49 protein-coding genes and 1 pseudogene (2 of these 50 cut by a window edge) are annotated in these 57,671 nt (G+C 69.2%); 25 read left to right on the top strand and 25 right to left on the bottom strand.

The features are described 5' to 3' along the window. From PSR88_RS09410 to PSR88_RS09400, 3 genes are all read right to left on the bottom strand, one after another. Positions 1-252, bottom strand: partial view of an alpha/beta fold hydrolase gene (locus tag PSR88_RS09410; RefSeq protein WP_016882859.1) — the start only. It extends 588 nt beyond the left edge of the window; 252 of the gene's 840 nt are visible here — the first part of the coding sequence; it begins with the start codon at positions 250-252; the stop codon falls past the left edge of the window. Positions 253-293: 41 nt separating this feature from the next. Further along, entirely contained in the window at positions 294-1,646 is a 1,353-nt protein-coding gene (locus tag PSR88_RS09405) for an MFS transporter (RefSeq protein WP_016882860.1), read from the bottom strand. 231 nt (positions 1,647-1,877) lie between these two features. Continuing rightward, complete coding sequence (locus tag PSR88_RS09400; protein WP_237724097.1) at positions 1,878-2,624, bottom strand: IclR family transcriptional regulator; 747 nt, start codon at positions 2,622-2,624, stop codon at positions 1,878-1,880. 231 nt (positions 2,625-2,855) lie between these two features. Here PSR88_RS09400 and PSR88_RS09395 point away from each other — a divergent pair, with 231 nt between their 5' ends. From PSR88_RS09395 to PSR88_RS09380, 4 genes are read left to right on the top strand one after another with little or no spacing between them, the layout of a single operon-like run. After that, positions 2,856-4,448, top strand: coding sequence for a bifunctional 3-(3-hydroxy-phenyl)propionate/3-hydroxycinnamic acid hydroxylase (locus PSR88_RS09395; RefSeq protein WP_016882861.1), 1,593 nt, complete (start codon positions 2,856-2,858; stop codon positions 4,446-4,448). 37 nt (positions 4,449-4,485) lie between these two features. Beyond that, on the top strand, positions 4,486-5,475 hold the full coding sequence (tsdA, locus tag PSR88_RS09390) for a gamma-resorcylate decarboxylase (RefSeq protein ID WP_011594776.1): 990 nt from the start codon (positions 4,486-4,488) through the stop codon (positions 5,473-5,475). Continuing rightward, positions 5,472-6,557, top strand: a complete 1,086-nt coding sequence (locus PSR88_RS09385) for a maleylacetate reductase (protein ID WP_016882862.1) — start codon at positions 5,472-5,474, stop codon at positions 6,555-6,557. Before tsdA ends, PSR88_RS09385 begins: the two co-directional genes overlap by 4 nt. 11 nt (positions 6,558-6,568) lie before the next feature. Beyond that, positions 6,569-7,417, top strand: coding sequence for a dioxygenase (locus PSR88_RS09380; RefSeq protein WP_016882863.1), 849 nt, complete (start codon positions 6,569-6,571; stop codon positions 7,415-7,417). A gap of 199 nt (positions 7,418-7,616) precedes the next feature. Here PSR88_RS09380 and PSR88_RS09375 read toward each other — a convergent pair whose 3' ends face one another. Then, entirely contained in the window at positions 7,617-8,309 is a 693-nt protein-coding gene (locus tag PSR88_RS09375) for an SDR family NAD(P)-dependent oxidoreductase (protein WP_016882864.1), read from the bottom strand. A 134-nt stretch (positions 8,310-8,443) separates the two neighbouring features. Between PSR88_RS09375 and PSR88_RS09370 the strand changes: the two genes are divergently transcribed. The 15 genes and pseudogenes from PSR88_RS09370 to PSR88_RS09300 all read left to right on the top strand — a co-directional run. Further along, positions 8,444-9,337, top strand: a complete 894-nt coding sequence (locus PSR88_RS09370) for a LysR family transcriptional regulator (protein WP_005252314.1) — start codon at positions 8,444-8,446, stop codon at positions 9,335-9,337. 152 nt (positions 9,338-9,489) lie between these two features. Continuing rightward, the gene (locus tag PSR88_RS09365) at positions 9,490-10,854 is read left to right on the top strand and encodes an MFS transporter (RefSeq protein ID WP_011594772.1); all 1,365 of its coding nucleotides are present in this window, start codon (positions 9,490-9,492) and stop codon (positions 10,852-10,854) included. A gap of 31 nt (positions 10,855-10,885) precedes the next feature. Further along, positions 10,886-11,788 (top strand): shikimate dehydrogenase, encoded by a 903-nt coding sequence (locus PSR88_RS09360; protein ID WP_016882865.1) that lies wholly within the window; start codon positions 10,886-10,888, stop codon positions 11,786-11,788. After that, positions 11,785-13,734, top strand: a complete 1,950-nt coding sequence (locus tag PSR88_RS09355) for an FAD-dependent oxidoreductase (protein ID WP_011594770.1) — start codon at positions 11,785-11,787, stop codon at positions 13,732-13,734. Before PSR88_RS09360 ends, PSR88_RS09355 begins: the two co-directional genes overlap by 4 nt. Then, positions 13,731-14,528, top strand: coding sequence for an aldo/keto reductase (locus tag PSR88_RS09350; RefSeq protein ID WP_016882866.1), 798 nt, complete (start codon positions 13,731-13,733; stop codon positions 14,526-14,528). Before PSR88_RS09355 ends, PSR88_RS09350 begins: the two co-directional genes overlap by 4 nt. Continuing rightward, positions 14,528-15,625: a Gfo/Idh/MocA family protein gene (locus PSR88_RS09345; RefSeq protein ID WP_016882867.1), complete on the top strand. Its 1,098-nt coding sequence runs from the start codon at positions 14,528-14,530 to the stop codon at positions 15,623-15,625. The genes PSR88_RS09350 and PSR88_RS09345 overlap by 1 nt, the downstream gene beginning before the upstream one ends. Beyond that, positions 15,622-17,346 carry an FAD-dependent oxidoreductase gene (locus PSR88_RS09340; protein ID WP_016882868.1) on the top strand — a complete coding sequence of 575 codons (1,725 nt, stop codon included), beginning with the start codon at positions 15,622-15,624 and terminating at the stop codon, positions 17,344-17,346. Before PSR88_RS09345 ends, PSR88_RS09340 begins: the two co-directional genes overlap by 4 nt. After that, positions 17,343-18,170 carry a sugar phosphate isomerase/epimerase family protein gene (locus PSR88_RS09335; RefSeq protein WP_016882869.1) on the top strand — a complete coding sequence of 276 codons (828 nt, stop codon included), beginning with the start codon at positions 17,343-17,345 and terminating at the stop codon, positions 18,168-18,170. Before PSR88_RS09340 ends, PSR88_RS09335 begins: the two co-directional genes overlap by 4 nt. A gap of 23 nt (positions 18,171-18,193) precedes the next feature. Beyond that, positions 18,194-19,105, top strand: a complete 912-nt coding sequence (locus PSR88_RS09330; RefSeq protein WP_016882870.1) for a LysR substrate-binding domain-containing protein — start codon at positions 18,194-18,196, stop codon at positions 19,103-19,105. A 136-nt stretch (positions 19,106-19,241) separates the two neighbouring features. Continuing rightward, positions 19,242-20,555, top strand: a complete 1,314-nt coding sequence (locus PSR88_RS09325; protein WP_016882871.1) for an MFS transporter — start codon at positions 19,242-19,244, stop codon at positions 20,553-20,555. 1 nt (position 20,556) lies between these two features. After that, positions 20,557-22,503, top strand: coding sequence for an FAD-dependent monooxygenase (locus PSR88_RS09320; RefSeq protein ID WP_016882872.1), 1,947 nt, complete (start codon positions 20,557-20,559; stop codon positions 22,501-22,503). Between the two features lie 9 nt (positions 22,504-22,512). Beyond that, positions 22,513-24,246, top strand: coding sequence for a dihydroxyacetone kinase subunit DhaL (gene dhaL, locus PSR88_RS09315; protein WP_016882873.1), 1,734 nt, complete (start codon positions 22,513-22,515; stop codon positions 24,244-24,246). A 125-nt stretch (positions 24,247-24,371) separates the two neighbouring features. Beyond that, positions 24,372-25,169, top strand: coding sequence for a hypothetical protein (locus PSR88_RS09310; protein WP_016882874.1), 798 nt, complete (start codon positions 24,372-24,374; stop codon positions 25,167-25,169). A 120-nt stretch (positions 25,170-25,289) separates the two neighbouring features. Further along, positions 25,290-25,577: a hypothetical protein gene (locus PSR88_RS09305; RefSeq protein WP_005252344.1), complete on the top strand. Its 288-nt coding sequence runs from the start codon at positions 25,290-25,292 to the stop codon at positions 25,575-25,577. 539 nt (positions 25,578-26,116) lie between these two features. Then, positions 26,117-29,860, top strand: a pseudogene (locus tag PSR88_RS09300) (HAD-IC family P-type ATPase); the annotation flags it as partial. 53 nt (positions 29,861-29,913) lie between these two features. Here PSR88_RS09300 and PSR88_RS09295 read toward each other — a convergent pair. Further along, positions 29,914-29,997 carry an Rv1535 domain-containing protein gene (locus PSR88_RS09295; RefSeq protein ID WP_411755675.1) on the bottom strand — a complete coding sequence of 28 codons (84 nt, stop codon included), beginning with the start codon at positions 29,995-29,997 and terminating at the stop codon, positions 29,914-29,916. 129 nt (positions 29,998-30,126) lie between these two features. On the opposite strand from PSR88_RS09295, the gene PSR88_RS09290 reads away from it, so the two are divergent. Next, positions 30,127-30,399: a hypothetical protein gene (locus tag PSR88_RS09290; protein ID WP_009474531.1), complete on the top strand. Its 273-nt coding sequence runs from the start codon at positions 30,127-30,129 to the stop codon at positions 30,397-30,399. A 14-nt stretch (positions 30,400-30,413) separates the two neighbouring features. Here the strand turns inward: PSR88_RS09290 and PSR88_RS09285 are convergent, their stop codons facing one another. Next, complete coding sequence (locus PSR88_RS09285) at positions 30,414-30,920, bottom strand: hypothetical protein (protein ID WP_005252352.1); 507 nt, start codon at positions 30,918-30,920, stop codon at positions 30,414-30,416. 113 nt (positions 30,921-31,033) lie between these two features. Beyond that, positions 31,034-31,303 carry an ANTAR domain-containing protein gene (locus PSR88_RS09280; RefSeq protein ID WP_025433084.1) on the bottom strand — a complete coding sequence of 90 codons (270 nt, stop codon included), beginning with the start codon at positions 31,301-31,303 and terminating at the stop codon, positions 31,034-31,036. A gap of 135 nt (positions 31,304-31,438) precedes the next feature. On the opposite strand from PSR88_RS09280, the gene PSR88_RS09275 reads away from it, so the two are divergent. From PSR88_RS09275 to recD, 4 genes are all read left to right on the top strand, one after another. Next, positions 31,439-32,536 carry a GIY-YIG nuclease family protein gene (locus PSR88_RS09275; RefSeq protein WP_029539383.1) on the top strand — a complete coding sequence of 366 codons (1,098 nt, stop codon included), beginning with the start codon at positions 31,439-31,441 and terminating at the stop codon, positions 32,534-32,536. Between the two features lie 118 nt (positions 32,537-32,654). Continuing rightward, on the top strand, positions 32,655-35,915 hold the full coding sequence (gene recC / locus PSR88_RS09270; RefSeq protein ID WP_016882878.1) for an exodeoxyribonuclease V subunit gamma: 3,261 nt from the start codon (positions 32,655-32,657) through the stop codon (positions 35,913-35,915). After that, on the top strand, positions 35,873-39,223 hold the full coding sequence (locus PSR88_RS09265) for a UvrD-helicase domain-containing protein (RefSeq protein WP_016882879.1): 3,351 nt from the start codon (positions 35,873-35,875) through the stop codon (positions 39,221-39,223). Before recC ends, PSR88_RS09265 begins: the two co-directional genes overlap by 43 nt. Next, a complete protein-coding gene (gene recD, locus PSR88_RS09260) occupies positions 39,220-41,088 on the top strand; it encodes an exodeoxyribonuclease V subunit alpha (RefSeq protein WP_016882880.1) in 1,869 nt (622 codons plus the stop codon). The genes PSR88_RS09265 and recD overlap by 4 nt, the downstream gene beginning before the upstream one ends. Here recD and PSR88_RS09255 read toward each other — a convergent pair. From PSR88_RS09255 to glyA, 14 genes are all read right to left on the bottom strand, one after another. Continuing rightward, positions 41,006-41,536, bottom strand: coding sequence for a DoxX family protein (locus PSR88_RS09255; RefSeq protein WP_016882881.1), 531 nt, complete (start codon positions 41,534-41,536; stop codon positions 41,006-41,008). The genes recD and PSR88_RS09255 overlap by 83 nt on opposite strands. Before the next feature lie 17 nt (positions 41,537-41,553). Next, positions 41,554-42,045 (bottom strand): DUF4188 domain-containing protein, encoded by a 492-nt coding sequence (locus PSR88_RS09250; RefSeq protein WP_009474525.1) that lies wholly within the window; start codon positions 42,043-42,045, stop codon positions 41,554-41,556. Positions 42,046-42,177: 132 nt separating this feature from the next. Beyond that, the gene (locus tag PSR88_RS09245; protein ID WP_009474524.1) at positions 42,178-42,678 is read right to left on the bottom strand and encodes a pentapeptide repeat-containing protein; all 501 of its coding nucleotides are present in this window, start codon (positions 42,676-42,678) and stop codon (positions 42,178-42,180) included. A gap of 215 nt (positions 42,679-42,893) precedes the next feature. Further along, positions 42,894-43,247 (bottom strand): excalibur calcium-binding domain-containing protein, encoded by a 354-nt coding sequence (locus PSR88_RS09240; protein WP_016882882.1) that lies wholly within the window; start codon positions 43,245-43,247, stop codon positions 42,894-42,896. A gap of 215 nt (positions 43,248-43,462) precedes the next feature. Continuing rightward, on the bottom strand, positions 43,463-44,191 hold the full coding sequence (locus tag PSR88_RS09235) for a hypothetical protein (RefSeq protein ID WP_016882883.1): 729 nt from the start codon (positions 44,189-44,191) through the stop codon (positions 43,463-43,465). Position 44,192: 1 nt separating this feature from the next. Further along, positions 44,193-45,575, bottom strand: coding sequence for an L-serine ammonia-lyase (locus PSR88_RS09230; protein WP_016882884.1), 1,383 nt, complete (start codon positions 45,573-45,575; stop codon positions 44,193-44,195). Positions 45,576-45,579: 4 nt separating this feature from the next. Beyond that, positions 45,580-45,993 (bottom strand): glycine cleavage system protein H, encoded by a 414-nt coding sequence (locus PSR88_RS09225; protein WP_016882885.1) that lies wholly within the window; start codon positions 45,991-45,993, stop codon positions 45,580-45,582. Between the two features lie 150 nt (positions 45,994-46,143). Then, positions 46,144-46,821, bottom strand: coding sequence for an aminotransferase class IV (locus PSR88_RS09220; protein ID WP_016882886.1), 678 nt, complete (start codon positions 46,819-46,821; stop codon positions 46,144-46,146). After that, positions 46,818-47,717 (bottom strand): dihydropteroate synthase, encoded by a 900-nt coding sequence (folP, locus tag PSR88_RS09215; RefSeq protein ID WP_016882887.1) that lies wholly within the window; start codon positions 47,715-47,717, stop codon positions 46,818-46,820. Before folP ends, PSR88_RS09220 begins: the two co-directional genes overlap by 4 nt. Positions 47,718-47,791: 74 nt before the next feature. After that, complete coding sequence (locus PSR88_RS09210) at positions 47,792-48,385, bottom strand: sarcosine oxidase subunit gamma (RefSeq protein ID WP_016882888.1); 594 nt, start codon at positions 48,383-48,385, stop codon at positions 47,792-47,794. Further along, entirely contained in the window at positions 48,378-51,242 is a 2,865-nt protein-coding gene (locus PSR88_RS09205) for a 2Fe-2S iron-sulfur cluster-binding protein (protein WP_016882890.1), read from the bottom strand. The genes PSR88_RS09210 and PSR88_RS09205 overlap by 8 nt, the downstream gene beginning before the upstream one ends. Continuing rightward, positions 51,239-51,517 (bottom strand): sarcosine oxidase subunit delta, encoded by a 279-nt coding sequence (locus PSR88_RS09200; protein WP_005252386.1) that lies wholly within the window; start codon positions 51,515-51,517, stop codon positions 51,239-51,241. The genes PSR88_RS09205 and PSR88_RS09200 overlap by 4 nt, the downstream gene beginning before the upstream one ends. 33 nt (positions 51,518-51,550) lie before the next feature. Next, on the bottom strand, positions 51,551-52,786 hold the full coding sequence (locus PSR88_RS09195) for a sarcosine oxidase subunit beta family protein (protein WP_007300401.1): 1,236 nt from the start codon (positions 52,784-52,786) through the stop codon (positions 51,551-51,553). After that, positions 52,786-54,111, bottom strand: coding sequence for a serine hydroxymethyltransferase (glyA, locus tag PSR88_RS09190; protein ID WP_011594742.1), 1,326 nt, complete (start codon positions 54,109-54,111; stop codon positions 52,786-52,788). Before glyA ends, PSR88_RS09195 begins: the two co-directional genes overlap by 1 nt. 113 nt (positions 54,112-54,224) lie before the next feature. On the opposite strand from glyA, the gene PSR88_RS09185 reads away from it, so the two are divergent. Further along, positions 54,225-54,896 carry a GntR family transcriptional regulator gene (locus tag PSR88_RS09185; protein ID WP_011594741.1) on the top strand — a complete coding sequence of 224 codons (672 nt, stop codon included), beginning with the start codon at positions 54,225-54,227 and terminating at the stop codon, positions 54,894-54,896. Positions 54,897-54,964: 68 nt separating this feature from the next. On the opposite strand, the gene purU is transcribed toward PSR88_RS09185, so the two are convergent. The 4 genes from purU to PSR88_RS09165 all read right to left on the bottom strand — a co-directional run. After that, a complete protein-coding gene (gene purU, locus PSR88_RS09180) occupies positions 54,965-55,813 on the bottom strand; it encodes a formyltetrahydrofolate deformylase (protein WP_011594740.1) in 849 nt (282 codons plus the stop codon). Positions 55,814-55,926: 113 nt separating this feature from the next. Next, positions 55,927-56,820: a bifunctional 5,10-methylenetetrahydrofolate dehydrogenase/5,10-methenyltetrahydrofolate cyclohydrolase gene (locus tag PSR88_RS09175; protein WP_016882891.1), complete on the bottom strand. Its 894-nt coding sequence runs from the start codon at positions 56,818-56,820 to the stop codon at positions 55,927-55,929. Beyond that, positions 56,817-57,443 carry a cyclodeaminase/cyclohydrolase family protein gene (locus tag PSR88_RS09170; protein ID WP_009474511.1) on the bottom strand — a complete coding sequence of 209 codons (627 nt, stop codon included), beginning with the start codon at positions 57,441-57,443 and terminating at the stop codon, positions 56,817-56,819. The genes PSR88_RS09175 and PSR88_RS09170 overlap by 4 nt, the downstream gene beginning before the upstream one ends. Continuing rightward, positions 57,440-57,671: the final stretch of an FAD-dependent oxidoreductase gene (locus PSR88_RS09165; protein WP_016882892.1), read on the bottom strand. Its footprint extends 2,231 nt past the window's final position; the window shows 232 of its 2,463 coding nt (coding positions 2,232-2,463); its start codon lies beyond the right edge, outside the window — the gene reads right to left on this strand; it ends in the stop codon at positions 57,440-57,442. The genes PSR88_RS09170 and PSR88_RS09165 overlap by 4 nt, the downstream gene beginning before the upstream one ends.

Genomic DNA, 57,671 nt, shown 5'->3' with positions numbered 1-57,671 from the left:
CTCTCCCACGGCTTGCTCGAGGACGGCGCAGAGATCTCGAGCATGGATACGGTGATCACGGACGGGCCTGTGCTCGGACTGTCCGTATCCGCGGCGATCGTAGACGGTGACGCGATGGTCGGAGGCCAGGTTGTCGATGACGCCGTCCCACGTGGTCATGTCTGTGGCCGAGCCGTGGACGAGAACCAAGGGTTTGCCGCTTCCGACGGTGCGGTAGTGCAGTCTTGCTCCGGGTAGGTCGATGCTGGGCATTTGCGCGCTCCTGTTCTGTGACCCCTTGTGTAGAAAATCGTTCAGCGCCGGGAGTGATTCTGAGCATCCGCCAATCTGGTGGCCGGCATCGCGTCGCCGTGGACCGGATCAATGCGCGTCTCGCGCCGCGGAACGAGTACTGCGGTCAGCGCGCCGAGCAGACCCACGATGGCGAAGCTGTAGAAGTTCCCGTCGACGCCGTTCGCATGGTCGAGCACGAATGCGCCGAGGGTCGGGCCCGCGATGGCTCCGAGGCGGCCGACCGACAGGGCCCAGGCGAGACCACTGCTGCGGTTCTCGGGGTCGTAGACGGACAGGATGTAGGCGTTGGCGAGGATCTGGGAGCCGATGAACCCGAATCCGCTGACGAACATGAGCAGGAAGAGCAGGAACGTCGGCGGCTGAAGACTCATGAGGACCAGGCTGACAGTTCCGGTGAGGAACGCGGTCGCGACGACGATGCGCGGTCCGAAACGGTCCGCGACGGGGCCGGCCGCGATGACGCCGACGAACACACCGAGCCACATGGCTGCGGTCTGGAGCAGGGCAGACCCGAGAGAGTAGCCGGCGGCCTGCATGATCGAGGGCAGCCATGCGCTGATGCCGAATACGAGCAGGAGGCCGCAGAAGGACATGGCCCAGAACAGCAGGGTGGTGGGGGCGAGTCGGCGTGTGAGCAGCGGGCCGAGGCCGAAGAGTCGGCCGGCCTGCTCGTTGGCGACGTGGCTCGAGGGAAGGCCGTAGCGGGTCTCGATCTCGGCGGCCTCCGCGCCGCGTCCGATGAGGCGCAGGTGGAATGGGCTCTCCGGAAGGCGGAAGACCAATGGGAGTGCGACGAGTGGGATGACGACACCGATCAGGTAGAGCCAGCGGAACGAGACCTCCGGAAGCAATGCGGCGCCGAGCAGGGGTGCGGCGAGCGCTCCGATGGCGTACCCGCTCATCATCAGTCCGATGTGTCGGCTGCGGCGCCGCGGTGCGCTGAGGTCGGCTACGTACGCGTTGAGGGTCGGAAGAACGACGCCCAGACCGAGTCCGACGACGAGACGTCCGAAGCCGAACGCTTCGGCGCTGTACGCGAAGGTTGAGACAAGCATGCCGACGGTGAAGACGGCGATCGATCCAACCAGGAGCCGTCGGGGGCCGATGCGGTGAACGATTGCGCCGGCCAAGGCGGCTCCGATGAGCATGCCGACGCCGACGAGCGAGCCGATGGTTCCTGCCTCGCTACGGTCCATGCCGAGCGAGGGCGTCTGGAGGAGCACTGGGAGGGTGGCGCCGTAGATCGCGAGGTCGAAGCCCTCGAGGGTCGCTACGAGCCAGGTGACCGCTAACAGTGTGCGGGTGGCGCCAGACAGGCGATCCGAGCGGGGAAGAGTGGGTGCGCGACTCATGGGGACGCTCCTGTCGAGAAGAGGGCGATGGCACCGCAGCGGGGTGCGTGCGTTCACGATTGGCAGCCACCCGTTGGACCGTTCACAACGGTCCAACCTCGGTGCCGCACTCGTCACAGATCTGACACAACACGTTATGACGCGAGTCAAATTTGAACATAGCGAAATGAATTCCGCAATAGTGAATCCCTGTCCGGGCATGCCTGGTCCCGTGAGGAGCGATGGAATCGCTCAGGCGATTGGGCCACCGGCCGCTCCGCCGACGCTGCCGTAGTCCTCCGAGATCGCCTTCGTCGTGCGCAGCAGTTCCAGCGTCACCTCGGCGACCGTGGCTGTGTCACCGAGCGACGACGGAAGTGCCACCGCCACTGCCAGGGGAATTGACTGACCGGCCGGGAAGACTGGTGCTGCGACCGACATGACGCCCGGGATCACCTCGCCCGAGATGGTTGCTACACCCTGCTCGAGCACGGTGGCCCGTAGCCGAGCCACGTCGCTCTTGCTTGGCGCGTTCGTGCCGAGTGTCTCGAGTTCGGTCTCCACGATGGATGTAGTCATCGTGGCCGGCAGATGGGCCAGGTAGACGCGTCCGATCGCGGAGGTGAGCAGCGGCATTGTCGCTCCCACCCGGATCGTGATCGGGAGTGCGTGCGCGCCGTAGTCCCAGCGCACGAGGACGGGACCGTGGTCGCCCCATACCGCGAGATTGACGGCGTGCCCGGTGCGATCACGCAAGTCGGGGAGATGTTCCGACGCCACGCCGACCTCGTCCATGCGGCGCAGTGATTCGATGCCCAGTCGACGCATCGCCGGTCCGAAGTCGTAGAGCCCGGATCGGTGAGACTGCACGACGAGCCCTGCGCGACCCAGGCTGACCAGGTAGCGGTGAACCTTGCTCGCGGCCATCCCGGAGGCGTTCGCGATCTGCGTGAGGCTCATGGGGCCGAGTCCGCTTTCGAGGGCCTCGATGACAGTCATGGCGAGCTCCACCGACTGAATGCCTTGACGGGGGCCGGCGCGTTCGGCATCTGCAGTGGGATCGGAATCCGCGGAGGTCGTCACGGGAAACCACCTTATGGCTCGACGAACGGTTGAGGGTGATGGAGAACTGATTCACTACTGTGCATTGACTTTACTAATCATGAACTCGTACGGTGTGGTTGCAATCACACGTGACGCGAAGTCACGAAAGTCGAAAGGAATAACGGCATGTCTGCCTTCGCACAGCCGCCGGGCGCGGGAAGAAAAGCAGTCGACGTCGCGATCGTCGGCAGCGGCCCTACCGGGATGGCACTGGCGGCGCTCCTGGGGTGCCAGGGCCGGAGCGTCGTTGTCCTCGAGAGGTACACGGGTCTGTACAACCTGCCGCGCGCCGCCGCGTTCGACGACGAGACCATGCGCACATTCCAGAAACTCGGCGTCGCGGAGAAGATGCTGCCCGGCACCAATGTCCAGCGCGGCTACGTATGGGTGAACGGCGACGACGAAGTGTTGCTGGACATCGAGTTCGACAACCCGGGCCGCTGCGGATGGCCGGCGCAGTACATGATGTACCAGCCCCACCTCGAATCCGTTCTCGACGAGCTAATTACGTCCCTGCCAACCGTCGAGATCCGCCGCGGGATGACGGTCGAGTCCGTCGACCAGCAGGACGGTGACGACGTGCTCGTCCGCGCCACCGACGTCGAGGGCAGCGCGTACCTGGTTCGTGCCCGCTATGTCGTCGGCTGCGACGGGGGGAACGGCGTCGTCCGCCAGTTCGCCGGCGGCGAACTCGACGACTACGGGTTCTTCGAGAACTGGCTCGTCTGCGACTTCCAGCTCAACCGCGACGTGCCGGACCTCCCCACCTTCCGTCAGGTCTGCGACCCCGCCGAACCGATCGCCATCGTCAACATCGGACCCCGCTTCCACCGATTCTCGTTCCGGCTCGAAAGCGCAGCGAATCGCGAGGAGGTTGTTCACCCGGACAAGGTGTGGCCACGCGTAGCGACGTATCTCACCCCGGAGGATGCGGAGCTCGTCCGCGTCGCCAACTACACGTTCCGGTCATGCATCACCACGCAGTGGCGTCACGGTCGGATTCTTCTCGCCGGCGACGCGGCACACCAGATGCCGCCGTTCCTGGCGCAGGGGATGGTGTCGGGAATCCGCGACGCACGGAACCTGGCCTGGAAGCTCGACATGGTGCTCGCCGGCCACCCCGACTCGCTGCTCGACACCTACCAAGCCGAACGTGAACCGCACGTCCGCTACATCACCGAGAAGGCAATCGAACTGGGTCGGGTCCAGACGATGCGGGACACCGCGCTCGCCGCCCAGCGCGACGCGCAGATGATCGCTGCGCGCAAAGCCAACCAGAAGCCGGACAAATTGCGATACCCCGCGTTGTCGGGAGGCCTGATCGCCAACCACGGCGACATGTTCCCGCAAGGCCTGGTGTCGACGTCGAGCACCACCGCACTCTTCGACGAGATCGCCGGCACCGGATGGCTCGTCGTCGCCGACGGACCACAGGTGTTGTCCGGCATCGCCGAAGGCGACCGCACCGCATTCACCGAAATCGGCGGCAAAGAGGTGATTTTCGGCCTCACGTCGATGTTCGACGGAGCGCCCGTCTCCGACACCGCCGGCGTGTACACCAGATGGTTCGCCGCCCACGAGTGCGTCGCCGCCATCGTGCGGCCCGACGGCTACGTCTTCGGACTCGCACGCGACGCCGCCGAGCTCGCAGGCCTCGCCAAGGAGCTCGTCGCCGCCGTCGCTCCCGTGCCGTCCCGGCCGCTGGCGCCCACGGCCTGACACCCCACCACCGACAAACACCTCGAGGAGAAAACTGATGCAGGGCAAGATCGCACTGGAAGAGCACTTCGCCATCCCGGAGACGCTGAACGACTCCGCGGGCTTCGTACCCGGAACCTACTGGGACGAGTTGCAGGCGCGGCTTCTCGACATCCAGGATGTCCGCCTGAAGCTCATGGACGAGCACAACATCGAAACCATGATCCTCTCGCTCAATGCACCTGCCGTGCAAGCCATCCCCGAACGGGAGCGCGCCATCGACATTGCGCGTCGCGCCAACGACGTACTCGCCGAGGAGTGCGCCAAGCGCCCGGACCGGTTCCGCGGCTTCGCTGCGTTGCCGCTCCAGGACCCCGACGCCGCCGCCGAGGAACTGCGACGCTGCGTCACCGAACTGGGCTTCGTCGGCGCACTGGTCAACGGGTTCTCCCAGAGTGCGACGGTGGACGGCGGCAGTACCCCCCTCTACTACGACCTCCCCCGGTACCGACCCTTCTGGGCAGAGGTCGAGCGCCTCGACGTGCCCTTCTACCTCCACCCGCGCAACCCGCTGAACCAGGACGCCCGAATCTACGAGGGCCACCCGTGGCTGCTCGGTCCGACGTGGGCCTTCGCGCAGGAGACTGCCGTCCATGCGTTGCGCTTGATGGCCTCTGGCCTCTTCGACGAGCACCCCGGCCTGCGGATCGTCCTCGGTCACATGGGTGAGGGCATCCCCGCGATGCTCTGGCGCATCGACCACCGCAACGCCTGGGTCGACGTGCCGCCCGCTTACCCGGCGAAACGTCGCATGGTCGACTACTTCACGGAAAACTTTTTCGTCACGACCTCCGGTAACTTCCGCACCCAGACGCTGATCGACCTGTTGCTCGAGCTCGGCTCGGAGCGCGTGATGTTCTCGACTGACTGGCCCTTCGAGAACATCAACCACGCCGCCGAGTGGTTCGACGCTGCCAGCATCTCCGAGGCAGACCGGCTCAAGATCGGTCGGACCAACGCCGCCACGTTGTTCAAACTCGACCGGTGAACCGGCAGGAGTGGGCGGTGCGGCCCTTCGTCCACAGCGGATCGCCAGCGCGCATCGTCTTCGGGCGAGGTGCCCGCGACGGCGTGAAGGAGGAAGTCGAGCGCCTGGGGGCACGACGGGCAGTGGTGCTGTCGACTCCGCAACAGAGGGAGAGTGCGGGGCGCCTCGCCGACGACCTGGGTGCGCTCGGTGTCGGCGTCATCGACCGCGCCACCATGCACACCCCCGTCGAGGTCACCGCCCAGGCACTGGTCGAGATCGAGCAACTCGACGCGGACTGCGTCGTCGCCCTGGGAGGCGGTTCGACCACGGGGCTCGGCAAGGCGATCGCGGCGCGGACCGGGCTTCCCCAGGTCGCTGTGCCCACTACATACGCGGGCTCGGAGGTGACCCCGATCCTCGGCGAGACCGAGAACGGGGTGAAGACCACGCGGCGGGGCCCCGAGATCTTGCCCGAGACAGTTGTTTACGATCCGGCCCTCACCGACTCGTTGCCGATTCCCCTCAGCATCGCCAGCGGATTGAACGCGATGGCACATGCCGCCGAGGGGGTATATGCGCGCGACGGGAGCCCGATCTTCACCCTCATGGCCCTGGAGGGCCTCGCCGCTCTGCGTGACGCCCTGCGTGAGCTGACGAGCGACCCTGTCGACCACGACGCGCGGGATCGCGCCCTCTACGGCGCGTGGTTGTGCGGGACCGTCCTCGGCGGCGTCGGAATGTCCGTCCACCACAAGCTGTGCCACACCCTCGGCGGCGCGCTCGACTTACCTCATGCACAGACCCACGCAATCCTGCTTCCGCACACGATCGGCTTCGTGGAGGAAACCGAACCCACGGTCCTTGCACCCGTCGCGGACCTGTTCGGGGGCAGTGCCGGCCGGGGCCTCCACGATTTCGCAGTGGAAGTCGGCGCTCCCCTCCGTCTCTCCGAGTTGGGGGTCACGCCCGAGCAGTTGGACCGTGTCGCGGACTTGGCGCTCGCCGCGCCCTACTGGTCCCCGCGCCCGTTGGACCGCGACTCCATCCGCCGACTGCTGCAGCACGCCTACGACGGCACCCGCCCAGAATCAACCCCGTAAGGAGGATCGGCATGACCACGTACTTCACCGAGGATCAGTCCGTCGACACTGTCAACGGTCGAATGGGGATCGACGCCGGTGACCGGGCCGCCGTCGTGATGGAAAGCCTTGTCCGACATCTGCACTCGTTCGTCAAGGATGTCGGTATCACCCAGGCCGAGTGGGACCTTGCGATCGACTTCCTGACGCGAACCGGACAGATCTGTGGGCCCGAGCGGCAGGAATTCATCCTGCTGTCGGACACCCTCGGGGTATCGATGCTGGTCGACGCCATCAACCACCGCAGGCCCACCGGCGCCACCGAGAACACCGTCTTCGGTCCGTTCCACGTCGAGGGGGCGCCGATCCGGCAGATGGGGGATGACATTTCCCTCGACGGCAAAGGCGAGTCCTGCCTCTTCGCGGGGCAGGTCCGTGACCTCGACGGCCATCCGATCGAGGGCGCATGCGTCGACGTCTGGTCGGACAATGCGGATGGCTACTACGACGTTCAGCAGCCAGACATCCAACCCCAATGGAACAATCGGGGTCGATTCCTCACAGGCGCAGACGGCCGATACCTGTTCCGCGGCATCAAGCCTACGGCTTACCCGATCCCGGACGACGGTCCTGTGGGGCAAATGCTCGACCGGCTCGGGCGGCATCCGTACCGACCCGCACACATGCACTTTCTCGTCACCGCCGAGGGCTACGAACGTCTGGTGACCCACACCTTCGTGGAGGGTGACAGCTACCTCGAGTCCGACGCCGTCTTCGGTGTGAAAGAGGCGCTGATCGCCACCTACGACAGAAACAGTGACGACCCCGCCACAGCATGGTCGTCCCAATACGACTTCGTACTCACGCGGGGCAGCAGCTGACCTCGTCGTCCAGAAGCCACACCGACAGGCAGCTCGCCGATCTCGCTGTCACCGCGACGTGTGGACCTGCTGAGATGTCTCCGGTGGCCGGAGACGGCAGAGCCGGGCAGTCCTCGGTGCTGAGGTCTCTGGGGCGGGCGGGCACTGGGCAGGAGTACGGGCCGCCGATAACCAGGCCTGGAGCCGAGCGAGTATCGAGCTAGTACGACGCCCGGCCACCGCTGGCGTCGTAGACGGCGCCGGTCGAGAAGCTGAGCGCCTCCGAGCACAGCCATGCGACGAGTTCGGCGATCTCCTCGGGCCGTCCCATCCGGGCCATCGGGGTCAGGCTCTGCGACCGCGCGAGGATCGCCGGGTCGGTGCCGGCATTCATCGGGCTCTCCACAGCGGCGGGTGCCACCACGTTGGCCAGGACACCGGTCTTCGCGACCTCCTTGCCGAGCGATTTCGTCAGCGCGATCACGGCCGCCTTCGACGCCGAGTAGGCGCTCTGGTTGGGATTGCCGTCCTTCGCCGCGATGCTCGCCAGATTCACCACCCGCCCCCAGCCGGCGCCGGTCATGGCCGGCACGAACGCGCGGCAGAGGAGGAATGTCCCGTCGACGTTGATCCGGAACGTGCGGCGCCAGTCCTCGAGGTCGACGTTCACCAGTGGAACGGACGGTCCCACGACGCCGGCGCTGTTGACGAGGATGTCGACGCGGCCGAGCCGGGCGGCGAGTTTCTCGACGGCGTCGGCATCGGTGACGTCGAGGTGCTCGTCGGCCCCCGTGGCGACGTCGGCGGTGACGACGCGGACCCCGGCGCCGGTGAGGCGCTTCGCGCACGCCGCGCCGATTCCGCTCGCGCCGCCGGTGACGAGCGCGGTGGCGCCCTCGGGATACGTGGCCATGGTGGTTTCTCCTCGTGACTGTGTGCGCATTAGTCTTGTTCTATGTGCGAAATCGGTATTATCCGTTTCACACTGTGTATGAATTGGAATATATGGGCTGAGCCACACTCGTCAAACTCGCCGAAGGGAATCCGATGGAGATTCGCTGGCTGCAAGCGTTCGTCGCCGTCGCCGAGGAACTGCATTTCGGCAGGGCCGCCGCGCGACTCCAGATGGCCCAGTCGCCGCTGAGTCAGACCGTGCGCAAACTCGAGAAGGACATCGGCGTGCCGCTGTTCGAGCGGAGCACCCGCAGCGTCGCCCTGACGTCGGCCGGCCACACGTTCCTGCCGCACGCCTACCGGATTCTCGAGAGCGTAGACATCGCGCGGCAGGCCACCCGCGCGTCCGCCGGGGGCGTGTACGGCCGCATCAAGATCGGCTTCACGGGCGTGCTCAATCACCTGTCCCTGCCCCCGCTGACCCGCGCGCTCCGGCAGCGCTACCCCGACATCGAACTCACCCTCGTCGGGCGCATCATGACCCGTGACGCCATCACTCAATTGGACAGTGGTGCACTCGATCTCGCGTTCGTCGGCCTTCCCGTCGAGACGGCCTCGGTGTCCACCCGGTTGATCCGCCGTGAGCCGTTCGGGGCCGTGCTCCCGGCGGACCACCCACTCGCGTCCGAGCCGGAGATCGACCTGCGCGACCTGGCCGAAGACGGCTTCGTCACGACACCGCTGTCGGCCGGCTCGGCATTGCAGGAGGTCGCGATGCGGGCCTGCGTCGATGCGGGATTCCGTCCCCGCGTGGTGCAGGAGATCACCGATCCGTACATGATCCTGATGCTGGTGGCGACGGGTGTCGGCGTGGCGCTCATGACGTCGGGCATTGCCGCGCTCACGCCCCCGGGCACGGTGTTCGTGCCGCTCACCGGCGAGCCGATCTACATGAATCACGGACTCGCCTGGTCACCGCGTCGGGTCTCCGACGCGCTCCGGGTGGCCCTCGCGGTATCGGAGGACATTCTCCCGACGCCCGATTAGGACATTTTCGGTCTATATCTAAGACTTTTTTTGCGCTGGACTGCGCATAGTTCGCCATGACACGCTCGTCACGGTCCGGAACTTCGTGTGAGGTGGATCACCTCCGAAGGAAGCCTCGCGGCGCACCGGATCCTTGGGACGAAAGGAACACCATGGCAAGCACTTCCACTCGCGACACCGGGGGACAACCGAACGGGAACGCCCGCCGGGCCGCCGTCTCGGGATTCCTCGGCAGCACGCTGGAGTACTACGACTTCTTCATCTACGGATCCGCGGCAGCGCTGGTCTTCCCGCGAATCTTCTTCCCGGGCGGAGGAGCCACGGCGACCCTGCTGTCGATCGGGACGCTCGGCGTGGCGTACATCGCGCGTCCACTCGGCGCAGTGCTGTGGGGACATCTCGGGGACCGATACGGGCGCAAGAATTCGCTGCTGGCCTGCCTCCTGCTCATGGGTGTCGCGACCGTGGTCGTCGGCTGCCTGCCCACGTACGACCAGATCGGCATCGCCGCGCCCATCATCCTGGTGCTCCTGCGACTGCTGCAGGGTCTGTCGGCCGGCGGCGAATCGCCAGGATCCTCCGCGTTGACTCTCGAGCATGCACCGGACAACCGTCGATCGTTCTACACCTCGTTCACCATGAGCGGCATCATGTTCGGCATCGTCATCTCGAGTCTGGTGTTCATTCCCGTGGCCGCCCTGCCGGACGACGCGCTCTATTCGTGGGGCTGGCGGGTGCCCTTTCTGCTCAGCATCGTCGTGACGGGTGTTGCGGTCTGGTTGCGTCGCAAGCTCGACGAGCCCGAGGTCTTCGAAGAACTGAAGGAACACGACGACACCGCGGGAATCCCCGTCGTCGAGATGTTTCGCTCGCACTGGCGCACCGTGATCCGGATCAGCCTCAGCGCGACGTTCGCGATGATCAACACCATCGTCAACGTCTTCGCGCTGGCCTACGCGGTGCAGGTCGCCGGGCTCGAACGCTCCACGATGTTGTGGGCCATCGCCGTCGCCAACTTCGTCGCGGTCCTCACCCAGCCGCTGTTCGGAATGCTCGCCGACCGGATCGGCCGCAAACCGGTGTTCGTGACGGGCGCCGTCGGTGCCGCGGGCATGGTGTTCGTGTTCTTCCACGCGATCGGAACCGGCAGCGCGCCGATGGTGTTCGCGGCAGGCATCGTCCTGATCGGCCTGTTCTATGCGATGCCCAACGGCGTGTACCCGGCGTACTTCCCCGAGCAGTTCCCCGCCAAGGTCCGGTACACCGGAATGGCCGTGAGCCTGATGCTCGGACTTCTGGTGGCCGGCTTCACCCCGGCCATCGCGCAGTGGCTGTCGGCGGGAGACACCGCGAACTGGACCCCGGTCGCATGGATGTGCCTGGGCTTCGCGCTGCTGTCGTCGGTCGCCGCACTCACCGGACCCGAGACGTACCGCACCCCCACCGAGCAGCTCGGCGAACCCGGCACGACGACGGTCGGCACCCGGTACCAGACGCTCGTCCGCAACGACGCCTGACCGGCCCGGACCTTCACTGCAGGAGATTGTCATGCACCCCGTATCCACCCGGCACCGGATCCGCCTCGTCGGGGCAGCGATCGCCACCTCCCTGTCGCCGGCGCTGCACGAACACGAGGCCGCCGCCCTCGGCCTGACCGACTACCGCTACGACCTGCTCGACGTCGCGGCGGAGGGCATCCCCGTCGACGACTCCGGCGACACGCTGCGGCAGGCCGTCGCAGCCGGTTGCACCGGACTGAACATCACCCACCCGTGCAAGCAGGTGGTCGTCGACTCACTCGACGAATTGTCCGACAACGCACGACTTCTCGGTGCCGTCAACACCGTCGTCGTCCGCGACGGCCGCCTGGTCGGTCACAACACCGACCACAGCGGATTCCTCGCGGCGCTGCGCCGGGGACTGCCCGATGCCAGGCTCGGCCGCGTCGTCCTCGCCGGTGCGGGCGGTGCCGGTTCGGCTGTCGCCTACGCGCTCGCCGCCGCCGGGGTGACGGACCTGCGGGTCGCCGACCTCGACCCGGCCCGTGCCGCGGACGTCTGCGCGCGCGTCGCGGCGGCCTTCCCGCAGACGCGGGTCACGGCCATCCCCCTCGACGCGATCGAAGCGACACTGGGGCACTGCGACGGCGTCGTCAACGCCTCTCCGATCGGCATGGTCGGACATCCGGGAACGCCGTTCGACACCGACGCGCTCCGCCCCGGACTGTGGGTCGCCGACATCGTCTACCGCCCGCTGCGGACCGAACTCGTCACGGCAGCAATCGCTCTCGGCTGCGACGTGCTCGACGGCGGTCAGATGCTCGTCGCTCAGGCGGCCGACACGTTCGCCCTCCTCACCGGTGTCGTCCCCGACCCCGACCGCATGCGACGTCACCTCGGCGAACTGCTCGCCGATCAGTGCGCCCCGACCGTTCTCGAGGAGTCCCGATGACCGCGCGTCCGTTCGCCGCACCACTCGACCTGGGGAACGTGCGACTGCGCAACCGCTTCGTATCGGCGCCGATGGAGCGCAACTACTGCGAGGTCGACGGCACGATGACCGACGAGTACGTCGCGTACCTCGAGCGCCGTGCGGCGGGCGGTGCCGCTCTCGTCTTCACCGAGGCCAGCTACGTGCGGGCCGACGGCAAGGGCCGTATCCGGCAGATGGGTGTGGACGTCGACGAACGCATCCCGGGCATCGCGAAGATGGCCGAGGCGATTCATGCGCAGGGCGCGCTCGTCGGCGTCGAACTCAATCACGGCGGCCGCACCGCGCAGGGTTCCGTCAGCGGATTCGTCCCCGTCGCACCGTCACCGATCCCGTGCGCGGTGGTCGGCGGCGAAATGCCCGAGCAACTCGACGGCGACGACATCGAGCACATCATCGAATGCTTCGGTGAGGCCGCCGCGCGCTGTCAGCAGGCGGGGGTCGACGTGATCTCGCTGCACGGCGGTCACGGCTACCTCATCCACCAGTTCCTGTCGCCGGCGTACAACCACCGCGACGACGAATGGGCCGATCCGGCGCTGTTCGTCAACAAGGTGATCGACGCCGTGCGCACAATGGCGCCGGGTATCGCTCTCGGACTGCGGTTCTCGGCGTTCGAGGCCGTCGACGGCGGTCTCGACGCCGAGACGACCCGCGCCCGCATCGACGCGATCGACACAAGCCGGCTCGACTTCCTCGACGTCTCCGCCGGAAACTACGAATCCGGGCAGTGGATCATCCAACCCGGCGAGTGGCCACGCGGCCTCCTCGCCCCGTACTCCGAGCCGTACACGCGGGACTTCGACCTCCCCGTCGGGGTCGCAGGCCGGATCAGCTCACCCGAGGTCGCGGCGCAGATCATCGAATCGGGGCAGGCCGACTTCGTCAGCATGGCCCGCACCCTGCACGCCGACCCGGACTTCCCGAACCGCGCGCTGGACGGCGGCCGGTACCGGCCCTGCATCGCCTGCAACTACTGCATCGACAGCCTCGCCGCCGGACCCGTTCCGTGCTCGGTCAATCCGTGGGTTGGCCGCGAACTCGAGCAGCCGTCGAAACCGGCGGACGTGGCGGTGCGCGTCGCCGTCGTCGGCGGTGGCCCGTCGGGGATGGCGGCCGCCCGCGACCTCGCGCTCGCCGGGCACCGCGTCGACCTGTACGACGAACGCGACAGCCTCGGTGGTGATTTCGCGCTGGCCTCCCGGCTGCACGAGTACCCCGAGTACGCGCGGATCGTCGACTGGTACCTCGCCGAGATCGCCGACCTCGACATCACCTGCCACACCGGCGCACGAGTCGACGCCGCAGCACTGGCGGAACTCGACTTCGACGCCGTCGTGCTCGCGACGGGCGGCCGCGGACCTGACGTCGACCTCCCGGGGGCACACACCCGGAGGGTCCGCGACGTCCGCGAGTTCCTGGAATCCGGAGACCCGGCACCCGAGGCGATCACGATCTTCGGCGCCGACCGGGAAGCGGCCGCGGTCGCCGACGACCTGCTCCGGCACGGCACGAAGGTGGTCATGATCGGCCCGCAGGAGACGATCGCCCACGACGTCGGCCGGCGCGGAAAGATCGTGCTGCTGCCGCGGCTCGCGGCGAGTGCGAACCTCACCACCCACCTGTCGTCGATCGTGACCCGGATCGAGGAAGACCGGGTGGTGATCTCGACCGCCGGAGAAGAGCGGGTGGTCGACGCCCCCGGCGAACTGCTGATCTCGCACGGTGTCGCGCCGCGCACCGACCTGCTCGCCGCAGTGCGGTCGTCGGCACCCCGACTCGGCGTCCACACGGTCGGTGACGCGAGTGGCAACGGCGGCTCCATCCACGCCGCTCTCGTCACCGCAGCCGACGTCGCCGCGAAGATCACCGCAGCCGCCGATGCTCTCGAGGAGGTCAGCGCATGATGGACATCCCGCCCCTCGGTCTCGGGACCTGGCCACTGACCGGCCCGGACGCCACCCGGGCCGTGCTGTCCGGCATCGAAGCCGGCTACCGGCTTATCGACACCGCCACGATCTACGACAACGAGGACGCCGTGGGGGTGGCGCTCGCGGAGTGCCGACTGCCCCGCGAGGAGCTGTTCGTCACCACGAAACTGCGGGGGAGCGACCACGTGTCGGGCGACATCCGCGGCGCGGTCGAGCGCAGCCTGAAAAACCTGGGACTCGATCGGCTCGACCTGTTCCTCATCCACTGGCCGCTGCCACGCCACAACCGGTACGTGGCGGCGTTCGAGGCGATGCTCGCCTGCCGCGACGCCGGCCTCGTCCGCCACGTCGGCGTCTCCAACTTCCTGGAGACGCACCTGCGTCGCGTCGTCGCCGAGACCGGAGAATCGCCCGCGGTCAACCAGATCCAGATGGACCCGTCGCTCGCCCGGCTGCCGGTCCGGCGCGCCGACGACGAACTCGGCGTGTCCACGCAGTCGTGGAGCCCACTGGGCCGCGGCGAGGTTCTCGGCTCACCCGTGGTCACCGACATCGCCCGGCGCCTCGACCGCACCCCCGCGCAGGTGGTCCTGGCCTGGCACTTCGCGCAGGGTGTCGTGCCGGTCGCGAGATCCGCGAATCCCGCGCGCCAGGCCGAGAACCTGGCCGCCCTCGACGTGCGGCTCACCGCCGCGGACGTCGACGCACTGAACCGTCTCGACCGCGGCGAGTCCGCGGCCCGGGACGTCGAAACGGAGGAGCACTACTGATGGCACTACGTATCGGCATCGTCGGCTGCGGAAAGATCGCCGGCAACCACGCGCGGGCCCTGCGGCAGGTGCCCGGCGTCGCGGTGGTCGGCTGCTGCGACCCCGACGTCGACCGCGCCCGCGAGTTCGCGGCCACGCACGGCATCGCGCGAGCCGTCGGTTCGGTGGAGGAGTTGACCGCCCTCGGCCTCGATGCGTGCACCGTCTGCACACCGCATCCCGTGCACGAGCAGGTGGTCGTCGCGGCGGCGGAGGCCGGGATCCACGTGCTGTGCGAGAAGCCGATCGCCGTCGACGTCGCGGCGGCCGACCGGATGATCGCGGCCGCCGACCGCGCCGGCATCACGTTCGGTGTGCTGTTCCAGCGCCGGTTCTGGCCGGCCGCGAGACGCATCAGAACGGCCGTCGACGACGGCCGGATCGGCGTTCCGGTACTCGGTGAGGCGTCGGTGCTCCTGCACCGCCCGCCGTCCTACTACTCCGCCGACGAGTGGCGCGGACGGTGGGACACCGACGGCGGCGGAGTCCTGATGACGCAGGCCGTCCACCAGATCGACATGCTCCAATGGTTCATGGGTGAGGCCGTCTCGGTGAGCGGCGTCATCCGCACCCACACGCACGGCGACCACATCGAGACCGAGGACAGTGCGTCCGCCGTCGTCTCGTTCGCGTCGGGCGGCACGGCGACCGTCACCGCGACCACCGGCGCCAACCACAACCTCGGCAACCGGGTCACCGTGATCGGGCAGACCGGTGCGATTGCGAGCGTCCTCGAGTTCCCGGAGGGCAGGGAGGGCGTCAACGAGATCTGGACGGTCCCCGGCGAAGTCGAGTTCCGCACCCCGTTCACCCCCGGCGTCCGTGCCAATCTCGACGTCACGGAAGTCAACGCCGGACTCGCCGACTTCCACACACTCCAGGTGCAGGACTTCGCGGACGCCGTCCTGACCGGTCGCGACCCCGCCGTCACCGGACGCGACGCGCGCGCCTCGCTGGCGATCATCGCGGCGATCTACGAGTCCTCGCGCACCGGCCGGGTGGTCGACCTCACGCCCGCACCGACTTTCGCAACAACATCCGCTCAGGAGACGCTATGACCCCCGAACACACCACCGCCACCTATGACGTCGTCGTCATCGGCTCCGGAGCGGGCGGTCTGTCCGCCGCCGTCGCCGCAGCCGACGGGGCCGCCTCCGTCCTCGTCGTCGAGAAGGCGGACACGTGCGGCGGCGCGACGGCATGGTCCGGCGGCTGGATGTGGGCTCCGCGGAACCTGTTCGCTCAGGCGGACGGCGTGAACGAGGACCGCTCGCTGCCGCGCACCTATCTCGAGCACCGACTCGGCGAGAACTTCGACGCCGCCAAGGTCGACGCCCTGCTCGACGGGGCACCCGAGATGGTGGAGTTCTTCGAGAAGAAGACGGCGCTGCAATTCGTTCCGGGTGCGAAGATCGCCGACATCCACGGCGACACACCGGGAGCGGGCACGGGGCACCGCTCCGTCGGGCCGAAGCCGGTGAGCCTGCGGAGACTCGGCCCCGACGTCGCGGCGCTCCTGCGTCGTCAGCTCTACGAGACGTCGTTCCTCGGCATGGGCATCATGGCCGGCCCGGACCTGCAGGCCTTCCTGCACTCGACGCGTTCGGCGAAGGCATTCGTGCACTGCGCCCGCAGGGTGTCCACGCACCTGCTCGACCTCGCCACCACACGCCGCGGCCAGCAACTCGTCAACGGCACCGCACTCGTCGGGCGGCTGCTGCGGTCCGCGCTCGACGCCGGTGTCGAGATTCGCGTGAGCACGGCGGCCACCGCGCTGACCACGGACTCCGCGGGCACCGTCACCGGTGTCCGGCTGGAGGGCCCGGACGGGGCCTACACCGTGCAGGCGCGCCGCGGAGTCGTGCTCGCGACGGGTGGCTTCAGTCGCGACGTCGACCGGCGTCGCGAACTCTTCCCCCGCACACCCACGGGACGGGAACACCGGACCCTCACCCCGTCCACGACCACCGGCGACGGCATCACCCTCGGCGAATCGGTCGGCGGGCGACTGGACCGCTCGGTCGCGTCACCGGTGGCGTACTGCCCGGTGTCGATCATCCGGTACCGCAACGGCAAGGAGGGCGTGTTCCCGCACATCCTCGACCGCGGAAAGCCCGGCGCCATCGGCGTTCTCGCCGACGGACGCCGCTTCGTCAACGAGGCCCTCGGCTACCACGACTACACCCTCGCGATGGTCGACCAGGTCCCCGACGGTGACGAGGTCTGCTCCTGGCTGATCGCCGACCAGCGGTACCTGCGGTATTTCCCGCTGGGCATGGCCAAGCCGCTGCCGATCCCCACGTGGCCGTACCTGAAGTCGGGGTATCTCACCCGCGGCCGCACCGTGCGGGAGCTGGCCGAGAAGATCGGCGTCGACCCCGACGGACTGGAAAAGACGGTCGCAGCGTTCAACGAGGGCGCCCGCGACGGCGTCGACCCCGAGTTCGGTCGTGGCACCACACCGTTCACCATCGGGTCGGGAGACCCGGACAATCCATGGCCCAGCGCCTCCCTCGCACCGCTCGAGGAGGGCCCGTTCTACGCGGTCAAGGTGGTGCCCGGCAGCTTCGGCACGTTCGCCGGACTGGTCACCGACGCGGCGTCCCGGGTGCTGAACGACGACGACCAGCCGATCGACGGGCTGTTCGCCGTCGGGGTCGACCAGTCCAGCGTCATGGGCGGCCACTACCCGTCCGGCGGCATCAACCTCGGCCCGGCCATGACGTTCGGCTACCTCACCGGTCGCCGCCTCGCCTCGACGACAGGAGATCAGCGATGACCGCCCCACTCGGCCTCGCCGCACTCACCGTGCTCGACACCGCGCCGCTGCAACAGGTGGACCTCGCCGAGAAGCACGGCTTCGACACCATCGGGATCCGGCTGCTGCCGGCCGCGCCCGGCACCACCGCCTACCCGCTGCACGAGGACGACGCCGCCCTCGACGCGCTGATCCGTCGTCTCGACGATTCGCCGATCGAGGTGTTCGACCTCGAAATCATCCGACTGGGAGCCGATTTCGATCCCAAGTCGTATGTTCCGCTGCTCGAGGCGGGCGCACGGCTCGGCGCGAAGGCCGTGCTCGTCGGCGGCGACGACCGCGACCGCGCCCGGCTCGCCGACTCCTACGCCCGGCTGGCGGAACTGTGCGCGCAGTACGGCATCGTCGCCAGCCTCGAATTCATGCCGTGGACGGCCGTGCCCGACGCGACCACCGCGGTCGAGATCGTGGCGCAGGCCGACGGGCCGGCCCGCAGCGTGTTGGTGGACGGGCTGCACGTGGGACGGTCGAGCACCACCCTCGACGACCTGGCAGCGATCCCGTGGGAATGGCTGCACTACGCCCAGATGTGTGACGGCTCGGTGCCCGCGCCGCCGGACGACGCCGAACTGATCCGTCAGGCCCGCGAGGAGCGCCTCGTTCCGGGGACGGGTGGCATCCCGCTCGCCGACATCTGGTCGACGTTGCCGGCGGGTCTCCCGGTGAGCATCGAACTCCCCAACGAGCCGCTCCGGCGGGCCGTCGGCACGGACGCGTGGCTCGCGCGGCTGGTCGCCGCCACCCGGGAGGTGCTCGCGCAGGTTCCGGCGGCCACCGGACGCTGAAATGTCCGCGCTACCGTTCTTGCATGCCCCGCCCCGACAACGTCCCCGTGTACACGATGCGCCAGCTGGCGGCGTTCGTGGCGGTCGCGGAGACCGGAACGATCAGTGGTGCGGCGGAGCGGATGCACCTGTCGCAGTCGGCGCTGTCCGCGGCGGTGACCGACCTGGAGAAGGCACTGAAGGCGCAATTGTGTGTGCGCAGACGCGCCCGCGGTGTGCAGCTGACCCCGACGGGGGAGGCGGTGCTGTCGCGGGCGCGCGCCCTGTTGCAGCAGGCGGGGGAGCTGCAGTCCGACGCGTCCGGGGAGGGCGGTGTCGTCGCGGGGCCGATCGCCGTCGGCTGCTACCCGGCGCTCGGCCCGACGATCCTGCCGTCGATGTTGTACGCGTTCACCGCCGAGTACCCGCGGGTGTCCGTGGAGTTCCGGGAAGACACGCAGAACCGGTTGCGGACGCAGCTCGAGGGCGGCGAACTGGACGTCGCCATCGTCTACGACCTCGACCTGTCCCCGGAGTGGCAGACCGTGCCGCTCATGACCCGGGAGCCGATGGTGGGGCTCGGGGCGGAGCATCCGCTGGCGGGCGTCGACGGGCCGGTGCGGCTCGCGGATCTGGCCGAGCACCCGATGGTGCTGCTGGACGCGCCACCGAGCACCAACCATGCGATGGACGTCTGCCGGGAGGCCGGTTTCGCGCCCCGGGTGGCGTACCGCACCGCCAACTTCGAGACGGCGCGGGCCTTCGTCGGACGCGGTCTGGGGTGGACGCTGCTTCTGCAACGACCCCGGGTCGACGTCACGTACGAGGGTCTGCCCGTCGTCGTGAAACCGATCGCCGAACCGAAACCGGCGTCGGTGGCCGTGGTCGTGGCATGGCATCAGGAGGCGACGCTGAGCCGGGTCGCGCGAGCATTCATCCGGTTCGTCACGTCCTGACCTGCGTATTCGAGCCTTCCACGATTTTTCCGCAATTCATGTGGGGATAGTCCCGCTTTTCAGACGTATGTGAGTCGGGTCATTGTTTTCCGGTAGCGCGATGAGTGTGCGCGCAGCAGAACCGGGAAGGCAGACGATGACGGCAATCACCGAGGCGACACCGCCGGTGTCTCACAAGGAAGCGCGCAGGGCAGTCCTGTCGAGCTTCGTCGGTACCGCGATCGAGTGGTACGACTTCTTCATCTACGGCACCGCCGCAGCCCTGGTGATCGGACCGCAGTTCTTCCCCGGCGCGTCGACGTTCGCCGGAACCCTCGCCGCATTCGCCACGTTCGCGGTCGGCTTCATCGCCCGCCCGATCGGCGGTGTCGTCATGGGCCACTTCGGTGACCGCATCGGACGCAAGTCGATGCTGGTGCTGTCGCTGACCATGATGGGCGCCGCGACCGTCGGCATCGGCCTGCTCCCGAACTTCGAGGCCATCGGGGTGGCCGCACCCATCCTGCTGGTGGCGTTGCGGTTCGTCCAGGGCATCGGCGTCGGCGGCGAATGGGGCGGCGCGGTACTCATGGCCACCGAGCACGCCCCCGAAGGCAAACGCGGACTGTACGGCGCGGCACCGCAGATGGGCGTCCCCGCCGGAGTGATCATGGCGAACGTCGTGTTCCTCGCCGTCACCCAGCTGCTGCCGGACGACGCGTTCCAGACGTGGGGCTGGCGGGTGCCGTTCCTGATGAGCGCCGTGCTCGTCGGCGTCGCGATGTGGATTCGGCTCGGAGTCTTCGAGTCCCCAGCCTTCGCGGAGGCCAAGGAGAGCGACACGATCGTGAAGATGCCGATCGTCGAGGTGCTGACGAAGAACTGGCGGACGGTGCTGCTCGCGGCCGGCACGTTCATCGCGACCAACGGCATCGCCTACGTGTTCATGGTGTACGTCCTGACGTACGGCACGAAGGAACTCGGATACAGCCGAGCCACGATGCTCACACTGCTGATCGTCGCGTGCCCGGTCTGGATGGCGGGCATGGCCCTGTCGGCCTCGAAGTCGGACGTGCTCGGCCGGCGCCGCGTGTACACGTGGAGTTCGATCGCACTCGTGATCGTGGCCGCGGTGTTCTTCCCGCTCATCGACACGGCGTCGATCCCCGTCATGCTGCTCGCGATGATCGTCATGGCGGCGGTGCTCGGTACCACCGCGGGGCCGCAGTCGGCACTGTTCGCGGAACTCTTCCCCGCCCACATCCGCTACAGCGGTGCGTCTCTCGGCTACCAGATCGGCGCCATCCTCGGCGGCGGGCTCGCACCGTTCATGGCGACGTGGCTGTTCGAAGCGTTCGGCAGTTCGACGGCCGTCACCGCCTACTTCGTGGTGATCGCCGTGGTCAGTCTCGTCTCGATCCTGCTGTTGCCGGAAACCAACACCAAGCGCCGGGAAGCGGAGGCCGCCTGACATGTCCACCTACTTTCAGCCACAGAAGTACCCGGTATCGGAATTCGCGTCGACCGGTGCAACCGACGAGGCCCTGCCCGTCGTCGTCGTGGGCGCGGGCCCGGTCGGCATGGGCGTCGCGCTCGGCCTCGCGCAGCGCGGGATCCCCGTCACCGTGCTCGAGGCCGCCGACCAGGTGTCGTTCGGCAGCCGCGCCATTTGTATCTCCCGGCACAGCCTCGAGGTGGCGGCCCGGCTCGGCTTCGGCCCGGAACTCGAGAAGATCGTGCTCCCCTGGGTGGGTGGGCGCAGCTTCTACCGCGACGAGCAGGTGCTGCACTTCGAGATGGCGCACGGCGAACACGACGTCCGCGGGCCCATGGTCAACGTGTCGCAGTCCGAGATCGAACAGATCATGACGGACACGCTGCTCGCGCACCCGCTGATCACGTTCCACTGGTCGTCGAGCGTCGCCGGGGTGCTGCGGTCGGACGAGGACGTGACGCTCGACGTCGACACCGCGTTCGGTGCGCGCCGACTCCGCGCGCGGTGGGTGGTGGCCGCCGACGGCGGCCGCAGCCGGATGCGCGAACTCGCGGGAATCCGGTTGCAGGGAAACAGCTATCAGGGCAACTACGTGATCGCCGACATCCACTGGGAATCCACGCTGCCCGCCGAGCGGATGGTGTGGTTCGACCCGCCGAGCAACCCCGGCTCGACGATCATCATGCATCAGCAACCCCGCGACATCTGGCGCATCGACTACCAACTCGACAGTTCCGACGACGCCGAACTCGAGACGCAGGAAGACCGCATCCGCGACCGGATCACCCGGCACCTCGACTGGCTCGAGAACGACGTGCCGTGGACCCTGGAATGGCACGGCTTCTACCGCGCGCACGCGCTCGCGCTGGACGACTTCACGCACGGTCGCATCCTGTTCGCCGGGGACGCCGCCCACCTGGTGCCGATCTTCGGTGTCCGCGGGCTGAACTCCGGCATGGAGGACGCCGAGACCCTGGCCTGGACACTGGCCGCCGTCGTCCACGGGACCGCGGACGAGTCTCTCCTGCAGGCGTATTCGGCCGAACGTCGCGCCGCCTGGCGGCAGAACGTCGACAACGCGGGCAAGTCGACGCTCATCATGTCGCCCGGCAGCCACGGGTACCGCACCACCCGCGACGCGGTGCTGGCGCTGGCCACGACCCGTCCGGAGTTCGGTCACCTCATCAATCCGCGGCAGTCGAGTGCGACGCACGCGCACCTGTCGCCGCTCACGTGGCCGGTGCCCGAGGGGACGACCGGCGTGCTGTCCGGGGATCCGATGGAGGACCGGCGCGTCCGCGTCGTCACCGCCGAAGGGTCGGTGGAGTCTTCGCTGAACCGGGTCCGGGGAACGGGTTTTGCGCTCCTCGGTGTCGGAGTCGACGCGGCCGGTGCCCGGAGGATCGCCGCACACGCGTCCGCGCTCGCGATGGCGCTGTCGCCAGAATCGGTGCGGGCGGTCGTCGTCCCGGCACCGGGGGCGGCGGTGGACGCGGCGGCCGACCTGACGGTCCTCGACGACCCCGACGGTGCGCTGCCGACCGCTCTCGGCGCGTCCGCGGGTGAGTGCTTCGTGATCCGCCCGGATGGACTCGTCCTGTGCCGGATCCGCGACCTGTCGCTGCTCGGCAACGTTCACGACCACCTGAAAACGGCAACCGCCCCCACGCTGGGCGTCGTCCCCGCGCACACGGAGGCGACGGCGGCACCGGACGACCTGCTGCGCGAGAACGTGTGGATGGGACTGTCGGAGGCGCTCGACCAGGCGGACGAATCGGACCGCGAGGGATTCCTGACCCGGCTCGCGTTGCTGCTCGGATCGCAATCGGGCCTGCGGGAGTTCGAGGAAGCACTGGCCGCCGCCTCCCACGTGAGTGGCAAAGTGTGCTCCGGCACTCCGCGGCACTCACATGTGGACGCTTAGCCTGGGAGCATGGCGCACCCACAGTTCCTGAACTCGCCCAAGTCCTTCGTCGTCGACGCGCTCCGCGGGGCCGTCGCCACCACCGACGATCTCGAATGGCATCCGGAACCGGGTTATCTCACACGGCGGGAACCGTTGCCGTCCGGGCAGGTCGCGTTGCTGTCGGGCGGCGGGTCCGGGCACGAACCGCTGCACGCCGGGTTCGTCGGCCGGGGCATGCTCACCGGAGCCTGCCCCGGCCTGATCTTCAGTTCGCCCAACGCGCTGCAGGTGCGGGCCGCCACCCGGGCCGTGGATGCGGGCGGCGGCGTCGTGCACATCGTGAAGAACTACACCGGCGACGTCCTCAACTTCCGCATCGCCGGCGAACTGGCGGCGGAGGACGGCATCACGGTCGAGCACGTGCTCGTCGACGACGACGTCGCCTCCGAACGGGAGGACGGACCCGGACGTCGCGGTACCGCGGCCACGATCGCGGTCGAGAAGATCTGCGGCGCTTCGGCCGAACGCGGCGACGACCTCGCCACCGTCGCGGAGTTCGGGCGACGCACCGCCCGGAATTCCCGCAGCATGGCGGTCGCGCTCAGAGCGTGCACCGTTCCGGGGGCGGACTCGCCGTCGTTCGACCTCCCGGAGGGGCAGATCGAACTCGGGATCGGCATTCACGGCGAACGTGGAACCGAACGAGTCGACGCGATGGGGGCGGCCGAACTGGTCCGCCGGCTCACCGACCCCGTCCTCGCCTCACTCGGCGTGGAGCGGGGCGAGCCGGTGATCGCGATCGTCAACGGGCTCGGCGCGGCCCATCCGCTGGAGCTGCAACTGCTGTTCGGTGAGCTCGCCGACCACCTCGCGGAGCGGGGTGTGGTGATCCGTCGCTCGCTGGTCGGGAGCTTCGTCACCGCCCTCGACATGGACGGCGCGTCCATCACACTGGTGCGCTGCGACGACAAGCTCCTCGACCTGTGGGACGCACCGACCGCCGCGCCGGGATGGCCGAACGCCCCGGCTGGGGAATTCCGTGGCATCGCAGACGAATCCGAGGTGCGGTTCCGGTCGAACGTCGCCTCCCGCGAGGACGAGGCGGAGGTGCCCGGCACCGCCGACACGATGGGCCGGGCAGCGGTGGGCGCGTGGATCGTCGCGTTCGTGGAGAAGGTGCTCGCCGAGGAACCGAACCTCACCGACCTCGATCGCCGCGCGGGCGACGGGGACTTCGGCACCAACATGGTGGCCGCCCTCGACCACGTCGGCGTGCCCGGGATCCGCGACCGCTACTCCCCGGCGACGGTGTTCGAGTCACTGTCCGACGCCTACCTCGGTCATGCGGGCGGCACGTCCGGCGCGCTGTTCGGTGTCTGGTTCCGGCAGTTCTACCGGGTGGCCGCCGACGCACCGCACGGACTGGACACGAAGGCGATCGCCGCCGCGGCACGAGCAGGCCTCGACACGATCCAGGAACTCGGCGGGGCGCAACCCGGCGACAAGACGATGATCGACGCCATCGCCCCTGCCGTCGCCGCCCTCGAATCGGCCGTCGCGGCCGGGAAGAGTCCGGCCGAGGGTTTGGCCGAGGCCGCGGACGCCGCCGCCCGCGGTGCCGCGGCGACCGCGGACATCACTGCGCGGCGCGGGCGGGCCAGCTACATCGGTGAGGCGGCGCGCGGCGTCGTGGACCCCGGTGCCCTGGTGCTGTCGTGGTTCTTCGCCGAGGCAGCCGAAGCGGCACGCGCGGTCGGGTAGTCACCGAAACCGGGCTCGGCACGTAAGGTGAGGAGAAGAACCCCCGAGTCGTGCTGTGCAAACCCGTCGCCACACCTCTCTCCACCTGCGTACGGGACGCAGAATCAGGGACGGACACGTAGACAGTGGAAGACACCGCCAGCCGGGGAATCCAGGCTTTCATCGCCGACGTCGTGGAACGGGGCGGCAAAGCCGTCCGGCTCACCCACTCGCGACGTAACCCCGTCCAGGTCTGGGGCGACGACGGCACGAGTCGCATCGTGCGGGTGCGCTCCAAGCTCAGCGGCGACTGGCAGGCCCGCAAGCAGGACGAATCGCTCGACGACGACGACACCGGCTCGCAGTTCTGGGTGTTCGTGGATCTCGCGAGTTCGCCGGAGGAGTTCTTCGTCGTGCCCTCCTCCGAGGTCGCCGACGACATCCGCGCCGAGGTGGATCTGTGGATGATGGACACCCCGGGCCGCACGCGGACCGGGCACCACGCGATTCCGCTGAGCCGGATCGCGCACGGACGCGGGCGCTGGGATCTTCTCGGGTTGGCGGGGGAGAAGGACCCCAGCCGGTACAGCGACGCGCAGCGCGCGACGACGGCGGCGGCGTTGCACGCTGATGCCGTCGCGCGCGCTTCGGCCCGGAAGAAGCCGGCCAAGGCGGCGGCAGCGTTGGAGGAACTGATCGATACCCGACTCGAGGTCGTGGCCGACTTCGAGGGATATCGGTTGGTCGGACGGTTCGACCCCGACACCCAGACTCTGGAGATCATGCGTGGTCCGATGCAGGGCCGCCGGTTCCCCGACCCCACGACTGCGGCGACCGCCGTTGCCAGTCACATCAGCGGAGACGTCGAGACCCACGACGGCTGGGAATTCTGGCGCACCGAACAGGGTGATCGAATTCCTATGGGACAGAACAGTATCCGGTAGGCGCTGATAGTTCCCTGAAAGTGTTCCGGCGTGCGGCGGTTGAGAATACCCTGAGGTGGGTACCGCAGACATGATCCGTCGTGCAACGGCGGTTGTGGCCACGGCCGATGGGAGCTCATCATGCGAATCGTCGACGGCACAGTGCACGCCGTGTCAGGTGCCGCGAACGCGACGACCAGTGCGGTCGGCGCGGTCGGAGGGGCCGCGATCGGTGGTGTGGTCGGCGGAGTGCGCGGAGCGGCGAGCGGGGTCCGGTCCGGAATGGAGAGCGGGAGTCATTCGACGCCTGCCGCCGCGCTGACCTTGGCCGCCGTCGGCGCGGCCGGACTGGTCGAGTGGCCGGTGCTCGTCACCGTGGGCGGGGCGGCGCTCGTGCTGCGGCAGTTCGGCGCGGGTTCCAGGCAGTAGCTGCCGTGGGACTCGGTCGATACGTCCGTGCCGCCGCCTCCCTGCCGGTGCGCGGCGCCGGTGTCGGACTCGGGGTGGCGTCCTTCGGAGGCGCGGTCGCAGTCGATCTGATATCCACCACCGCGCGGACCGCGACGCAGATCGCCACCGAGGTGCTCGGGGGAACCCCGGCCCGCCGCACGAGTTCCGGACACGGTCGTGCCTGGATCGAGGTCCGCGGACTCGACGGGCCTCGCGGGGATGACGTGGCCGCGACCGTTCTCCGCGCCGTCCGAGAGACCGCCGGTGTGGCGGGAGCGGAACTCAACCGCGCGCTGTCCCGACTGGTGGTGACGGTCGACGAGGACGGACCGTCGGTGGCCACGCTGTGTGCCGTGGTCGCGGGCGCGGAGGGTGTCGCGCGACCGATCGCCCGCGGTGCCGTCCGCGACCGGCCCCGAGAACTTCCCGGCGACGACGTCGCACTCGCCGAACGCGCCCTCGCACTCGCCGCCGTCACGACGGGCCTGGTCGCGGCCGTCGGCGTTCGCCTGCTTCCAATGCCCACCCTGCCGGCGGCGGTGCCTGCCGCCGCAGTCACGTTCGTCAACTATCAACCGCGATTGCGCAGCATGGTCGAGGACCGGCTCGGGCCGGACGCCGCCGAACTGCTGCTCGCCACCGCTCAGGCCGTCGGCGACGTGCTGCGGCGGGCACCTGCGTCACTCGCCGTGGACGTGGCACTGCGGTCGGCGATCGCGGCGGAGGCGTGGTCGGGCCGGCGGGTATGGCACCGCCGCGAACCCGAACTGGCCCGGGCCCCCGCGGACGACACGGATCGCCCCGCCCGCGCACGCGGCGCATCGGGACCGGTGGAGCGGGACGTGGACCGGGCGGCGATCGCGCAGTGGGTGGGCGCGACCGCGGTGGGAGCGGCGACCCGAAGCGTCGCGGGCGCCGCGGACGCGGCCCTGGTCGCCGCGCCGAAGGCGGCGCGCACCGCGCGTGAGGCCTTCGCCGCGACACTCGGCCGTGGACTGGCCGATCGACATGCCGTGCTGGCCCTGCGTCCCGGCGCGCTGCGCTGCCTGGACCGGGTCGACGCGGTGGTCGTGGACCCGGCGGTGCTGCACACAGCGGAGCTCCGGGTGAGCGGCATCCGTGCGGTTCGGGACGCCGACCGGACGAGAGTGTGGGAGGCCGCTCGATCTGCCGTCGAGGCCGGCGCCCTCGGGGTGGGCTGGCACGCGCTGACCGACCTGCCGGACGACGTCGCCGCGGCAGCTGTGGACGAAGATGCCGCCGTACTCGTGACGCCTGCCCACCATCCGAGCGCGGCGGCCGTGCTCGCGCAGGCGCGCACGTCCGGCGCCCAGGTGGTGTCGGTGAACGTGGACACGCTCGGCGGACTCCGCTCGGCGTTCGACGATCTGCTCCCCTCGAGCGGATCACTGGACGCGGACCTGCGCGACGCCGTCGCGCAGTTGCAGGCCAACGGCGCGACGGTGGCGGTGGTCGCAAGCCGGGCGCCGCACGCCCTGTCGTCCGCCGACGTCGGTATCGGTGTCCTCGCCGACGACGCCCCGCCGCCGTGGTGCGCGGACCTGCTGGTCGACGACCTCGTCGGGGTCTGGCGGGTGCTGCGGTCCCTGCCGGACGCGCGGACGGCGAGCCGGCGTGGCGTCGAGATCGCAACGGCGGCGTCGATGCTCGGTGCGCTCGTCATGCTGCCGGGAGTGCGTGGGCGCGGACCCGGACCCGTCACGGTCGGCGCGGCCGCAGGACTGTGGACGGGGCACTCCCTCGCGCGCAGTGTCCTGCGGGCCGAGGTTCCGCCCGCCGCCCCGGTTCACGCCTGGCACGAGATGCCGGTGACGGACGTGCGCCGGCTGCTGCCCGCGCGCGACGACGAGGAGGCCGCGGCGTCCCGGCGCCGGTCGGTGAATCTGGTGCTGACCCCGGTCGAGGCGATCGGGCGGCTCACCGCGTGGCCGGTCGGGCTGGCCTGGGATTTCGGCCGGGCCATGCGCACGGAACTGTCGGATCCGCTGACCCCCGTCCTCGCCACCGGATCGGCGGCGAGCGCCCTGCTGGGGTCGCCGATCGACGCGGTGCTCGTGGGGTCCGTGCTGGCGGGCAACGCCGCGCTGTCGGCCGTGCAACGCCTGCACGCGGAACGTCTGCTGAACCGGTTGCTGGCGGCGGGCGATCCGCCCGCGCACCGCGTCGCCGGGTCCCCGGAGCGCCGCGTGACCGAGCGGGTGGAGGCCTCCCGGTTGCGGCCGGGCGACGTGATCGAGATCGGCCCCGGCGAGGTGGTGCCCGCCGACGGCCGGCTCGTCGAGGCGTCGGGCGTCGAGGTCGACGAGTCCTCGCTCACCGGGGAATCGCTGCCGGTGAGCAAGCAGCCGTCGCCGACCCCGGGCGCGCCGCTCAGCGAACGTGCATGCATGGTGTTCGCGGGTACCACGATCCTCACCGGCACGGCGTCGGCGATCGTCACCGCGGTCGGCGACGCAACGGAAGCGGGACGCGCGGGTGCGCTCACCCCCGCGAGTGCGTCGCACGTGGGTCTGCAGGCGCAGCTCAGAAGCCTCACCGACCGGGTGCTGCCCGTCAGCGTGGGCGGTGGGGCCCTGGTCACAGCCGTGGGGTTCTTGCGAGGCACCGGACTGCGGCAGGCCGTCACGAGCGGCGTCGCGGTCGCGGTGGCGGCGGTTCCCGAGGGTCTTCCGCTGGTCGCGACCTTGGCGCAGCAGGCCGCCGCACGCAGACTGACGAAGTCGGGCGCGCTGGTGCGGGCACCGCGGTCGGTCGAGGCGCTCGGCCGCGTCGACGTGGTGTGCTTCGACAAGACGGGCACCCTGAGCGAGAACCGCCTGCGGGTTGTCACCGCCGTCCCGGAACCGGGGTTCGATCGCGAGGACGTCCTCGCGTGCGCGGGCCGGAGCGCCGTGACGCCCGACGGCGGTCCGGCCGCGCACGCCACCGACGTCGCGATCGCCGACGCGGCAGTGGGTCTGCTTCCGCGGGAGGACGACCGGAGCAGCGTCCTGCCGTTCCGCTCCGGCCGGCCCTACTCGGCCGCGCTGTCGGGGACGCAGCTGTCGGTGAAGGGTGCACCGGAGGTCGTGGTCGCGGCGTGCACCGGTATCGACGCCGACGCCGTCCACGACACCGTTCTCGGCATGGCTGCCGACGGATTGCGCGTCATCGCCGTCGCCCGCCGGACCGTCACGTCCTTCCAGGCGCGCCGCGCGGCCGACGACGCCGCGGTACTCGACGATCTGTGCGGCAGCGACCTGCACCTCGTCGGACTGCTCGGGCTGGCCGACACCCCACGACCCGAAGCGGCCGGACTGCTGCCGGACCTGGAACGGCTACAGGTCGGGGTCCGGCTGATCACCGGCGACCATCCCGTCACCGCCACCGCCATCACACGGGAGCTGGGACTGGCCGTGTCGTCCGAGCAGGTGATCAGCGGGACCGACTGGGACACCCTCTCGCACCGGGGGCAGGAGAACGCCGTCGAGAAGTGCGTCGTCTTCGCCCGGATGTCGCCCGAGAACAAGGTGCAGATCGTCCAGACCCTCGAACGCGTCGGTCACGTCTGCGCGATGGTCGGCGACGGCGCCAACGACGCGGCCGCGATCCGGGCGGCCAGCGTGGGGATCGGTGTCAGCTCGCGCGGCAGCGACCCGGCCCGCAGCGCCGCGGATGTGGTACTCCTCGACGGCCGCGTCGACGCGTTGCTCGACGCCCTCGACGAGGGCCGTCAGCTGTGGCGGCGGGTGCAGGCGGGGGTGTCCGTGCTGCTCGGCGGAAATGCCGGGGAGGTGGCGTTCGCCCTGATCGGCAGCGCGATCGCCGGACGGTCGCCGCTCACGGCGCGTCAGCTCCTGTTGGTGAACGTGCTCACGGACGCCCTGCCCGCTGCCGCGCTCGCGGTGAGCCCGCCCAACGAACAGGCCCGGGGAGAGGGCCGCGGACCGGACAGCGCTGCGCTGTGGCGGACCGTCGCGATCCGCGGCGCCGCCACCGCGGCAGGCGCGACGACGGCGTGGGCGCTGGCGAGCGTGACGGGCAGGCAACGCCGGGCGTCGACGGTGGGGCTGGTGGCACTGGTCGGCACGCAGCTGGGTCAGACGCTGATCGACTCGCGGAGCCCGCTCGTGGTGCTCACCGCGGGCGGATCACTGGCCGCACTCACCGTGATGGTCGGTACACCCGGGGTCAGCCAGCTCCTCGGCTGCACCCCGCTCGGACCGGTCGGGTGGGGGCAGGCGCTGGGATGCGCGGGTGCAGCGACCGCGGCAGCCGCGTTCGCACCGGGGCTGCTCGAAAAGCTTGCGGGCGATCAGTCGACGATGTCGATCACACCCGCCCGCAGCAGCACGGCGTACACCTCTCGCAGCGGCGGGGTGAGGACACGGGTGACCACCCCGGTCAACGGGTCCCCGGCGGCGGAGACGACACCGGCAGCGGTCTGGGCGACGGAACTCAGCACAGCTGACACGGTCCGCGATCAAGGTGGCTGACCGGGAAACGGCACGGACAAGGGAGACGAACCATGGCCCAACAAACGTCGGAGGCGGAGTCGCAGAGCGACGCCGTCCAGCGGGTGCGGGAGGCGCGCGGCTTCGCGGTGCAGCTACCGATCCTCGGCAGGGTGCCGCTGCCGAGGCCCGAGCAACTGGCGTTCTTCGCGGCGATCGGCTTGCTCGCCGCCGTCGAGATCATCGAATGGCCGGTTGCCCTGACCATCGCGGCAGGACACATCTTGATCACCGATCAGCACAACCGCGCCGTCCAGGAGATCGGGGAGGCCCTGGAAGGCGCGTGACGCGGAAGTCCGGATCAGGCGGGCGGGCAGGCCGGTGACGTCAGCTGCGCGATCGCCACGATGGAGCATGCCGTCGCCTTCGACAATTTCCACGTCCCGTTCTCGCCGGGCACGAAGATGGCGGGCAGGGTGTTCTGCTGCACCTGTCCGTTGATCGTCAGCTGCAGCTGCGCGCTGGCGCTGCCGTCACCGTTGTCGATCACCGGGTCCAGGACCGTGACCTGCGCACCCGCCTGTTGGGCGGCGGCAGCGACCTGATTGAACAGGTTCGGGTCCTGTTCCGAACCCTCCACCATGGCGATCTTCTCCTCGAGGGGAGTGGCCGGGTCGAGGCCCTTGGCCAGCAGGGCGTTGAGTTCGGCTGCGGTGGGCAGAACGAGGTCGTCGGTGGTCTCGGCCGCTGCCGTGGTCGTGGACGTGGTGGTCGCGCTCGGCCCGGACGGCTCGTCGGAACCACAAGCGGACATCGTGAGGGCTGCGGCGATCGCTACCGCGGCAACCGTGATTTTGCGGATCGTCAACTCAGTTACCTCTTCGTATCTCGGTGCGCTGGTCGTTCGGTCTCACATCGAGTCTGAAGGTTTGGGCAGCGTCGCGCCGTCGAAGCCAGAGAATTCTCAGACTTCGACCGAATTCACGCGGCCGTACCGAACGCGCCGCGGTACGGAGTGGCGTGGCTCCACTGCAGAGCGGCAGCCGTGACGTCGGACGCGGGAAGGTCGTGGTGATGGGTCTGGATGAACGCGATCAGTGCGCGGGCGGTGCGCGCGAGGGCGACCTTGTGTCGGCGGGACGTCTCCGCGAGTTCGGTGAACGCGTCGTTCTCGGAGCATCCGCGGAAGGCGATGAGAATGCCGACCGCGATGTCGACGGCCGTGCGGGTGGAGTAGCTGGGCGCTGTCATGAATGTTCTCCCAACCTGCGTCGGAATGGGTACCACTCCATCCTCCCGCACTCGGTAGCACGTCGAAAGGGTTCGAATCTCCTCGAGCCTTCCTCGTGCGAGTTCTTCACCGAGGTTTTCCCTTACGGTAGGGGCATGGCTACCGTCTGGACGATCCCGATCGACATCACTTCTCGCTGGCTCGACAATTCCGAGGTCCAGACTTTCCTCGCGTCCAACGACCTGGACAACGCGGCACCCGACCCCCGGGTGCGGTTCGCGCAGTTCGCGGACGTCACGAAGTCGCTGGAACGGCACATCGGGCACACCTTCTCCTCCGTGCAGGGCGCGGCCACCGCACTCTTCGACGGCATCGACGGCGGTGTACCCGTCGCGTTGAAACTGGCGGCGCTGCGCCTGATCCTGAAGGAGGTGTATCAGACCCGCCACGCGCCGCAGCCCTTCCCGAAGCGGGTCGGTGAGGAACTCGGCACCTACGTCTACGCGCTCCTCGATCCCCGCAACAGGTCGGTGTTCTACGTCGGCGCCGGGCGCGGCACCCGGGTGTACGGCTACGTGTGGGAGGCGTTGGCCGAGAACGAGCACCGGAAGACGCTCGAGGATCCGGAGACCGACACCGCCGAGGTGAAGGCCGCGACGATCGCCCGCATCCGCGAGATCTACGACTCCGGCCACGAGGTCGAGCACTACATCGTGGCGCATCGGATCGCCGACACCGGTGACGTCGCCGGTGCGGTGCGCAGCGGAGTCGTGGGAGCGCTCGGGCTGAACGACGGTGCGGTGCTCAGCAATCTCGCCGGTGGCGCGGGCGAGCATCGCGCGGTGCCCGTCGACGACCTCGTGTTGCAGTACGCAGCAGAACCCGTCCCGAACCTCCCCACCCCCTGCGTCGTCCTCGAGGTGCCCGCCGCGTCCCGGCGCGGCGTGACGCCGGAAGAGGTGTACGAACTGTCCCGCGGCGCGTGGGCGGCGGGCGCTGCCGTGCGCAACACCGACGACATCCCCGTGATCGTGTTCGCGGACAACATCGTTCGAGCCGCATACCGTGCCAAGTCCTGGTCGTCGGTCGCACGACCCGGTGACGCGGCGCTGTGGCGGTTCACCGGCGAGCCCGACACCGAACTGGAGAGCCAATTCGTGAACAAGCGCATCGTCCCCGCCAAGGTCGGTCTGAAGAAGTGGCCCACCCACGGCTGGGTCCCGCACCTCACCCAGGCGCGCCCCGGCCGCTGACGTGCGTGGCGAAGCGTGCCCCGGCACACTTTGCCACTCACCTGCAGAGTGGGCCTCCCGAGTCGGTGGGGTGTGGTAAGTCTGAGCCGACCGGAGTTGGGGAGCGAAGGGAGGCCACGTGCTCGTACTGCATCGCGCCGAGCGTTCCACCACTCTCGCGTCGGCTCTCGGCGACGTGCTCGCGACCCCGCTGTCCGATCCGTTCGCCCGGGAGGTCGTGGCTGTCCCGGCGAAGGGGGTGGAGCGCTGGCTCACACAGCGACTCTCGACCGCGCTCGGTGCCCGGCCCGGCGTCGGCGACGGGGTGGCCGCGAACATCGACTTCCCGTCACCGACCCGGCTCGTCGACGAGTGCCTCGCCGCCGCCACCGGGGTGTCCGCCGACGACGATCCGTGGAATCCGTCCCGGGTGCTGTGGGCGTTGCTCGGCGTCGTCGACGACTGCCTCGGTGAGCCCTGGTGCGCCGTCCTCGCGAAACACCTCGGGCACGGTGTCCCGGACCGCGACCCGGACGATCACCGGCCGGGCCGGCGCTACGCCACCGCGTCACACCTCACCGATCTGTTCCGCAGCTACGCCGCACAGCGGCCGGCGATGCTGGTCGACTGGGCCGGTGGTCGCGACACCGACGGTGCGGGCGGTCCACTCGACGACGACCTTCTCTGGCAGGCCGAACTGTGGCGGCGGCTGCGCGAGAAGATCGGCAGCCCCGCTCCCGCCGAGCGGCTCGACTCCGCCTGCGCCCGGCTGCGCGCGGAACCGGATCTCGTCGAACTCCCCGCCCGATTATCACTGTTCGGTCCGACGCGCCTCGCGACCGATCAGATCGCCGTCCTCGCCGACCTCGCCGTCAATCGTGATGTGCACCTGTGGCTTCCGCATCCGAGTCCCGCCATGTGGTCGTCGTTGTCGACGGCGGACAGCGTGCTCGCACGTGCCGACGACCCCACCGCGCTGTCCGTCGCCCACCCGCTGCTGTCGAGCCTGGCGCGGGACGTCCGCGAACTCGAGTCGAGGCTGACCCGCCTCGACGTCGACGACCTCCACCACGAGGGGCCTGCGCCCCGCGACTCCCTGCTGGGGTGCCTCCAGGCGGATGTCCGGGACGACCGGGCGCCCGCGCTCGCCGAATGCACGGCCGACACCTCCGTCCAGGTCCACGCCTGTCACGGACCGGCCCGCCAGGTGGAGGTCCTGCGCGAATGCCTCCTACATCTCTTCGAGGACGATCCGACTCTCGAACCGCGTGACGTGCTCGTCATGTGCCCCGACGTCGAGTCGTACGCCCCGCTGATCCGGGCGGCGTTCGGGCAGGACGTGCTCGGGCATCCCGGCCATCGTCTGCGGGTTCGGCTCGCGGACCGTGCCCTGCACCAGACCAATCCGGTTCTCGCCGTGGTGTCGACTCTCCTCGAACTCGCCGACGCGAGGGTGACGGCGAGCCAGGTCCTCGACCTGTCGGCGGCCGCGCCGGTGCGCAGGCGGTTCCGGTTCGGCGACGACGACCTCGAACGGATCCGGGAGTGGGCGACCGCGACAGGAGCCCGCTGGGGAATCGGTCCGCGGCAGCGCGCGGCGTTCGGTCTCGGCGACTTCCCGCAGAACACGTTCACCACCGCGCTCGACCGCATCCTGCTCGGTGCCGCCGCCGACGAGTCCGACGGCGAATGGCTCGCCCTGGCGCTGCCGCTCGACGACGTCGACAGCAACGACATCGACCTCACCGGTCGGCTCGCCGAATTCGTCGACCGGCTCGACGTCGCGCTGCGCGGGCTCGGCGGGCCGCAGTCGGTCGCGGACTGGTCGAGCGCGCTCACCCGGGCACTCGATCTGCTCGTCGACGTCAGCGCCGCCGACACGTGGCAACTCGCGCAGGCGCGACGAGAACTCGGGGCGGCGATGGAGCACGGCGGCGACGCGGTCCTGCGACTGTCGGACGTGCGCGCGATGCTGGCCACCCGGCTCGCGGGCCGTCCCACCCGAGCGAACTTCCGCACCGGCGAGCTGACGGTGTGCACCATGGTGCCGATGCGGTCGGTGCCGCACCGCGTGGTCGTTCTCCTCGGCCTCGACGACGAAGTGTTCCCGCGCGGGGTGAGCGTGGACGGCGACGACGTGCTGGCCCGTAATCCGCTTCTCGGCGAACGTGATCCGCGCAGCGAGGATCGGCAGTTGCTGCTCGACGCCGTGATGTCAGCGAGTGAGAAACTCCTGCTGTTCTATACGGGCGCCGACCCCGTCACCGGCATGTCCCGGCCGCCGGCGATCCCGCTGTCCGAATTGCTCGACGCGGTGGCGGCCACCGTCGGGAGCGACGCCCTGCCCGGTATCGTGACCCGGCATCCGTTGCAGCCGTTCGATGCACGCAACTTCCGGCCCGAGCACCCGTTCAGTTTCGATCGGGCGGCGCTGGCCGGTGCCCGTGCCGCGCAGCACCCGCCTGAACCGGAGCCCGCATTCCTGCCGGCACCGTTGGTGCCGCCGCCCCTCGGGGACGTCGATCTCGCCGACCTCATCGCGTTCCTGGTGCACCCGACGCAGGCGTTTCTGCGGCAACGGCTGGGGCTGCGGGTCCCCGACGTGGACGAGGACCTCGCCGACGCACTGGAGGTGTCGCCCGATCCGCTGGCCCGGTGGGATCTCGGCCAGAGGATGCTCGTCGCGAGGCTGACGGGAGTCGAACTGGCCGACTTCCGCGCCGCGGAGTGGCGCCGCGGGACGTTGCCGCCGTTCAAGTTGGGGGAGTCGGTGCTCGGGGGAATCGAGCACGCGGTCGAGTCGCTCGTCGCCGTCAGCGGGTCCGTGCACGTCGGGCGCGCGGAAACGGTGGACGTCGATGTCGATCTCGGTTCCGGACGGCGCCTCACCGGCACCGTCGGCGGGGTGCACGGGTCGGTGATCGCGACCACCACGTATTCGAAGTTGGGGCCGAAACACCGCCTCGCCGCCTGGGCGCAGTTGCTGGCGGTCGCGGCGTCCGACAACGAGACCGAATGGACTGCCGTGACGACCGGCCGCGGCGCGTACAGCCGTCCGGCGTGGCGCTCGACCCTCACCGCACCCGAGAACGCACTGGAGGAGTTGGTGCGACTCGTCGAACTGCGTGATCTGGGGCTGCACGCGCCGTTGCCGATCGCCACGGGCGCGTCGGCGGCGTATGCCGAACGACGCCACGGCGGCAGCAGCATGGAGGACGCGATCGAGGCGGCCCGGAAGGAGTGGAGCAGTGACTTCGGTGACTCGCGCGACCGGCACATCACGTACGTGTACGGGTCCTCACCGGGCATCGACGTCCTCGGCGACGCGGTGACCATCGAGAACTACGCCCGGCAACTGTGGGCGCCGCTGCTCGCCGCCGAGACGTTGGCGCAGCCGTGACCGGCGCGCGCGGCTTCGACCTCCTCGGTCCGCTGCCGGAGGGTACGACGGTGCTCGAGGCGAGCGCCGGCACGGGCAAGACGTACGCGATCGTCGGCCTGGCCGCCCGCTTCGTCGCCGAGGGAGGCGTGGACCTGTCCCAGCTGTTGCTGGTGACGTTCAGCCGGGCGGCCACGCAGGAGCTGCGGGAACGCACCCGTGAACGATTCGGTTCCGCCGCAGCCGCATTGGCCGATCCGGCAGCGGCACGGCTGAGCGCGGATCAGCTGATCCGGCATCTCGCCGAAGCCGACACCGGCGAGGTGACGCTGCGGCGCCGGCGCCTGCTGCAAGCATTGTCGGACTTCGACGCCGCCACCATCGTCACCACCCACAGCTTCTGTCAGCGCATGCTCGACGGGCTCGGCATCGCGGGCGAACGCGACCCCGACACGGTCCTGGTCGAGGCCGCCGACGACCTTACGACGGAGGTGATCGCCGACCTGTACCTGCGCGCCTACAGTCGCGTCGAGTCGGCGCCGTTCACGCCGGCGGAGGCCACCGCGGCCGCCCGGGCCGCCATCTTCGACCCGCAGGCCGTGCTCGCCCCGGAAGATGCTCGGGGCACTCCGGCCGGGGACCGGGTGGCGTTCGCCGAGGCGGTGCGCGCCGAAGTCGAACGGCGCAAACGCGCAGTGGGTCTGCGTGACTTCGACGATCTGCCGATGCTGCTCCACCGCGTCCTCAGCGATCCCGAGCACGGTGCGGCGGCCTGCCGGCGTGTCCGCGAACGCTACGGCGTGGTGCTCGTCGACGAGTTCCAGGACACCGACCCGCTGCAATGGGACATTCTGCGCCGCACGTTCCACGGCAGCGGAACGCTGGTGCTCGTCGGCGATCCGAAGCAGGCCATCTACGCGTTCCGCGGCGCGGAGGTGCTCAGCTATCTGGACGCGGTGCGGTCGGCCGACCGTCACCAGGAGTTGACCACCAACTGGCGCAGCGATCAGGAACTCCTCGACGGCCTCGAATATCTGCACGGCGGCGCCGCGCTCGGGCATCCCGAGATCGTGGTGCACCGCGTCGACGGTGCGAGACCGAAGTCGCGTCTGACGGGCGCCGCGCCGCTACGGCTGCGGTATCTGCCGAGGACCGGCGCCGGGCCGATCAACAAGTCGGGATACCCCGCGGTCGGGCCGCTCCGGAAGCGGATCGCGGCAGACCTCGCCGCCGACGTCGTCGCTCTCCTCGACGGCGGCGCGACACTCGACGTCGGGGGCGACACCCGACTCGTCGAACCCGGCGACATCGCCGTCCTGGTGCGCACCAACGCGCAGATCACACTGGTCCACGACGCCCTCGACCGGGCGGGTGTGCCGTCCGTGCTCGCCGGCGGGGCCAGTGTCTTCACCACTCCGGCTGCGCAGCACTGGCTCTGGATCCTGCAGGCCATCGAGCAACCGCACCGGTCCGACCGGGTGCGGCTGGCCGCGCTCACCCCGCTGCTCGGACACACGGCCGAGGAAATCGACGCTCGCGGCGACGACATCGTCGCCGAGGTCGGTGGGCAGCTCCGGGAGCTGGGCGCGGTGTTCGCCCAGTCCGGTTTCGCGGCGCTGTTCGAACGACTGTCCGCGGTCGCCGCACTGGAGGCGAGACTCCTGCGGGTGGCAGCGGGCGAGCGGGCACTGACCGATCTCCGGCACGTGGCGCAGTTGCTCAACGGTGCCGCCGTCGAGCAGTCGCTCGGTCTGACGGCCGTCACCCGATGGCTCACCGAGCGCATGAAGGATCCGTCCTCGGGTGGGGTGGACCGCAGCCGACGACTCGACAGCGACGCCGCGGCGGTGCAGATCGCGACCGTCCACGCCAGCAAGGGCCTCGAATTCCCGCTCGTGTACCTGCCGTACGCCTGGGACGCCGTCAAGATCTCGAAACCGAGCAAACTGCTGCTGCACGACGACGACGGACGACGCATCCTCGACGTCGGTGGTCCGGGCAGCCCCGGCTACGCGGACCGCAGGAACCGGCACGACGCGGAAGAGGCGGGGGAGGAGTTGCGGCTGCTGTATGTCGCGGTCACCCGGGCGATGTGCGGGCTCGTGGTGTGGTGGGCACCGGCGTTCACGACGGCGGGCGCGCCGCTGCACCGGATGATCCTGGGACGGCAGCCCGGGCAGCGGGAGGTACCGCAGAAGGTCACCGTTCCCGAGGATCCGGTTGTCGCGGAACGGTTGTCCGCGTGGGGGACGGCAGCTCCGGAGACGGTGACCGTCGAGGCGGTGGGTTCCGACCCGATCGTGCGGGTCGGGTGGACACCACAGCGGGAGCCCCGCGGAGACCTGGAAGCCGCCCGCTTCCGGCGGCTGCTCGACACGCGATGGCGTCGCACGTCGTATTCGGCGTTGACGGCATCTGCGCACGACGCGCCCGCGGTGGGCAGTGAGGCCGAGGTCGAGGAGAAGACGGACGAACCGGCCGAACCTCCCTTACAGGCGCCGGCCGACATCACTTCGGGGGTGGCGTCGACGATGAACGAGCTGCCCGGCGGCGCGACGTTCGGCACGCTCGTCCACGCCGTCTTCGAGATCGTCGACACCGCGGCACCCGACCTGGATGCAGAGGTTCTGCGGTGCTGCCGCGACGTGATCGCGTCGACGTTGTCGGACATCGACCCCGCCCAGCTGGCGACGGCGCTGCTGCCCGTGCTGCGGACGCCCCTCGGCGCGGGGGCCGAAACGACGCTCGCCGACATCGCACCCGCAGACCTGCTGGCGGAACTCGACTTCGAACTGCCGCTGGCCGGCGGCGACACGCCCTCGCTCACCGTGATGCTCGACGGCGTTGGCGAGCTGCTGCGCACCCACCTTCCCGTCGACGATCCGCTGCGGTCGTACGCCGACGCCGTGCAGACACTCGAACCGACCCCGCTGCGCGGATACCTCACCGGCAGCATCGACGCCGTGCTGCGACTGCCCGGACCGCGATACGTCGTCGTCGACTACAAGACCAATCGCCTCGCGCAAGGCGACCTCACCACCGCGCACTACACCCGCGAGAGCATGGCCGCCGAGATGGTGCGGGCGCACTATCCGCTGCAGGCATTGCTGTATTCCGTTGCGTTGCATCGCTACCTGCGCTGGCGGCAACCGAACTACGGTCCGGCGGTGCACCTCGGTGGCGTCCAGTACCTGTTCGTTCGCGGAATGGTCGGCCCCGACACCCCGCCCGGATGCGGAGTCTTCGACTGGGCACCGCCCGCCGCGTTGATCACCGAGCTGTCCGATCTGCTGTCCGGGTCGGGCTCCGAGCACGAGGGGACGCGATGACCGAGGTGCAGGTGGCGCAGCGCGGCAAGGGGATGCTGCGGGTCTTCAACGAGGCCGGTGTGCTCGCCGCCGCGGACGTGCACGTCGCGTTGCGGTTGTCGGCGCTCGGAGGCGAATCCTCGGAAGACGTCGTACTGGCCACCGCGCTGGCGGTGCGCGCGGTGCGGTCCGGCTCGGTGTGCCTGGACCTGACGCGGATCCGTGAGGTGACCGTCGACGAGGAGTCCGAAGTCGATCTCGACGCACTGCCCTGGCCGGACGACGGCATCGTCGTCGAGGCACTGCGGCGGAGTCCGCTGGTCACCGGTGGTTCGGCGGGTCCGTTGCGGCCGCTGCGGCTCGTCGACACGGCCGACGGCGGACTGCTCTACCTCGACCGGTACTTCCGGCAGGAAGCGACCATCCGGCGGGTACTCGACCAGCGCGCCGTCGGGTATCCCCTCGTCGACGAGCAGTCGCTGCGGGAGGGCTTGGACGCGTTGTTCCGCGACCAGCACGACGGCGGGGCGCCGGCTCCGGCACCGGACCGGCAGCGAATCGCTGCCGCGGTGGCCGCCACACAATGGACGTCGGTGGTGGTCGGCGGACCCGGAACAGGTAAGACGCACACCGTCGCCCGGGTGCTGGCGCTGCTGACCAGGCAGCCAGGGCCGGGCCTCCGGATCGCGCTCGCCGCACCCACCGGGAAAGCCGCGGCGCGGTTGCAGGAGTCGGTGCGCGAGCAGTCCGACGCACTCGGGTTGCCGCCCGACCTGGCCGCGATGACGCTGCACCGGCTGCTGGGCTGGCAGCGCGGACGTGGCAGCCGGTTCCGTTACAACGCGAACAATCACCTGCCCTACGACGCGATCGTGGTCGACGAGACGTCGATGGTGTCGCTGACGATGATGTGCCGGCTCCTCGAGGCGGTCCGCCCGGACACCCGGCTGGTGCTCGTCGGCGACCCCGATCAGCTGACGTCCGTCGACGCGGGCGCGGTTCTGGCCGATCTCGTGGCCCGGCCGGTGACGGGAACCGAGAATCCGGTGCTCGCCAGGATCGTCGGCGCCGACCTGGAGGCGGCCGACGACCCGCTCGAGGCCGCATTGAGCGCGGGGGAGCGGGACAGGTTGCGGGGCGGGGTGGTCCGGCTCAGCCGCGGGCGGCGGTTCGGCGGCGGCATCGCCCAGCTGGCTGTCGCGGTGCGGAAGGGCGAACCGGATGAGGTCATGAAAATCCTGTCGAGCGGTTTCCCCGAGGTGTCGTTCCACGGTCCGGAAGACCTGGACGCACTGCGGGCGGACGTGGTGGGGACGGCCGACGCAGTCACCGCAGCCGCGGAATCCGGTGATGCCTTTGCTGCACTGCGGCATTCGGAGGGGCACCGGCTGTTGTGCGCGCACCGGGAAGGTCCGTACGGCGTGCAGCGGTGGGCGCGGCAGGCGATGGAGTGGATTGGGGAGGCGATCGGGCAGCGGCTGAACCCGGATCGCTGGTATCCGGGCCAGCCGCTGATGGTGACTGCCAATGATCACGAAACGAAGATCTACAACGGCGACACCGGGGTGATCGTGCGCCGCGACGACGTCGAACTCGTCGCCGCGTTCGTGCGGGGCAACGAACCGTTCCTGTTGCATCCGACGCATCTGTCCGCGGTGCAGACGGTGTACGCGATGACGATTCACCGCAGTCAGGGCAGCCAGTACGACACGGTGTCCGTGGTTCTTCCCGGCGAGGCGTCGTCGCTGCTGACTCGCGAATTGCTGTACACCGCGATTACCCGGGCACGAAAGCACGTGCGGATCATCGGGTCCGAGGATGCAGTGCGGGCGGGAGTGCAACGCCGGGTGCTGAGGGCGAGTGGGCTTCGGAGGGTGATTCCGTAGCCCGGCTCCCCCGGTAAGCGATCACGACCGCGAGTGTCGCCGACACGAAGACGACCTGCAGGAGTGTCCGGGGGATCAGCGCTTCGAACGGTCCCGTCGAGAGTCCCTCCACGGCGGCGTACACGTTCGCCGGGAACATCACGATGAGCAGGGCGGTGAGGCAGCCCGCCGCCCACGGCGCGGTGCGTCGTATCAGCAGCCCTGCGGCGCCGGCCAGTTCGAGCAGACCGGTCACGGTCACCAGTAGCTCGGGGTTCGGCAGCGACGGCGGGACCATGGCGACGAGTTCCGCACGCATCCCGACGAAATGGGCCATGCCCGTCAGCGTGAACATGGCCGCGAGGCCGCCCCGCAGGGCAACAGGCCACGGCCGGCATCGGCGCACACCCGCCGCGCCTGCGACGAGGAGTGCCAGAGTGACGGCAACGAGGGCGATCAAGGGTTCCATGATTTCTCCTGAATTGATCACTGATCGTGGGTGTTGTTGCTGCGGGACAGCCGGTCTCGGGCTCGGCTGAACTTCTGTGTGACGGGCACACGTGCGGTGGCGCGGGCCAGCCCCATCGCCGGCGTGCCGACGTAGATCGACTCGGCATGGTCCACCGGATAGGTCTCGTGCCAGACGCCGACCGCCCCGGGTGCCTTGCGGGCCCGCCGGTTGAATGCGGCCCAGGCCGGACGATGCTTCGCTCGGCTGTCACTGGCGTAGGCGTACAGCTTGTCGACGGAGTTCCAGTACTGGATCACCGTCGGGCCGCGCCCCTCGAACGTCAGGCGGTAGCCCATCAGACCCGAATCCGGGTCCTCGGACAGTTCGCGCAGCATCCTCGGCATCGCGAGGAAAGTGGGCAGCCACAGGTCCGGTCTCCAGGGTCGGTTGATGGTCATCCCGATCAGGAAGACCACCAGTTCGCCGTCGTAGTGGTGCGTCGAACGGGTGGGGTCGATCGTCGTCATCGGATGCCTCCCAATGTTGGATACCGATACTATCTAATAGTGGATAGTGCGGGTATCCAATGTCAAGGGGTGTGGGCATACGAAAACCCGGACCGCGCAGTGCGCGGCCCGGGTTAATGGGTCAGGAGTGGTTTACGGAGCCGGAGGTGTCGGTGTCGGTGTCACCGGGACGACCGAGGCGAGTGCGCGCTCGTGGGCCTCGGTGGACCATTCGGGTTCGGTCGTGATGTTCATGTCCCCGACGATCGTGCCGAAGATGTCGATCTCGGTGCTGTACAGGATCACCGCGTTGCGCTGCGAATCCGTGAAGTTCGTGCCGGTGATGTTCGCGTCGCTCAGATCGGCGTACGACAGATTCGCGGCAGCGAAGTTGGTGCCGGTGAGGTTCGCCCGTTTCAGGTTCGCCCCCGACAGGTCGGCGAAGCTCAGGTTCAGGCCGGCCAGATTCGCGGAACTCAGATCGGCGCCCGGGCAGGTCGTGCGATCGTCGGGGTTCGGATTCGCCACGATCCTGCAGCCGTTGATCTCGGTGAGGACGTCCGCCGCGGCCGTTCCGGCGCCCGCAGTGAGTGCGGCACCCCCGGCCAGCGCGACCGCGCCCAGTGTCAGAGCCGTGAAATGTGTCCTGCTCATGCCGGACTGCCCCCTCGCGTAGTACCTCAACCGTCATCGCCGAACTTAGTGCCGAGCGCCGTGTGCCGCACGGGGAATGGCGACACCTGCACGACGGCCGAGGCGCCACGAAGCACACACGCACCCCTTCTCGGTAGGCGCACCCGGTCTCGGGCTCGACAAGGGGTGCGGGGGCGCAGAAGGGGTGCGTGTGCGGGAGGCGCGCCGATGATCGACTACTCGCAGGCGATGCCGTCGTTGTCGCGGTCGAGGTGCGGCGCGTAACCGTCCTGGCCACGGTAGATGGGCGTCACACCGGCGTTGCGGGCTTCGGTGCAGTTCTTGTAGCCCGCGCGAGGTGCGGGAGCCTGCGGGGCCGGCGCGACCTGCGGTGCGGGGGCCGGTGCTGCCGGAGCGGCGGGCGTGGGCGGCAGGAGGGGGTTCACGGCGTCGGCCGAACCGCTCGGAATCAGCGACGCAATCTCCGGGGGAAGGAAGTCGAAGATCGTCGCCGCCTGTGCGGAGGGCGCGGCTGCCATCGAAATGGCGGCACAACCGAGGACGCTGAGTACTAACCGTCGAGCCTTCATATTTACCTCGTTCAGGGTGGGTGGGGCCTCGACAGGACCACCGGCACATGCGCCTCGCGACTGTGCCTTCGTGATTTCGATCCCGTCTTCCGATGATGGTAGCCGCGACCGAAAGATCCTGTGACACAGGCGGCTCCGCTGTCGGTCATGCGAATGACAGCGGTAGTCGCGCCGCCCGCCGGATCTGAAACGCTGTCAGCGCTGCGGGAGAACGGTCATCCCGAGCTACCGTGGACGTTCGTCGACACCGTGCTCGCGGCCCCGCAGTAATCGTCCCGCGGCAACAGAGGCGCGGCGGCCATCCGCCACGGATCGAGCAGGGTGTCGAAGTGCGCGCTGGTGAAGTCGTGCCGCCCGACGAGATCCGCAACCGCGTGCGCTGCCGCCGCGTCGCGCACCGCGGTCGCGATGTCCGCGCACAGTCGCTCGTCCTCGCGCACTGTCGCCTCGTCCATGAAGTGCCGTTCCCAGGCGGCGTCCTGGGCGCGATACCAGGATGTGATCCGGCCCGCGTCCCAGGCCGCCTCACGTGCGCAGATCCAGGCGCCGAGCCGTCGACGGCTGTCGACGACACTTCTCGTCCGCGTCAGCGCACCGAAATTCTCGTGCAGGAGGGCTGCCGCTTCCACGGCATGTCGCACGACGTCATGCCAGTTCGGGCCGAAGCTCTGGTCGCATTCGTGTTCCGTCACGGCGAACGTGTCGAGGGCGGACAGTGCGTCGTCCACGACGTCGAGGTGGAGAAGGTAAGACCCGGGCAGCTCACATCGGCTCAGCAGTTGGAACGCGACGAACGCGTCGCCGCGGACCGGGGCACAGTGCACGAGGACGTCGAGCACCGACAGCCGGGTCTCGGGCGTGTAGTCGCCGCGCTCCGGAACCGGGTGCCGGCGGATGAACTGGGCAGCGCGGGCAGGGAGAAGGCGGAGTTCGTCGGTGATCATGTCAGCACTCGACATAGTTGACCGGGACGTTGACCGCCAGACCGCCGGTCGACGTTTCCTTGTACTTCGACAGCATGTCTGCGCCGGTCGAGCGCATCGTCTCGATCACCTGGTCGAGGCTGACCCGGTGAGTGCCGTCGCCGCGCAGGGCCATGCGAGCGGCGTTGATGGCCTTGCCCGCCGAGATCGCGTTGCGTTCGATGCACGGAATCTGCACCAGCCCTTCGATGGGATCGCACGTCAGACCGAGGCTGTGTTCCATCGCGATCTCCGCGGCATTCTCCACCTGTTCGATTGTGCCGCCGAGGATCTCCGCAAGCCCGGCGGCGGCCATCGACGCGGCGGAACCCACCTCGCCCTGACAGCCGACCTCGGCTCCGGAGATCGACGCGCGTTCCTTGTACAGCGATCCGACGGCGCCGGCGGCGAGGAGGAAGCGGATCGCGGTGTCGTCGGGATCCGACTTCCCGGCTGGGGTGTAGTGAACGGCGTAGTGCAGCACCGCGGGGATGATGCCCGCGGCCCCGTTGGTCGGCGCGGTGACGATGCGGCCGCCGGATGCGTTCTCCTCGTTGACGGCCAGGGCGACGAGGTTGATCCAGTCCTCGGCGAATGCGGGATCACGGTGCGGGTCTTCCTGATCCAGGCGGAGATACCAGTCCCGTGCCCGCCGGCGCACGCGTAGGGCGCCGGGAAGGATCCCGTCGCGCGCGATCCCGCGCTTCTCGCATTCCACCATGACGTCGCGGATATGGAGGAGCCGTTCGTAGATCTCCACGGTCGACCGCGTTTCGCGTTCGAACTGGAGCATCACGTCACTGATGGTGTAGCCGTGGCGGGCCGCGATGTCGAGGAGTTCCTTGGCGGACCCGAACGACAGGCCGCCGGTGGCGGTGCGTGGCGGCTGTGCGCTCTCCGCTTCGGTGACGACGAAGCCGCCGCCGACGGAAAAGTAGGTTTCGCGGTGGATCTCGACGCCGGCGGCCGTGGACGCGGTGATCCTCATCCCGTTCGGGTGCAGCGGCAGGATGGTCAGCGGATGGAGGACGATCTCGTCCTCGGCGAGCGCGACCTCGTGCGAACCGCCGACCCTGATGCGCCGGGTGCTGCGCATCTCCCCCAGACGTCGTTCCATCTCCTCGGTCTCGATCTTCTCGGGAAAGTACCCCTCGAGCCCGAGCAGCACCGCGGACATCGTTCCGTGGCCCGCTCCGGTCGCCGCGAGCGACCCGTACAGGTCGACGCGGATGTCCGCCACTGCGGACAGGGCGTCGAGGGCGCGGAGGTCGGAGACGAACCTCGCGGCGGCGCGCATCGGTCCGACGGTGTGCGAACTCGAGGGGCCGACGCCGACGGAGAACAGGTCGAACACGCTGATGGTCATGGGATTACACCGCCTCACTGAGTTCGTTCGCGTATTGCGCGGGGGTCAGAAGTCCGTATGCCGACGACGTCGGCGAGGGGAGGACGGCGAACAGCCAGCCACGGTGGAACGGGTCGTCGGTGACGAGTTGCGGGTTCTCGGCGGCGTCGGTGTTCGTCATCGTGACGAGTCCGCTGATCGGCGCGTACACCGTGACGACGGTCCGGGCGGACGTCCACACGAGGGCGCAGGGGGCGCCTGCCTCGATCGTGCTGCGCACTGTCGGAAGTTCCAGTCCGACCACCTCGACCTCGTCGAGTGCCGTGTCCGTGACCCCGGCCCGGAGCGGGTAGTCGGAGAAGCTCTGTCCCGGTGCGAGGGCCAACCAGCTGTGCGTTGCCGTGAACCGTCGATCAGAGGGAATCTTTCCAGCTCTCATGCCTTTTCCTTTGACAGTCGGGCGTAGTGGTCGCGGAGTCGCGCTGTGATCCAATAGGTCTGATATTGATATATCAGTGTGTGTAATAACAGTAGGTCAGGCATGGGGGTGGGTCAAGAGGCGGCTCGGAAACGTCCGGAAACGAAGTGGCTACGGCCGGAGGGTCGCGGGCAGCACGCCTTTGAGTGAGCTCGTCACGGCCAGCGCTTCAGCGGCCAGGAGATCGCCCGGCGTGAGAATGCGTTCGCGCATCAGCCCGCGGTCGAGCTGCCACGACCGCTCCACACCGGGCAGGCACCCCGACGCCAATGGTGGCGTCCACCAGACGCCGTCGATCCGGGCGGCGACATTCGCGATCGTGGTCTCGGTGACGTGCCCGAGCTCGTTGACCAGCACGACGTCGTCGGCCCCGGGATGGCGGTGTCGCCTGCGGTCGTAACGCTCACGCAGCGTCGTCTTGTGTCCGAGGAGGACGTCCCGGGAGTCGACGGGCTCGTCGTCGAGTACGAGAGACACCGACGCGGGTGCGACCGGCGGCCCGAAGACATCGACGTCCACCCCGCCGTCGCGGTGCAGGCGCACGCGGACCCGAGCCGCGCCGACGCCCGACAGCCGCTGCGCGAGGTGGCGCCGGACGTCACGTTCCCGGAACTCGTACCCGAGCACCGCCGCCGAACGGGCCAGCCGTCGCAGGTGACGCTCCGCGTGCCGCAAGCCGGTCCGCGGATCGTGGTACATCGTCTCCATCAGCTGGACACCGGCATCGATCAGCTGCGCTTCAGCGGGACCGATCGTCGCGAGACCGGCGGCGGACACGGAGGTGTTCACAGTGCGGAGACTCGATTCGACGCGTGACTGAAGCTGGCGGGACCACGATATACGAGTGCGCGGAGCACGGACACCGCGTCCACGGTGGCGGCGACGTCGTGCACCCGGAGGACGGCTGCCCCGTTCTGCGCGGCAATCAGAGCAGCGGCCACCGAGGCGGCCTGACGGTGCTCGACGCCGCGACCGGTGATCATGCCCAGCATGCCCTTCCGGGACAGTCCGGCCATCACGGGAACACCGAGATCGGTGATCTGCCGCAGCTCGGACAACAGCGCGAGGTTGTGGGCGAGGGTCTTGCCGAAGCCGAAACCCGGGTCGACCATGATGTGCTCGAGCGGAATTCCCGCGCCCCGGCAGGCGCCGACACGGTCGACGAGGAACCGGCGCACCTCGGACACGACGTCGTCGTACTCCGGCGACCTCTGCATCGTTTCGGGCTCGCCGCGCATGTGCATCAGGCACACGGGCACGTCCAGATCGGCCGCGGTCCGCAGTGAACCCGGAAGCCGGAGGGCGCGAACGTCGTTGATCATCGACGCGCCGGCGGTGACCGCCTCTCGCATGACGTCCGGTCTCGAGGTGTCGACGGAGATCGGGACCGACGTCGACATCGCGAGGGCCGCGACTACCGGCACCACGCGCGCGATCTCCTCCGCGACGGACGGCGGGCGGGACCCGGGACGGGTCGACTCGCCGCCGACGTCGAGTAGGTCGGCTCCCTCCGCGACCAGGGACAGGGCGTGTTCGACCGCGGCGGCGGTGTCGAGGTACCGACCGCCGTCGGAGAACGAATCCGGGGTCACGTTGACGATGCCGCAGACCAGGGGAACATTGCGTGCGAGGGCGTCGAGCAGTCGGCCGGGGCCGGTGGCGGTGAGTGCGGGGAACGGAACCATTCGGGCGCACCTCCTTCCAGGAGGGAAATCGGCCCGGTGGACGACGCTGTGCCGCCCACCGAGCCGACTGGCGATTACACGGGGCCGACGCCGAACTCCTCGGCGGCGTCGATCAGCCACTCCGCGAGATACCGGGCGAACGACGACCGCACGAGAATCCGGTAGTCGGTTCCCTCGTCGTCGAGCGCGATCAGGATCACGCCCGCGAGGCCGAGCATGGTCTGCGCTGCAGTGCCGCGGCCGTACATCCTCGGATGCAGATCCAGCGAGCACCCCTTCTCGAGGACGTCGCGGGCGTGAATCCCGCGCAGCCGCAGAGTGGTTCGCTGTCCGGAGACGTCGATCGCGGCGCCGCCGTGGGGGGTCACCGCCGCCCGTAGGTCCGACTCGAGCGCGGGCGCCGACTGTGACCGCGTGGTGATCAGCCATTCCTCGGGACCGAGCCACACGGCGGTGGTGGCGTCGGTGCCGGCGGACGTCGACGCCGCGGTGGGGAGGTCGAACCCGAGGACCGTCGCGGCGGGCTCGGCTCCCGGTCCGGCCGGGTCGACCCACAGGTCGACCATCGCGACGAACGGTTCCTCGGCGATCCGCACCGATTCGGGGAGTTCAGAGAATTTCTGGTCCCAGCCGTGCAGGGGGCTGAGGGGGACGAGGGTGTCAGCCATCGCGACGTGCTCCTTCGGGATCGACGAGGACGGAACTGGTGACCTCGACGGCGACCAGGTTTCCGTCCACCGGGACGTGCAGGGTGTCGCCGACTCGGGCCCGGCCGCCCTTGACCAGGGCGAGCCCGAACGGGCGGCCGAGTTCGGCGCTGAGGTAGCTCGAGGTGACGTGCCCGAGCATCGGCACCGGCGGGGGCGGCAGGACGCCGTCGGAGATTTCTTCGATGATCTGCGCGCCCTCGGGTAGCACGGTCTGCTTGTCGAGGGGCAGCAGTCCGACGAACTGCTTGCGCAGCGGGTTCTGGTTCTCCGCCCGGGTGAAGGAGCGCTTCCCGATGAAGTCGCGCTTCTTCTTCGACACAGCCCAGCTCATCCCGAGGTCCTGCGGCGTGACCGTCCCGTCGGTGTCCTGACCGATGATCGGGTAACCCTTTTCGGCGCGCAGGACGTGCATGGTTTCAGTGCCGTACGGGGTGATGTCGAACTTCTCGCCCGCGGCGATCAGGCGCGCCCAGACCGCGGGTGCGTGCCAGCCGTCGACGTTGACCTCGAACGCGAGTTCACCGGAGAAGCTGATCCGCGCGACCCGTACGTGGACGCCGCCGAGGGAGGTGTCGCGCCACGCCATGAACCCGAACGCGTCGTTGGTGACGTCGAGGTCGGGGAAGACCTCACCGATCACGTCGCGGGAGCGCGGTCCAACGACGGGGAACGTGGCCCACTGTTCGGTGACCGAGGTGAGCCGGACCCTCAGGTGCGGCCATTCGGTCTGCAGCCACTCCTCCATCCAGTCGAGGATCTTCGCGGCGCCGCCGGTGGTCGTGAAGACCTGGAACCGGTCGTCGTCCAGGCGCATCACGGTGCCGTCGTCGATGACCATGCCGTCGACCCCGCACATGACGCCGTAGCGGACCATGCCGACCTTCAGGGTGCTCATCATGTTCGTGTAGATCATGTCGAGCAGCACCCCGGCGTCGGGACCCTGGACGTCGATCTTGCCGAGGGTGGAGCCGTCGAGGATGCCGATGCTGCGGCGCACGGCAGCGCATTCACGCAGCACCGCGGCGTCCATGTCCTCTCCGGGCAGGGGGTAGTAGCGGGGACGCTTCCACTGGCCGACGTCCTCGAACACCGCGCCGCGGCCGACATGCCAATCGTGCAGTGCCGTCACCCGTTCGGGGTCGAAAAGGGCGCCGCGGCTGCGGCCGGCGAGGGCGGCGAACGCGACCGGGGTGTACGGCGGCCGGAACGTGGTGGTGCCCAGCGTCTCGATCGGCCTGCCGAGCAGTTCGGCCGTGATGCCGGAGGAGATCACCCCGGACGTCTTGCCCTGGTCGTGCGCGGTTCCGATGGTGGTGTAGCGCTTGATGTGCTCCATCGACGTCATGCCTGCGCCGACCGCGCGGGCGAGGTCGGCGACCGTCGCGTCGCGTTGCACGTCGACGAACTGGGTGTCCTCACCGGCGACGTCCTTCACCCGCCAGAGCACCAGCGGGGTGGACTGTTCGATCGCCGGTGCAGGTGCCGGGTCGATCGTGTGGTCGGGAACGGTGAAGCCGAGGTCGCGCATGATCGACTGGCCGGCGGTCTGGCCGTCGCGCAGGCACCCGTCCAGGTCGAACACACCGTTCGCGGAACCGGCGACGGAGACTCCGTCGAGGTCCTCGCCGGGCACGAAGGCGCCGAGGTTCTCGTCGTAGCGGAGCTTGCCGCGGGCCTGCGAGAACAGGTGCACGGCCGGGTTCCAGCCGCCGCTGACGAGCAGGACGTCGCAGGCGAGGGGGATGCGGAATCGGTGATCGGTGTCCGTGCGGTGCGACACGACCGCGTGACTGATCCGGCCGTTGCCGCGGGTGCCGGACACCACCGACGCCGTACGGATGGTGATGCCGCGCGCGTCGCATTCACGCTGCCAGCGGGCGGGTGCCTCGTCGCGGGCCTCGACGATCGCGTTGATCCGCACGCCCGCGTCGTGCAGGTCGATCGCGGCCTCGTACGCGCTGTCGTTGGTGGTGAACACGACGGCCTGCTCGCCGACCTTGACACCGTAGCGGTGCAGGAAGGTGCGGGCGCCGTGCGCGAGCATGATGCCCGGGCGGTCGTTGTCGGTGAAGACGACGGGACGCTCGTGCGCTCCGGCGGCGACGAGGATGTGCCGGGCGCGGATACGCCAGACGCGCTGGCGGCTCAGCGCGGCGGGGGCCTCGACACCGAGATGGTCGGTGCGGCGCTGCAGCGCGAGGACGAAGCCGTCGTCGTAGTTGCCGAACGCGGTGGTGCGCTGCAGGTGCAGCACATCCGGGTAGGTGGCGAGTTCGGCGACCGCGGCAGCGACCCAGTCGAGGGCGGGTGCGCCGTCGACGAGGTCCGTGGACCCGAGGAGGTCGCCGCCGGCTTCGCTCTGCTCGTCGACGAGCACCACCCGGGCGCCCGCCCGGGCCGCCGTGAGCGCGGCGGCGAGACCGGCCGGTCCGGCGCCGGCGACGAGGAGGTCGGTGTGGACGTGCTTGGCGTCGTACTTCGCCGAATCGGCGATTTCGGCGAGCCGGCCCTGACCGGGGATGCCGCGGGCGACGAGGCCGTCGAACAACTCGATGGTGGTGGCGAGCAGCATCGGCTCGGGGAACGGCTCCTCGATCTGCACGAGCCCGCCGGTGTCCTCCGCCCACGCCGCGGTGATGCCGCGTGGCCGGCCGAGCTTGATGCTGGTGGTGATCTGGTGGACGCCGTTCGCGAGCAGGGCCGAACCGAGCGTGTCACCGGGGTGACCGGTGAGTTCCCGGCCGTCGAACGTGAAGGTGTAGGAGGTGTTGCGGTCGAGGCGACCGCCCTGGCGGGTGCGGAAGGGTGCGTTCACGATATCGTCGGCTTCTGCTCGTCCAAGCGGTAGACGCTGTGGAATCGGTAGGTGGCGGTGTCGCGTACGGCGTTGAACCAGCGCCGGCAGCCGGCGCTGTGGTTCCACCGTTCCGCGAAAAGACCTTTCGGGTTCGCGCGGAAGAACACGAAGTGTGCCCACTGTTCGTCGGTCAGCGACTCGGGATCTTCCGGATAGACGACGTGGGCTTCGCCGCCGTAGTGGAACTCGGTTTCCTCACGGGACCCGCACCACGGGCATTCGATGAGTTGCATTGTGGCTCCTGAATTTCAGTGCGCGAGGTGGGATCAGTGCGCGACGGCCGCGGCGCCGTGCTCGTCGACGAGAGCGCCGGTGACGAACCGGTCGAGGCTGAACGGCGCGATGAACTCGTGCGGTTCGTCGTTCGCAATGGTGTCCGCCAGACACCAGCCCAACCCGGGGGTGGCCTTGAATCCGCCGGTGCCCCAACCGCAGTTGAGATACACGTTGTCGTACGGGGTGCGTCCCACGATCGGGGAGGCGTCGGGGCACACGTCGACGATGCCGCCCCAGGTGCGCAGCAGATGCGCGCGGGCGAAGACCGGGAACAACTCCACCGCGGCCGCCATCTGACGTTCGATGATGTGGAACGCGCCGCGCTGGCCGTACCCGTTGTAGGAGTCGACACCGGCGCCCATCACCAGTTCGCCCTTGTGCGCCTGCGAGACGTACACGTGGATGGCGTTGGACATCACGATGGTCGGGTGCACGGGCTCGAGGAGTTCGGAGACCAGCGCCTGCAGCGGGTGGCTCTGTACGGGGGTGCGGATGCCGAGCATGTCGGTGAGCGTCGAGGTGTGCCCGGCCGCGCACAGCGCGACCTGACCGGTCGCGATGTCGCCGCGGGTGGTGCGCACCCCGGTGACCTTGTTGCCGTCGGTGACGAACCCGGTGACCTCGCAGTTCTGGATGATGTCGATGCCCGCCTCGTCGGCGCGGCGCGCGAAACCCCAGGCCACGTAGTCGTGTTTGGCGATGCCGGCGCGCGGCTGATACGTCGCGCCGAGCACCGGGTAGCGGATGTCGCTCGAGATGTTCACCAGCGGGCACAGCTTCTTGACCTCGTCGGGCCCGACCCACTCGGCGTCGATTCCGTTGAGCTTGTTCGCCTCCACCCGGCGGACGCTGTCGCGGACGTCCTGCAGACTGTGCGCGAGGTTGAGGACGCCGCGCTGGCTGAACAGGATCGGGTAGTCGAGGTCGTCCTCGAGACCCTCCCACAGTTTCAGGGCGTGCTCGTAGATCTTGGCGCTCTCGTCCCACAGGTAGTTCGACCGGATCAGCGTGGTGTTGCGGGCCATGTTGCCGCCCGCGAGCCAGCCCTTCTCCAGGACCGCGACGTTGGTGATGCCGTGGTTCTTGGCGAGGTAGTGCGCGGTGGCGAGGCCGTGTCCGCCGCCGCCGACGATGACGACGTCGTACGACTTCTTCGGCTCCGGATTACGCCACAGGAAGTCGGGGTGGTCGGGCAGGTGGGCGCCGGGTGGCTGGGTGGCACTCATCAGTTCGCCTCCGTGAGGTCGGGGTAGAGCGGGAAACGCAGTGCGAGAGCATCGACGCGGCCGCGGAGTTCGTCTAGCCCGGCCTCGTCGGTGGCCGGCCGGAGCGCGTAGCTGATGATGTCGGCGACCTCGGTGAACGCGTCCAGGTCGAAACCGCGGGTGGCGAGTGCGGGGGTGCCGATCCGCACCCCGGAGCTGACCATCGGCGGACGCGGGTCGAACGGGACGGCGTTGCGGTTCACGGTGATTCCCACGCGGTGCAGCCGGTCCTCGGCCTGCTTGCCGTCGAGCTCGGACTCGCGCAGATCCACCAGCACCAGGTGCACGTCGGTGCCGCCGGACACGACGTTGATGCCGGCCTGCCGGGAGTCGTCCTTCAGGAGGCGGTCGGCGAGGATCTTCGCGCCGGCGAGCGTGCGCTCCTGGCGCTCCCGGAATTCGGGCTCGGCAGCGAGCTTGAACGAGACGGCCTTGCCGGCGATCACGTGCTCGAGCGGGCCGCCCTGCTGTCCGGGGAACACCGAGGAGTTGAACTTCTTGGCCAGTGCCTCGTCGTTGGTGAGGATGACACCGCCGCGGGGGCCGCCGAGCGTCTTGTGCGTCGTCGACGTGACCACGTGGGCGTGCGGGACGGGGGAGGGGTGCAGTCCGGCGGCGACGAGTCCGGCGAAGTGCGCCATGTCGACCATGAGGTACGCGCCGACCTCGTCGGCGATGCGCCGGAACGCGGCGAAGTCGAGTTGGCGGGTGTAGGCGGACCAGCCGGCCAGGATCAGCTTCGGGCGGTGCTCACGGGCCAGATGCTCGACCTCGTCCATGTCGACGAGATGGTCGTCCTCGCGGACGTGGTACGCGGCGACGTCGTAGAGCTTGCCGGAGAAGTTCAGCTTCATCCCGTGCGTGAGGTGACCGCCGTGCGCGAGGTCCAGGCCGAGGATGCCGTCGCCGGGCTCGAGCAGTGCCGACATCGCGGCGGCGTTGGCCTGCGCTCCCGAATGCGGTTGCACGTTGGCGAATTTCGCACCGAACAGCGCGGTGAGGCGGTCGATGGCGAGCTGCTCGATGACGTCGACGTGCTCGCAACCGCCGTAGTAGCGGCGGCCGGGGTAGCCCTCGGCGTACTTGTTCGTCAGCACCGACCCCTGCGCCTGCATCACCGCGAGCGGGGCGAAGTTCTCACTGGCAATCATTTCCAGGGTGCCCTGCTGTCGCCCCAGCTCGGCGGCGATCGCCTGGTGCACGGCGGGGTCGAGATCGGCGAGCGAATGCGTCAGCGTCGGGTTCGCTGCTGCCGCCTCGGTGAGGTGTGCGGTGTCCACGGTCATGGTTCGCCTTTCTGGAAGGTCAGTTGACTTCGAACTGATATATCAACTGGAAAGTAGAGTAAGGTCAGTGACGGACAAAGGTCAATAGCTCCGGAAAATCAGGGAGACGGAACATGAGCCTGGCGCATTCATCGGTCGCGGACACGGCATCGAACGGCGGCACCAACGCCGACCGTGCGTACGAGATCGTGCGCGAACGCCTGGTCATGCTGGACATCCGGCCCGGCGAGCCGATCAACGACGACCGACTCGCCGAGGAACTCGGATTCGGCCGGACACCGGTGCGGGAAGCGCTCAAGCGCCTCGAGCGGGAACGCCTCGTCGTCGCCTACCCGCGTCGTGGCACGTTCGCCACCGCCGTCGACATGACCGATCTCGCCGACATCTCCGAGATCCGCAAGCAACTCGAACCGACCGCGGCGGCCCGGGCGGCCCGGACCGCCTCCCCGGACGCGCGAGCCCGGCTGACCGCGCTCGCCGACGAGATCGCCGAGATAGACGACAGCGAAGACCCACGCGAAGTCCTGCGCAAGGACGTCCGCGTCCACCGCGAGATCTACCGAGCGTCCGGGAACCCTCACCTCGAGGACATCCTCGTCAGCCTCGACGCACACGCCACCCGCATCTGGTGCCTCTTCCTCGACCGGCTGCCCGACGTCGCGAGCCACGTCCGCGAGCACGTCGCCCTGCTCCGGGCCATCGTCGACGGCGACGAGAGCACCGCCTCGTCCCTCACCCTCGCCCACGTCGCGGGTTTCGAGAAGGCCATCCGCGACCTGCTGTAGGCGCTTCGCGCCCGTGAGTGGTTAACGAGTCCAGGGACTCGTTAACCACTCACGGGCGCGAAGCCGCCTCAGCTGAAGACAACCGTCCGATGACCGTGCAGCAGGACGCGGTTCTCGCAGTGCCAGCGCACGGCCCGCGACAGCGCGAGGGCCTCGGCGTCCTGCCCGACCGTGGCGAGTCGAGCCGGGTCGAAGGAGTGGTCGATGCGGATGACTTCCTGCTCGATGATGGGCCCCTCGTCCAGATCGGGTGTCACGTAGTGGGCGGTGGCCCCGACCTGCTTGACGCCGCGATCGAATGCCTGGTGGTAGGGCTTGGCGCCCTTGAATCCGGGCAGGAACGAGTGGTGGATGTTGATGGCCCGTCCCCGTAGCGCGCGGCACGCGTCGTCCGACAGCACCTGCATGTACCGGGCGAGGACCACGAGGTCCGCGTCGTATTCCTCGACGAGTTCGAGCAGCCGGGCTTCGGCCTGCGGCTTGGTGGCCGGGGTGACGGGGACGTGGACGAACGGCAGCCCGGCGGCCTCGGCCATGGGGCGCAGCACCTCGTGATTGGAGACGACGGCGACGAGTTCGGCGCCGAGGTTGCCCGCTCGCCAGCGGAAGATGAGGTCGTTGAGGCAGTGACCCATCTTGGAGACCATCACGATCACCCGGGGCAGGTCGGTGCCGTTGAAGTTGAACGTCATGCCGAATTTCGCGGCGACGCTCCCGAATTCCGCTGTGAGGCGTTCGATGTCGACATCTTCTGCCGACACGAACGACGTGCGGAGGAAGAACGCGTCGCTTCGGGTGTCGTCGAACTGCTGATGCTCGGCGATATCGCAGTTCTGCTCGAAGAGGAAGGAGCTGACTGCGTGAACGATCCCGGGACGCTGAGCGCAGCTGAGCGTCAGGGTGAAGGTCTGGGTCATGTGGGTCTCCTCGATGCCGGACCAATTGAGGTGTCAGTCCGAGCGAACTGATATATCAGAATGGGCCCATGCTATTTCAGGCTGGACGAGCGGGTCAAGGGGTGGAGGCGGAGTCAGACGCTGCTGCGGAACCCGGCGAGCACGGACTCCGATCGAGTCTGGGCGTACTGGGTCCCGGCGGCGTCGACCGTGTGATTGAGCAGCAACGCGGTGGTCACCGGGCCCACCCCTCCGGGGACCGGGGTCAGCGCGCCGGCCCGACCGTCGACGGCCGCGGCGTCGACGTCACCGAGCAGTTGGCCGTCCGCGGTCGCTGTGGTCCCGACATCGATGACGACGGCGCCGTCGGCGACGTGGTCGGCCGTGATCAGTCCGGGGATGCCGACCGCGACGACGAGGATGTCGGCGTCACGGGTGCCGGCGGCCAGGTCGGTGGTGTGCCGGTGGCAGACGGTCACCGTCGCGTTGCGCTGCACGAGCAGATGCGCGACAGGACTTCCGACGACAGTCGATCTGCCGACCACCGTGGCCGTCCTGCCGTGCGGGGAGATTCCGTGGTGATCGAGGAGGGCGATCACGGCCTGTGCGGTGGCGGGCGCGAACGCGGGCAGACGCGCGACGAGACGGCCGAGGCTGGCCGGGTTCGCGCCGTCGACATCCTTGGCCGGGTTGATCGCCTCCCGGAGGGCGTCGAGGTCGGTTCCGTCCGGCAGGGGTGTCTGCAGGATGATGCCGTGGACGTCCGGGTCGTGGCCGAGCTCGACGAGCGTGCTGCGGATCTGCTCGGTCGATGCCGCGGCGCCGAGATCGACGATGTCGCACAGGATTCCGGTGCGCTTCGCGGCCGACGCGATGGACCGCACGTACCAGGCGGTCGATTCGTCGTCGGTGGCCTGCACGACCGCCAGCTTGGGCCGGGTACCGAGGTCGTTGAGTGCTGCGGCGGCGACGGATGCGTCGTTGCGGATGGAGGTGGCGAGTTCGGCGCCACCGAGGCTTCTGGTCATGAAGTCAGCTGCTTTCGTACTCGTGTCGTGACGGCGTCGGCACGCTCGACGATCGCGTCGACGCCGGACAGGCATTCGGTGAGGGCCCGGCGGGTGTCCGCATCGGTGATACCCGGCAGGTTCACCTCGATGTTGACCCGGGCGGTGGTGGCGGCTGCGCGGGCAGCCTCGGCGGCGGCCGCGACGTCGCTGACGACGGTGCGGTTCGCCACCGGCAGCAGGACGTCGGCGAGTGCGACGACGTCGCCTGCCGCGACCACCACCTCGGCGGGGACCGCGGCCGCGCCGGCGAGGGCGGCCGCGATCGCCGACGTGCGGGCATCGGATTCGTCGTCCGTGTCCTGGGGGAGCCGGTAGGCGTCGATGACGGCCGTGAATGCCGCCATGTCGTCGTCGGCGAACTGCAGTGCCTTCTCGCGGAACGCATCGGCGGACGCGCAGATGCGTTCGACGAGCATCCCGTGGTCGGCGTACCTCTTGCCGGTGGTGTAGCGGGCGACCATCGAGACCAGCGCGGCTGCCTGGCCGAGGTGGAGCGCGCCGGTCGCGCCGCCGCCGGGCGCGGGAGTTCGATCGGCGAGCGAGTCCAGGAACCCGGCGATCGTGTCGTCTCGGAGGGTCATGACCGGATCTTCTTCATCTCGGGGTCGACGAGCGGCTCCGCCACGACGGTGGCCGCGATGCGGCGTCCGAAGTACTCGATCTCCACCGGGGTGTCGACGGTCGCGTTCGCGGGAAGCCAGGCGTAGGCGATCGGCGCCCCCACCGTGTGACCGAACGCCGCGCTCGTGACGTACCCGGCGGGTTGTCCGTCGACGAACACCGGCTCGTGCCCGAGGACCACCGACGTG

This window comes from Rhodococcus sp. DK176 (assembly GCF_038447315.2).
Classification (GTDB): Bacteria; Actinomycetota; Actinomycetes; order Mycobacteriales; family Mycobacteriaceae; genus Rhodococcus_F; species Rhodococcus_F jostii_A.
Note: the sequence above shows the minus strand (reverse complement) of the source record. Positions and strands in the feature narration are given on the sequence as shown.

Bases quoted from the DNA above. Each gene is read 5' to 3' on its own strand.
- PSR88_RS09405 (WP_016882860.1), bottom strand. From the start codon at position 1,646: ATGAGTCGCGCACCCACTCTTCCCCGCTCGGATCGCCTGTCTGGCGCC.
- PSR88_RS09400 (WP_237724097.1), bottom strand. From the start codon at position 2,624: ATGACTGTCATCGAGGCCCTCGAAAGCGGACTCGGCCCCATGAGCCTC.
- PSR88_RS09395 (WP_016882861.1), top strand. From the start codon at position 2,856: ATGTCTGCCTTCGCACAGCCGCCGGGCGCGGGAAGAAAAGCAGTCGAC.
- tsdA (WP_011594776.1), top strand. From the start codon at position 4,486: ATGCAGGGCAAGATCGCACTGGAAGAGCACTTCGCCATCCCGGAGACG.
- PSR88_RS09380 (WP_016882863.1), top strand. From the start codon at position 6,569: ATGACCACGTACTTCACCGAGGATCAGTCCGTCGACACTGTCAACGGT.
- PSR88_RS09375 (WP_016882864.1), bottom strand. From the start codon at position 8,309: ATGGCCACGTATCCCGAGGGCGCCACCGCGCTCGTCACCGGCGGCGCG.
- PSR88_RS09370 (WP_005252314.1), top strand. From the start codon at position 8,444: ATGGAGATTCGCTGGCTGCAAGCGTTCGTCGCCGTCGCCGAGGAACTG.
- PSR88_RS09365 (WP_011594772.1), top strand. From the start codon at position 9,490: ATGGCAAGCACTTCCACTCGCGACACCGGGGGACAACCGAACGGGAAC.
- PSR88_RS09360 (WP_016882865.1), top strand. From the start codon at position 10,886: ATGCACCCCGTATCCACCCGGCACCGGATCCGCCTCGTCGGGGCAGCG.
- PSR88_RS09355 (WP_011594770.1), top strand. From the start codon at position 11,785: ATGACCGCGCGTCCGTTCGCCGCACCACTCGACCTGGGGAACGTGCGA.
- PSR88_RS09350 (WP_016882866.1), top strand. From the start codon at position 13,731: ATGATGGACATCCCGCCCCTCGGTCTCGGGACCTGGCCACTGACCGGC.
- PSR88_RS09345 (WP_016882867.1), top strand. From the start codon at position 14,528: ATGGCACTACGTATCGGCATCGTCGGCTGCGGAAAGATCGCCGGCAAC.
- PSR88_RS09340 (WP_016882868.1), top strand. From the start codon at position 15,622: ATGACCCCCGAACACACCACCGCCACCTATGACGTCGTCGTCATCGGC.
- PSR88_RS09335 (WP_016882869.1), top strand. From the start codon at position 17,343: ATGACCGCCCCACTCGGCCTCGCCGCACTCACCGTGCTCGACACCGCG.
- PSR88_RS09330 (WP_016882870.1), top strand. From the start codon at position 18,194: ATGCCCCGCCCCGACAACGTCCCCGTGTACACGATGCGCCAGCTGGCG.
- PSR88_RS09325 (WP_016882871.1), top strand. From the start codon at position 19,242: ATGACGGCAATCACCGAGGCGACACCGCCGGTGTCTCACAAGGAAGCG.
- PSR88_RS09320 (WP_016882872.1), top strand. From the start codon at position 20,557: ATGTCCACCTACTTTCAGCCACAGAAGTACCCGGTATCGGAATTCGCG.
- dhaL (WP_016882873.1), top strand. From the start codon at position 22,513: ATGGCGCACCCACAGTTCCTGAACTCGCCCAAGTCCTTCGTCGTCGAC.
- PSR88_RS09305 (WP_005252344.1), top strand. From the start codon at position 25,290: ATGCGAATCGTCGACGGCACAGTGCACGCCGTGTCAGGTGCCGCGAAC.
- PSR88_RS09290 (WP_009474531.1), top strand. From the start codon at position 30,127: ATGGCCCAACAAACGTCGGAGGCGGAGTCGCAGAGCGACGCCGTCCAG.
- PSR88_RS09280 (WP_025433084.1), bottom strand. From the start codon at position 31,303: ATGACAGCGCCCAGCTACTCCACCCGCACGGCCGTCGACATCGCGGTC.
- PSR88_RS09275 (WP_029539383.1), top strand. From the start codon at position 31,439: ATGGCTACCGTCTGGACGATCCCGATCGACATCACTTCTCGCTGGCTC.
- recD (WP_016882880.1), top strand. From the start codon at position 39,220: ATGACCGAGGTGCAGGTGGCGCAGCGCGGCAAGGGGATGCTGCGGGTC.
- PSR88_RS09255 (WP_016882881.1), bottom strand. From the start codon at position 41,536: ATGGAACCCTTGATCGCCCTCGTTGCCGTCACTCTGGCACTCCTCGTC.
- PSR88_RS09250 (WP_009474525.1), bottom strand. From the start codon at position 42,045: ATGACGACGATCGACCCCACCCGTTCGACGCACCACTACGACGGCGAA.
- PSR88_RS09245 (WP_009474524.1), bottom strand. From the start codon at position 42,678: ATGAGCAGGACACATTTCACGGCTCTGACACTGGGCGCGGTCGCGCTG.
- PSR88_RS09240 (WP_016882882.1), bottom strand. From the start codon at position 43,247: ATGAAGGCTCGACGGTTAGTACTCAGCGTCCTCGGTTGTGCCGCCATT.
- PSR88_RS09235 (WP_016882883.1), bottom strand. From the start codon at position 44,191: ATGATCACCGACGAACTCCGCCTTCTCCCTGCCCGCGCTGCCCAGTTC.
- PSR88_RS09230 (WP_016882884.1), bottom strand. From the start codon at position 45,575: ATGACCATCAGCGTGTTCGACCTGTTCTCCGTCGGCGTCGGCCCCTCG.
- PSR88_RS09225 (WP_016882885.1), bottom strand. From the start codon at position 45,993: ATGAGAGCTGGAAAGATTCCCTCTGATCGACGGTTCACGGCAACGCAC.
- folP (WP_016882887.1), bottom strand. From the start codon at position 47,717: ATGGTTCCGTTCCCCGCACTCACCGCCACCGGCCCCGGCCGACTGCTC.
- PSR88_RS09210 (WP_016882888.1), bottom strand. From the start codon at position 48,385: ATGGCTGACACCCTCGTCCCCCTCAGCCCCCTGCACGGCTGGGACCAG.
- PSR88_RS09200 (WP_005252386.1), bottom strand. From the start codon at position 51,517: ATGCAACTCATCGAATGCCCGTGGTGCGGGTCCCGTGAGGAAACCGAG.
- PSR88_RS09195 (WP_007300401.1), bottom strand. From the start codon at position 52,786: ATGAGTGCCACCCAGCCACCCGGCGCCCACCTGCCCGACCACCCCGAC.
- glyA (WP_011594742.1), bottom strand. From the start codon at position 54,111: ATGACCGTGGACACCGCACACCTCACCGAGGCGGCAGCAGCGAACCCG.
- PSR88_RS09185 (WP_011594741.1), top strand. From the start codon at position 54,225: ATGAGCCTGGCGCATTCATCGGTCGCGGACACGGCATCGAACGGCGGC.
- purU (WP_011594740.1), bottom strand. From the start codon at position 55,813: ATGACCCAGACCTTCACCCTGACGCTCAGCTGCGCTCAGCGTCCCGGG.
- PSR88_RS09175 (WP_016882891.1), bottom strand. From the start codon at position 56,820: ATGACCAGAAGCCTCGGTGGCGCCGAACTCGCCACCTCCATCCGCAAC.
- PSR88_RS09170 (WP_009474511.1), bottom strand. From the start codon at position 57,443: ATGACCCTCCGAGACGACACGATCGCCGGGTTCCTGGACTCGCTCGCC.